The sequence below is a fragment of the Rhizobium sp. PvP014 genome, assembly GCF_017876855.1.
In the GTDB taxonomy this organism is placed as follows: domain Bacteria; phylum Pseudomonadota; class Alphaproteobacteria; order Rhizobiales; family Rhizobiaceae; genus Neorhizobium; species Neorhizobium soli.
In genome coordinates this window covers 737,650-794,667 of the sequence record NZ_JAGIOT010000002.1, presented here as the reverse complement: position 1 = coordinate 794,667, position 57,018 = coordinate 737,650, and the positions used below count along the sequence as shown (strand labels likewise).

51 protein-coding genes, 1 tRNA gene and 1 pseudogene (1 of these 53 only partly in view) are annotated in these 57,018 nt (G+C 60.2%); 14 read left to right on the top strand and 39 right to left on the bottom strand.

The genetic code is table 11. The features are described from left to right. Positions 1-35: 35 nt before the first annotated feature. The 4 genes and pseudogenes from phaC to radC all read left to right on the top strand — a co-directional run bounded on the left by phaC (position 36) and on the right by radC (position 4,322). Positions 36-1,883, top strand: coding sequence for a class I poly(R)-hydroxyalkanoic acid synthase (gene phaC / locus J3A65_RS08485; protein ID WP_348635209.1), 1,848 nt, complete (start codon positions 36-38; stop codon positions 1,881-1,883). A gap of 41 nt (positions 1,884-1,924) precedes the next feature. After that, positions 1,925-2,629: pseudogene (gene sfsA, locus J3A65_RS08480) on the top strand (DNA/RNA nuclease SfsA); the annotation flags it as partial. A 26-nt stretch (positions 2,630-2,655) separates the two neighbouring features. After that, entirely contained in the window at positions 2,656-3,495 is an 840-nt protein-coding gene (gene map / locus J3A65_RS08475; RefSeq protein WP_062457453.1) for a type I methionyl aminopeptidase, read from the top strand. A gap of 35 nt (positions 3,496-3,530) precedes the next feature. Beyond that, on the top strand, positions 3,531-4,322 hold the full coding sequence (gene radC, locus J3A65_RS08470) for a DNA repair protein RadC (RefSeq protein WP_113110950.1): 792 nt from the start codon (positions 3,531-3,533) through the stop codon (positions 4,320-4,322). Between the two features lie 17 nt (positions 4,323-4,339). On the opposite strand, the gene J3A65_RS08465 is transcribed toward radC, so the two are convergent. From J3A65_RS08465 to J3A65_RS08435, 7 genes are all read right to left on the bottom strand, one after another. Further along, positions 4,340-6,166 (bottom strand): ABC transporter ATP-binding protein, encoded by a 1,827-nt coding sequence (locus tag J3A65_RS08465; protein WP_062580378.1) that lies wholly within the window; start codon positions 6,164-6,166, stop codon positions 4,340-4,342. A 10-nt stretch (positions 6,167-6,176) separates the two neighbouring features. Continuing rightward, positions 6,177-6,941 (bottom strand): DUF1028 domain-containing protein, encoded by a 765-nt coding sequence (locus J3A65_RS08460; protein WP_209900709.1) that lies wholly within the window; start codon positions 6,939-6,941, stop codon positions 6,177-6,179. 3 nt (positions 6,942-6,944) lie between these two features. After that, complete coding sequence (locus J3A65_RS08455; protein ID WP_209900707.1) at positions 6,945-8,729, bottom strand: gamma-glutamyltransferase family protein; 1,785 nt, start codon at positions 8,727-8,729, stop codon at positions 6,945-6,947. Positions 8,730-8,768: 39 nt separating this feature from the next. After that, positions 8,769-9,641, bottom strand: coding sequence for an ABC transporter permease (locus J3A65_RS08450; RefSeq protein ID WP_062580373.1), 873 nt, complete (start codon positions 9,639-9,641; stop codon positions 8,769-8,771). Next, positions 9,638-10,585, bottom strand: a complete 948-nt coding sequence (locus J3A65_RS08445; protein WP_062457470.1) for an ABC transporter permease — start codon at positions 10,583-10,585, stop codon at positions 9,638-9,640. The genes J3A65_RS08450 and J3A65_RS08445 overlap by 4 nt, the downstream gene beginning before the upstream one ends. A 64-nt stretch (positions 10,586-10,649) precedes the next feature. After that, the gene (locus J3A65_RS08440) at positions 10,650-12,158 is read right to left on the bottom strand and encodes an ABC transporter substrate-binding protein (RefSeq protein WP_209903396.1); all 1,509 of its coding nucleotides are present in this window, start codon (positions 12,156-12,158) and stop codon (positions 10,650-10,652) included. A 78-nt stretch (positions 12,159-12,236) separates the two neighbouring features. After that, complete coding sequence (locus J3A65_RS08435; protein ID WP_113110955.1) at positions 12,237-13,004, bottom strand: FadR/GntR family transcriptional regulator; 768 nt, start codon at positions 13,002-13,004, stop codon at positions 12,237-12,239. 235 nt (positions 13,005-13,239) lie between these two features. On the opposite strand from J3A65_RS08435, the gene sthA reads away from it, so the two are divergent. Continuing rightward, on the top strand, positions 13,240-14,739 hold the full coding sequence (gene sthA / locus J3A65_RS08430; RefSeq protein WP_245341497.1) for a Si-specific NAD(P)(+) transhydrogenase: 1,500 nt from the start codon (positions 13,240-13,242) through the stop codon (positions 14,737-14,739). A 122-nt stretch (positions 14,740-14,861) separates the two neighbouring features. Here sthA and rpsD read toward each other — a convergent pair whose 3' ends face one another. The 6 genes from rpsD to J3A65_RS08400 all read right to left on the bottom strand — a co-directional run bounded on the left by rpsD (position 14,862) and on the right by J3A65_RS08400 (position 20,270). Continuing rightward, positions 14,862-15,479 (bottom strand): 30S ribosomal protein S4, encoded by a 618-nt coding sequence (rpsD, locus tag J3A65_RS08425; protein WP_062457482.1) that lies wholly within the window; start codon positions 15,477-15,479, stop codon positions 14,862-14,864. A 223-nt stretch (positions 15,480-15,702) separates the two neighbouring features. Beyond that, entirely contained in the window at positions 15,703-17,226 is a 1,524-nt protein-coding gene (locus J3A65_RS08420) for an ATP-binding protein (protein WP_209900706.1), read from the bottom strand. A 111-nt stretch (positions 17,227-17,337) separates the two neighbouring features. Next, positions 17,338-17,976 carry a LysE family translocator gene (locus J3A65_RS08415; RefSeq protein ID WP_192086646.1) on the bottom strand — a complete coding sequence of 213 codons (639 nt, stop codon included), beginning with the start codon at positions 17,974-17,976 and terminating at the stop codon, positions 17,338-17,340. 61 nt (positions 17,977-18,037) lie between these two features. Further along, positions 18,038-18,835 carry a glutamate racemase gene (gene murI / locus J3A65_RS08410; RefSeq protein ID WP_209900704.1) on the bottom strand — a complete coding sequence of 266 codons (798 nt, stop codon included), beginning with the start codon at positions 18,833-18,835 and terminating at the stop codon, positions 18,038-18,040. Further along, positions 18,819-19,658, bottom strand: coding sequence for an RNA methyltransferase (locus tag J3A65_RS08405; RefSeq protein ID WP_062580361.1), 840 nt, complete (start codon positions 19,656-19,658; stop codon positions 18,819-18,821). The genes murI and J3A65_RS08405 overlap by 17 nt, the downstream gene beginning before the upstream one ends. An 81-nt stretch (positions 19,659-19,739) precedes the next feature. After that, positions 19,740-20,270, bottom strand: coding sequence for a hypothetical protein (locus J3A65_RS08400; RefSeq protein WP_062457497.1), 531 nt, complete (start codon positions 20,268-20,270; stop codon positions 19,740-19,742). 242 nt (positions 20,271-20,512) lie between these two features. Between J3A65_RS08400 and J3A65_RS08395 the strand changes: the two genes are divergently transcribed. From J3A65_RS08395 to J3A65_RS08385, 3 genes are all read left to right on the top strand, one after another. After that, a complete protein-coding gene (locus tag J3A65_RS08395; protein ID WP_062457500.1) occupies positions 20,513-21,727 on the top strand; it encodes an NADP-dependent isocitrate dehydrogenase in 1,215 nt (404 codons plus the stop codon). Between the two features lie 79 nt (positions 21,728-21,806). Then, positions 21,807-22,250, top strand: a complete 444-nt coding sequence (locus J3A65_RS08390; protein ID WP_244508807.1) for a GNAT family N-acetyltransferase — start codon at positions 21,807-21,809, stop codon at positions 22,248-22,250. A gap of 225 nt (positions 22,251-22,475) precedes the next feature. Then, positions 22,476-22,814: a hypothetical protein gene (locus J3A65_RS08385; protein ID WP_192086648.1), complete on the top strand. Its 339-nt coding sequence runs from the start codon at positions 22,476-22,478 to the stop codon at positions 22,812-22,814. Positions 22,815-22,889: 75 nt separating this feature from the next. Here the strand turns inward: J3A65_RS08385 and J3A65_RS08380 are convergent, their stop codons facing one another. The 3 genes from J3A65_RS08380 to J3A65_RS08370 form a co-directional block, all read right to left on the bottom strand. After that, positions 22,890-24,512 (bottom strand): ABC-F family ATP-binding cassette domain-containing protein, encoded by a 1,623-nt coding sequence (locus J3A65_RS08380; RefSeq protein WP_209900702.1) that lies wholly within the window; start codon positions 24,510-24,512, stop codon positions 22,890-22,892. A gap of 186 nt (positions 24,513-24,698) precedes the next feature. Beyond that, positions 24,699-26,183, bottom strand: coding sequence for a trigger factor (gene tig / locus J3A65_RS08375; RefSeq protein ID WP_062457509.1), 1,485 nt, complete (start codon positions 26,181-26,183; stop codon positions 24,699-24,701). Between the two features lie 146 nt (positions 26,184-26,329). Next, a tRNA-Leu gene (locus J3A65_RS08370) sits at positions 26,330-26,414 on the bottom strand. Positions 26,415-26,808: 394 nt separating this feature from the next. On the opposite strand from J3A65_RS08370, the gene J3A65_RS08365 reads away from it, so the two are divergent. From J3A65_RS08365 to trmFO, 3 genes are all read left to right on the top strand, one after another. After that, complete coding sequence (locus J3A65_RS08365; protein WP_082471897.1) at positions 26,809-26,955, top strand: DUF1127 domain-containing protein; 147 nt, start codon at positions 26,809-26,811, stop codon at positions 26,953-26,955. A gap of 258 nt (positions 26,956-27,213) precedes the next feature. Next, the gene (locus J3A65_RS08360; RefSeq protein ID WP_082471896.1) at positions 27,214-27,357 is read left to right on the top strand and encodes a DUF1127 domain-containing protein; all 144 of its coding nucleotides are present in this window, start codon (positions 27,214-27,216) and stop codon (positions 27,355-27,357) included. Positions 27,358-27,522: 165 nt separating this feature from the next. Then, positions 27,523-28,944 carry a methylenetetrahydrofolate--tRNA-(uracil(54)-C(5))-methyltransferase (FADH(2)-oxidizing) TrmFO gene (trmFO, locus tag J3A65_RS08355; protein WP_062457512.1) on the top strand — a complete coding sequence of 474 codons (1,422 nt, stop codon included), beginning with the start codon at positions 27,523-27,525 and terminating at the stop codon, positions 28,942-28,944. 4 nt (positions 28,945-28,948) lie between these two features. On the opposite strand, the gene J3A65_RS08350 is transcribed toward trmFO, so the two are convergent. The 4 genes from J3A65_RS08350 to yajC form a co-directional block, all read right to left on the bottom strand. Continuing rightward, positions 28,949-29,428, bottom strand: a complete 480-nt coding sequence (locus tag J3A65_RS08350) for a hypothetical protein (RefSeq protein WP_245341496.1) — start codon at positions 29,426-29,428, stop codon at positions 28,949-28,951. Positions 29,429-29,518: 90 nt separating this feature from the next. Then, entirely contained in the window at positions 29,519-30,385 is an 867-nt protein-coding gene (locus J3A65_RS08345; RefSeq protein ID WP_209900700.1) for a phytoene/squalene synthase family protein, read from the bottom strand. A 3-nt stretch (positions 30,386-30,388) separates the two neighbouring features. Next, positions 30,389-30,775, bottom strand: a complete 387-nt coding sequence (locus tag J3A65_RS08340; RefSeq protein ID WP_209903393.1) for an Mth938-like domain-containing protein — start codon at positions 30,773-30,775, stop codon at positions 30,389-30,391. Positions 30,776-30,833: 58 nt separating this feature from the next. After that, a complete protein-coding gene (yajC, locus tag J3A65_RS08335; RefSeq protein ID WP_062457522.1) occupies positions 30,834-31,187 on the bottom strand; it encodes a preprotein translocase subunit YajC in 354 nt (117 codons plus the stop codon). A gap of 212 nt (positions 31,188-31,399) precedes the next feature. Here yajC and J3A65_RS08330 point away from each other — a divergent pair, with 212 nt between their 5' ends. Further along, complete coding sequence (locus tag J3A65_RS08330; protein ID WP_209903391.1) at positions 31,400-32,269, top strand: ATP-binding protein; 870 nt, start codon at positions 31,400-31,402, stop codon at positions 32,267-32,269. 78 nt (positions 32,270-32,347) lie between these two features. On the opposite strand, the gene J3A65_RS08325 is transcribed toward J3A65_RS08330, so the two are convergent. The 13 genes from J3A65_RS08325 to J3A65_RS08265 all read right to left on the bottom strand — a co-directional run bounded on the left by J3A65_RS08325 (position 32,348) and on the right by J3A65_RS08265 (position 47,598). After that, positions 32,348-33,937: a peptidoglycan DD-metalloendopeptidase family protein gene (locus J3A65_RS08325; protein ID WP_209900699.1), complete on the bottom strand. Its 1,590-nt coding sequence runs from the start codon at positions 33,935-33,937 to the stop codon at positions 32,348-32,350. A gap of 156 nt (positions 33,938-34,093) precedes the next feature. Further along, the gene (locus J3A65_RS08320) at positions 34,094-34,747 is read right to left on the bottom strand and encodes a protein-L-isoaspartate(D-aspartate) O-methyltransferase (RefSeq protein WP_209900696.1); all 654 of its coding nucleotides are present in this window, start codon (positions 34,745-34,747) and stop codon (positions 34,094-34,096) included. Positions 34,748-34,778: 31 nt separating this feature from the next. After that, complete coding sequence (gene surE, locus J3A65_RS08315; protein WP_062457534.1) at positions 34,779-35,534, bottom strand: 5'/3'-nucleotidase SurE; 756 nt, start codon at positions 35,532-35,534, stop codon at positions 34,779-34,781. 11 nt (positions 35,535-35,545) lie between these two features. After that, positions 35,546-36,826, bottom strand: coding sequence for a serine--tRNA ligase (serS, locus tag J3A65_RS08310; protein WP_209900694.1), 1,281 nt, complete (start codon positions 36,824-36,826; stop codon positions 35,546-35,548). Between the two features lie 54 nt (positions 36,827-36,880). Next, complete coding sequence (gene tatC, locus J3A65_RS08305; RefSeq protein ID WP_062457539.1) at positions 36,881-37,705, bottom strand: twin-arginine translocase subunit TatC; 825 nt, start codon at positions 37,703-37,705, stop codon at positions 36,881-36,883. Beyond that, positions 37,705-38,460, bottom strand: coding sequence for a Sec-independent protein translocase protein TatB (tatB, locus tag J3A65_RS08300; RefSeq protein ID WP_209900690.1), 756 nt, complete (start codon positions 38,458-38,460; stop codon positions 37,705-37,707). The genes tatC and tatB overlap by 1 nt, the downstream gene beginning before the upstream one ends. Positions 38,461-38,491: 31 nt before the next feature. Beyond that, positions 38,492-38,722, bottom strand: coding sequence for a twin-arginine translocase TatA/TatE family subunit (locus J3A65_RS08295; protein ID WP_062457545.1), 231 nt, complete (start codon positions 38,720-38,722; stop codon positions 38,492-38,494). Between the two features lie 195 nt (positions 38,723-38,917). Beyond that, positions 38,918-39,613 (bottom strand): SMC-Scp complex subunit ScpB, encoded by a 696-nt coding sequence (gene scpB / locus J3A65_RS08290; RefSeq protein WP_209903389.1) that lies wholly within the window; start codon positions 39,611-39,613, stop codon positions 38,918-38,920. A gap of 17 nt (positions 39,614-39,630) precedes the next feature. Further along, a complete protein-coding gene (locus J3A65_RS08285) occupies positions 39,631-40,479 on the bottom strand; it encodes a ScpA family protein (RefSeq protein WP_209900689.1) in 849 nt (282 codons plus the stop codon). Positions 40,480-40,504: 25 nt separating this feature from the next. Then, on the bottom strand, positions 40,505-41,521 hold the full coding sequence (gene nagZ, locus J3A65_RS08280; protein WP_209900687.1) for a beta-N-acetylhexosaminidase: 1,017 nt from the start codon (positions 41,519-41,521) through the stop codon (positions 40,505-40,507). A 78-nt stretch (positions 41,522-41,599) separates the two neighbouring features. After that, complete coding sequence (locus J3A65_RS08275; RefSeq protein ID WP_245341495.1) at positions 41,600-44,344, bottom strand: SPOR domain-containing protein; 2,745 nt, start codon at positions 44,342-44,344, stop codon at positions 41,600-41,602. A 212-nt stretch (positions 44,345-44,556) separates the two neighbouring features. After that, the gene (argS, locus tag J3A65_RS08270; RefSeq protein ID WP_209900684.1) at positions 44,557-46,314 is read right to left on the bottom strand and encodes an arginine--tRNA ligase; all 1,758 of its coding nucleotides are present in this window, start codon (positions 46,312-46,314) and stop codon (positions 44,557-44,559) included. A gap of 63 nt (positions 46,315-46,377) precedes the next feature. Beyond that, positions 46,378-47,598: a deoxyguanosinetriphosphate triphosphohydrolase gene (locus tag J3A65_RS08265; RefSeq protein ID WP_209900682.1), complete on the bottom strand. Its 1,221-nt coding sequence runs from the start codon at positions 47,596-47,598 to the stop codon at positions 46,378-46,380. A gap of 186 nt (positions 47,599-47,784) precedes the next feature. Here J3A65_RS08265 and erpA point away from each other — a divergent pair, with 186 nt between their 5' ends. Further along, positions 47,785-48,114: an iron-sulfur cluster insertion protein ErpA gene (erpA, locus tag J3A65_RS08260; RefSeq protein WP_062580337.1), complete on the top strand. Its 330-nt coding sequence runs from the start codon at positions 47,785-47,787 to the stop codon at positions 48,112-48,114. 95 nt (positions 48,115-48,209) lie between these two features. Further along, positions 48,210-49,019 (top strand): exodeoxyribonuclease III, encoded by an 810-nt coding sequence (gene xth / locus J3A65_RS08255; protein WP_209900680.1) that lies wholly within the window; start codon positions 48,210-48,212, stop codon positions 49,017-49,019. 57 nt (positions 49,020-49,076) lie between these two features. Here the strand turns inward: xth and exoR are convergent, their stop codons facing one another. The 6 genes from exoR to J3A65_RS08225 form a co-directional block, all read right to left on the bottom strand. Further along, entirely contained in the window at positions 49,077-49,871 is a 795-nt protein-coding gene (gene exoR / locus J3A65_RS08250) for an exopolysaccharide production regulator ExoR (RefSeq protein ID WP_174196756.1), read from the bottom strand. 475 nt (positions 49,872-50,346) lie between these two features. Then, entirely contained in the window at positions 50,347-51,630 is a 1,284-nt protein-coding gene (locus tag J3A65_RS08245) for an OmpP1/FadL family transporter (protein ID WP_209900678.1), read from the bottom strand. Between the two features lie 376 nt (positions 51,631-52,006). Next, the gene (locus tag J3A65_RS08240) at positions 52,007-54,922 is read right to left on the bottom strand and encodes a valine--tRNA ligase (RefSeq protein ID WP_209900675.1); all 2,916 of its coding nucleotides are present in this window, start codon (positions 54,920-54,922) and stop codon (positions 52,007-52,009) included. Between the two features lie 120 nt (positions 54,923-55,042). Beyond that, complete coding sequence (locus tag J3A65_RS08235) at positions 55,043-55,993, bottom strand: DUF2497 domain-containing protein (RefSeq protein WP_209900673.1); 951 nt, start codon at positions 55,991-55,993, stop codon at positions 55,043-55,045. Between the two features lie 241 nt (positions 55,994-56,234). Next, on the bottom strand, positions 56,235-56,882 hold the full coding sequence (locus tag J3A65_RS08230; RefSeq protein WP_209900672.1) for a protein-L-isoaspartate O-methyltransferase: 648 nt from the start codon (positions 56,880-56,882) through the stop codon (positions 56,235-56,237). Positions 56,883-57,014: 132 nt separating this feature from the next. Next, positions 57,015-57,018, bottom strand: partial view of a hypothetical protein gene (locus tag J3A65_RS08225; protein WP_062457584.1) — the end only. The gene runs 194 nt beyond the window's last position; the window shows 4 of its 198 coding nt (coding positions 195-198); its start codon lies beyond the right edge, outside the window; its stop codon occupies positions 57,015-57,017.

The window sequence follows — 57,018 nt, the reverse complement described above, 5'->3', positions numbered from 1 at the left end:
ATGAAATCAGACGACAGCTGACGAGGAGGGCTCGCGTGGCGCAAAACTCCGGGGATAAGGGGACAGGCGGTCCGGAATTTCCGGGCTTCGACCCCAAGGCGGTCGAGGCCTATATCGTCAAGGACCCGCACGAGATGGCGATGAATTTCGCGCGTGCCATGGAAAACCTCGGCAAGGCCGCATCGGAATGGCTCGCGCCAAGGGAGCGCGGCGATATTCCAGACCCCGCGCTCGATCCGCTCAGTGATCTCATCAAGACGCTTTCGCAGGTCACCGAGTACTGGATTTCAGAGCCGCAACGGACGCTGCAAGCACAAACCCTGCTCTTCTCAAGCTATATGGGGATCTGGACGCGATCGCTCTCGCAATTCGGAGGCGCGCCTCAAGAGAGCGAGCCAGCGGCGCCGCCGAGAGACAAGCGATTCGCCGACGAGGACTGGGTGAAGAACCCGTTCTTTGCGTTCATGCGGCAAGTCTTCACGGTTACCGCTACCTGGGCCGAGACGCTGGTTGCTGAGGCGCAGGGGCTGGACGAGCACACGCGGCACAAGGCGGCATTCTACGTGAAGCAGGTGACCGCTGCGTTGTCGCCTGCAAATTTTGCGATCACCAATCCCGAAGTCTATCGCGCGACAGTCGCCTCGCACGGAGCCAATCTCGTCACCGGTATGAAAATGCTGGCCGAGGACATCATGGCCGGCGGCGGCGAGCTGAGACTTCGCCAGACGGATGCCTCCAAGTTTGCGCTCGGCCTCAATATCGCGCTTACACCCGGCAAGGTCGTCGCCCGCAACGACCTCTGCGAGGTTCTGCAATACGAACCGACGACGGAGACGGTCTTCAAACGGCCGCTGGTCATCGTGCCGCCCTGGATCAACAAGTTCTACATTCTCGACCTGACACCGCAAAAGAGCTTCATCAAGTGGTGCGTCGACCGCGGGCACACCGTGTTCGTGATCTCCTGGGTCAATCCCGACAGGCGCCATGCGGCCAAGGGATGGGAAGCCTACATGCACGAGGGCATCGATTTTGCGCTCGACACGATCGAGACGTCGACCGGCGAACGCGAGGTCGATGCGATCGGCTACTGCGTCGGCGGCACGTTGCTGGCGGCTACGCTCGCCTTCCACGCCAAGACAAACGTGAAAAGGATCGCATCGGCGACGTTCCTCGCTACCCAGGTCGACTTTACTTATGCAGGCGACCTCAAGGTCTTCGTCGACGAGGCGCAGGTTTCGACGATCGAGACCTATATGAACGCGACCGGCTATTTCGACGGGTCGAAGATGGCGGCGGCATTCAACATGCTGCGTGCGTCCGAGCTGATCTGGCCTTACGTGGTCAATAACTATCTCAAGGGCCAGGAGCCGCTGCCGTTCGACCTGCTGTATTGGAATTCGGACTCGACCCGGATGACACCTGCCAACCACGCCTACTACCTGCGCAATTGCTACCTCGATAACAAGCTCTCCAACGGCCTGATGGAACTTGCCGGGGAGCGTCTGTCGCTGAAGGACATCGTCATTCCCGTTTATAATCTTGCCACAAGCGAAGACCACATCGCGCCTGCGAAATCCGTGTTCCTCGGCTCGTCGCTGTTTGGCGGTTCGGTCGATTTCGTGCTGGCTGGATCCGGCCATATCGCAGGCGTCGTCAATCCGCCGGAAAGACGGAAGTACCGATACTGGACCGATGGCCAATTGAAGGACACGCTGGAGGACTGGGTTGCCGGCTCGCAGGAGCATGAGGGGTCGTGGTGGACGCATTGGCAGGACTGGATCGGACCGAAAGCGGGTAACCAGGTGCCGGCCCGAAAGCCCGGCGGGTCCGCGCTCACCGCGTTGGCCGACGCACCGGGAACCTACGTTCTCGTCCGCGACTGACACTTCCCAGCATTCCAGAAGAACCTCATGCGCTTTGATCGCCGCTCGTCTCCGCAACGCTTGTCCAGCGCTACAAGCGCTTCCTGTTCGACGCGGTGCTGGAGGATGGCACGCCGTTTACCGGGTCGTGTCCGAATACCGGCTCCATGCGGGGATTGACGGAGCCCGGGTCGAGGATCTGGGTATCGGAGCATGACAGCCCGACCCGCAAATACCGTCACATGTTCGAAATGGTCGAGGCCGGCGGCAAGATGGTCGGCATCAATACCGGACTGCCCAACAGGCTAACCGAAGAAGCGATCCGTGCCGGCCTGATCCCCAGCCTTTCCGGCTACGGCACGATCCTGCGCGAGCAGAGATACGGGCGTAACTCCCGCATCGACTTTCTCCTCAAGCAGGAAAATCTGCCGGATGCCTATGTGGAAGTGAAGAACGTCCATTTCAGCCGTTCAGCGGGGCTCGCCGAATTTCCTGACACCGTGACGAAGCGCGGCGCCAAGCATCTCGAGGAGCTCGGCGATATGGTGGAGGCAGGTCACCGGGCGGTGATGATCTACCTCATTCAGCGTCACGACTGCACGCGGTTTTCGATCTGCAGCGATCTCGACCCGATGTATGCGATCGCATTCGCTCGTGCCAAGGCGCGCGGCGTCGAGGCCTATGCGCTCCGCTGCCGCGTCACTCGCGAGGAAATCATAGCGTCGGGAATGGTTATGATGGACGAACCCCGCCCCTCTGTTTTATGAACTGTGGGAGTTGCGAGAGAAATATCATGGTCAATTACATCGAGGCGGTTTCCGCCCCCTCAAAAAACACGGGTGCTATCCGTCTCTACGATACGGCGCAGGATTTTGACGGCATGCGCAAGGCCTGCCAGCTGACGGCGCGCTGCCTCGACGAACTTGCGGCGATCGTTCAGCCGGGCATCACCACCAATGCGATCGACCGTTTCGTGTTCGAGTTCGGCATGGACAATGGCGCCCTTCCCGCAACGCTTGGCTATCGCGGCTACAAATACTCGGTCTGCACCTCGATCAACCATGTCGTCTGCCACGGGATGCCTGAGGACAAGCCGCTGCGCGAGGGCGATATCGTCAATATCGACGTCACCTATATCCTCGATGGCTGGCACGGCGATTCCAGCCGCATGTATCCAGTCGGACAGATCAAACGCGCTGCCGAACGGTTGATGGACGTGACCTACGAATGCCTTCTGCGGGGCATCGCAGCCGTGAAGCCCGGCGCCCGCACCGGCGCGATCGGCGAAGCGATCCAGTCCTATGCGGAGGCCGAGCGCTGCTCGGTCGTGCGCGATTTCTGCGGCCACGGCGTCGGTCGTCTGTTCCACGACTCTCCGAACATCCTCCATTACGGCCGCGCCGACGAAGGGCCGGAAATCCGGGAAGGCATGATCTTTACGATCGAGCCGATGATCAATCTCGGTAAGCCGCATGTGAAGGTTCTTTCCGATGGCTGGACCGCCGTCACCCGCGACCGGTCGCTGTCGGCACAATACGAGCATGCGGTCGGTGTCACCGCGACGGGATGCGAGGTGTTCACCCTGTCGCCCGGCGGTCTCGACCGGCCAGGCCTGCCTCCATTGCAGGCCTGACCATGACCAACCCGCCCGTCTCCTCGCATGACCCTATGGAAGCAAAAGAGGACGACGGGGCGGCCCTGTCTGTCGATGAACGCGGGTTCTTTGCCGAGACGCAGTCCAAGAGGCCGACGGCCAAACTTCCGCAAATCGGATCTCCTGCCGTCACGCAAGAACATTACCACGGCCACCGTGAGCGGTTGCGGGAGAAGTACCGGGACCACGGAGACGCGTCGCTCGCAGACTACGAGATTCTCGAACTCCTGCTTTTCCGCTCCATCCCGAGGCGCGATACCAAGCCGCTCGCGAAAGCATTGATTGCTCGCTTCGGAAACCTTGCCAGCGTGCTTGGCGCGCCGCTCGGACTGCTGCAGGAGGTCAAGGGTATCGGCGAGGCCGTCGCGCTCGACCTCAAGCTTGTCGCGACGACGGGGCAGCGGATGCTGCGAAGCGAGTTGCGGGGCAAGCAGGTGCTTTCGTCCTGGTCTTCGGTGATTGATTACTGCCATGCCGCCATGGCCTATGAGGCACGAGAACAGTTCCGCGTTCTCTTTCTCGACAAGCGCAACGCATTGATCGCAGACGAAATCCAGGGGCATGGAACGGTCGACCACACGCCGGTCTATCCGCGCGAAGTGGTGCGGCGAGCCCTGGAGCTTTCGGCGACTGCGCTCATCCTCGTCCACAACCACCCGAGCGGCGACCCTACCCCGTCACGCGCAGATATCGACATGACGCGGACGATCGTCGAGACGGCAAAGCCACTCGGCATCACCGTCCACGACCACATCATCATCGGCAAGGACGGTCATGCCAGCCTCAAGGGTCTGAAGCTGATCTGACCTTCAGCGACAGCCGATCACGCGACCTGCACGACATGGCCGTCGGAGACTTCGCGATACTCGCGAACCGGTGGGCGGTAATCCATGCCGCGCACCGGGCTTTTCAGCTCGTCGTTGGAAATGCCCCGTCTGATCCCCCGCCTTGCCGGATCCGGCACAGGCACGGCCGCCATGAGCTTCTTGGTGTACGGATGCTGCGGATTGTCGAACACGGCCGCCCGCGGCCCGATCTCGACGATTTCACCGAGATACATGACCGCCACCCGGTGGCTGACCCGTTCCACCACCGCCATGTCGTGACTGATGAACAGGAAGGACAGGTTGAGGCTCTGCTGCAGATCGAGCAGGAGGTTGCAGACTTGCGCCTTGATCGACACGTCCAGCGCCGACACGCTTTCATCGGCAACGATCACCTTCGGATCGAGGGCAAGCGCCCGCGCGATCGCTATGCGCTGGCGCTGGCCGCCCGAGAATTCGTGCGGGTACCGTTTTGCCATGTCGGCGGAAAGGCCGACCTTTTCGAGAAGATCGGCAGTCTTTTCCCGCGCCTGTTTCACCGTGCCCAGCCGGTGCTTGATGAACGGTTCGGATATGGCCGAGCCCACCGTCATGCGCGGATTGAGCGATGAAAACGGATCCTGGAAGATCATCTGGACGGACTTGCGCATGTTGCGCAGGCTGACCTGATCGAGCCGCAGGACATCGTAGCCATCGAGCGAGATATCGCCGCCGGTCGGATCGACGAGGCGCATGATCGAGCGGCCCGTGGTCGACTTGCCGCAACCGGACTCACCGACCAGAGCCAGCGTTTCGCCCTGGAACAGATCGAAGGACACATTTTCCACCGCATGCACCGCGCCGGTCTGGCGCGACAGGAGGCCGGAGCGGATCGGGAAACGGGTCACCAGGTTCTTGACGCTAAGGACCGGTGTGCGGCCCTTTTCGACGGTGCCGGCCACTTCGATCGGCTCGACGGCCAACCCGGTTTTCATGTCGACCACGGGGAAGCGGGTCGGCCAGGCATGGTTCTGCATCGATCCCAGCTTCGGCACCGCCGAAAGAAGTGCCCGCGTATAGGGATGCTTGCCGCGGTGGAAGATCTCCTCCGTCGGTCCGGTCTCGACCTCGTCGCCGCGGAACATGACGATGGTGCGGTCGGCAATCTCGGCCACCACGCCCATGTCATGGGTGATGAAGAGGACCGACATGCCCTCCTCTTCCTGCAGCACCTTGATGAGATCGAGGATCTGTCCCTGGATGGTGACGTCGAGCGCCGTGGTCGGCTCGTCCGCGATCAGGAGCTTCGGCTTCGAGGCGAGCGCCATGGCAATCATCACGCGCTGACGCATGCCGCCGGAGAACTGGTGCGGATATTCGTCGAACCGGGATTGTGCGTTGGGGATCCGCACCTTTTCGAGCAGCCTGACGGTCTCGGCGCGCGCTTCCTGCTTGGACATGCCCTTGTGACGGGTGAGAACCTCCGAAATCTGCCGGCCGATGGTGAAGATCGGATTGAGCGAGGTCATCGGCTCCTGAAAGATCATGGATGCTTCGTTGCCGCGCACCCCGCGCATGTCCTTTTCAGAAATGGACAGAAGATCGCGTCCGTTCAGCATTACCTCGCCTTCAATGCGGCTCGTGTTGGACGCAAGCAGGCGCATGATCGACAGGGACGTCACGGATTTTCCCGAGCCGGATTCTCCGACGATGGCAACGGTTTCGCCAGGCATCACATCGAAGGAGACATTTCGGACGACGCTCTTCCAATCGCCATCGACGAGGAAAGAGGTGGTGAGGTTCTTGACGGAAAGGACAGGAACAGTCGGCGTGGAGGTCTGGCTCATCGGGTGACCCTTACTTGAGCGTCAAAGGGGTGGCGTAGGAGGCTGACGGACGTTTTTCTGCCAGCCGTTGCGCTTCGAGCGCAGCAATCTTTTCGTCGATGACGCGACGGTCGGTCATGCCGTGGGGGATTTCCCGGGTCGGCATGGTCTCAGCGACGTGCAGGAAGCGCTCCTGCGCAACGGCATAGAGGCGGCGCAGTTCGAAAAGCGGCTCGGGGTGATCATCGGCGTTGATCCGCAGCCAGGGATAATCCTGGTCGCGGTAGATGACGAGCGCTGCCGACTGGCGGCCGCGCTTGTCGCCGCCTGCCGCCTCGCCCGCGTCCATGGCATCGAGCAGGCGTTCGGCAAGCGGTGCGCCGCGTGCAGCCGCTTCGTTGTAGACACGCATGGTCTCGGCGATCACCTGCGGTCCCGCCAGCATGTTGCCCGCAACCGAGACGTTGCGATCCACGAGATGACCGGCCCAATCGACGCAGTTTTCACCGGTGAAAGCGGCGTTGCGACCATGGGCGTCGATGAGGTGCATCTGCCGCTGGCGGTGGCCGTCGTCGCGCGCAGTTAGGCTTGCAATGACCTCATCCGGTGACCTGCCCTCCTCGAGAAGCTTCAGGCCATCGGTTCCATAAAGCGGGCTGACGAAGGCCTGGGTGGCGATAGCGCCCACCCTGCCCCTGATATGCGGCACGGCGCATCCAACCGCGAAGAAACGGCTGGCGACGGCTATGCCCAGATGTCCCGTGTCTTGATCACGCGCGACGATTGACCAGGTCATGGTTCACCGTCCAATCGCATAGGCTTGCATCAGGCGTGGCGTTGCAGCCGCCCTCAGCAGACCGTCTGCATCGCGACGCGCAGCCGTCAGGCGGCCGACCGTCCATGGATCGGCGACGGTGACCTTGTGGCCGCGACGGCGGAGGTCTTCGAGTGCGGCTTCACCGATACTGCTCTCGACCATGATCTCGCCCGGCGAGCTCGTGCGCGGATAGAACGAACCGGGGAAATGCGAGGTGTGGAACAGCGGCATGTCGATCGAGGCCTGCAGGTTCTTGCCGTGATGGGCGTAGCGCAGGAAGAACGGCAGCTGCCACTGGTCCTGCTGGTCGCCGCCGGGTGTGCCGAACACCATGGAGGGTTTGCCCTGATGAAGAGCAAGCGACGGTGTCAGCGTCGTGCGCGGGCGTTTTCCAGGCGCAAGCGAGGTCGGCAGGCCTTCCTTCAGCCAGAACATCTGGGCACGCGAGTTGAGTGCAAAACCGAGACCCGGAACGATCGGCGACGACTGCAGCCAGCCGCCCGACGGTGTGGTCGAGACCATGTTGCCCCAGCGATCGATGACGTCGATATGCACCGTGTCGCCGCGCTTTTCGGTGAGGTGCGACATGGTCGGCTCGTAAACCGTGCCGGTGCCGCTCATCTCCGCCAGCATCGCCATCGTCGCATCGACCTGGCGCTCATAGCCCGGAACCGTGCCGGGGCGCAGTTCCATCGAAGCGGTGCTGCCGATCAGCTTGCGGCGTTCGGCGTTGTAGCCTTCCGACAGCAGGTATTCGGTCGGGATCTGGCTGAATTCCGGATCGCCGTAATAGACCTCGCGGTCGGCAAACGCGAGCTTCATCGCCTCGACGACAGTATGGACGAAATCGGGACCGGCCGGGTCCATCGCCTCGAGATCGAAGCCCTTGAGGAGTGCCAGCGACTGCAGCAGCACCGGTCCCTGACCCCAGGCCGGGGTCTTGGCGATCGTCCAGTCCTGGTAATCGAGCGTTTGCGGCGCTTCGATGGTGGCGCTCCAGTTCGCCATATCGTCGGCGGTCAGCACGCCCTTGTGCTTCGAACCACTCGCGTCCATCACCTCGGCGGTCTTCAGAAAGGTGTCGATCGCTTCGGCCACGAAGCCGCGATAGAACGCGTCACGGGCCGCCTGGACCTGTTCCTCGCGTCCGGATTTGGCTTCCGATTCGGAAATGATCCGCTTGTAGGTTTCGGCGAGAACGGGGTTCCTGAAATTGGAGAGTGCTTCCGGCGCAACGCCACCCGGCAGCCATGTCTCATAGGATGTCGGCCATTCCTTCCGGAAGAATTCAGCCAGGCCCTTGATCGTGTTCGACACGCGCGGAAGCACCGGATGGCCATGCTCGGCGTAGTAGATCGCCGGCTCCAGAACCTCGCGAACGGTCATCGTTCCATAGTCGCGCAGCATGAGCATCCAGCCGTCGAATGCGCCGGGAATGACGGTCGAGAGAAGGCCGTCGCCCGGAATGAGCTTCAGACCTTCCGACGTATAGTGCTCGATGGTGGCACCGGCCGGCGCCGGCCCTTGAGCGCAGATGACTTCGACCTTGTCGGTCTTCTTCGAGTAGAAGACGGCCGGCATGTCGCCGCCCGGGCCGCACAGATGCGGTTCGACAATCTGCAGAACGAAGCCCGTCGCGACCGCTGCGTCGAAGGCATTGCCGCCCTTTTCGAGGATCGCCATGCCGACGGCGGAGGCAATCCAGTGGGTGGAGGTGACGACACCGAAGGTGCCGAGGATTTCGGGGCGCGTGGTGAATTCGGTCATTCCAGGTATTCCTTATATAATTCTCTTGTCCGCCGGGCGTTACGCCTCGCGCGGATCCAGTGCATCGCGCAGGCCGTCGCCCAAAAGGTTGAAGCCGATGACGACGAGGAAGATCGCAATCCCCGGCCACATCGCCATCCACGGCGCCTGGCTCAGGAAGTTCTTGGCCGTGTTCAGCATCGAACCCCAGCTTGGTGCCGGCGCCTGCTGACCGAGGCCGAGGAAGGACAGGCTGGCTTCGGCGATAATCGCGGTCGCCACCGTCAGGGTGGCCTGAACGATGATCGGGGCAAACACGTTCGGCAGGATGTAGCGGGTCATGATGTCGACGTGGTTGAGACCGATTGACCGTGCCCCTTCGACATAATCCTCCGTCTTCACCGCAAGCACCTGGCCGCGGGTGAGACGCACGAAGACCGGCATGGCGGAGAGGCCGATGGCGATCATCGCGTTGGTGAGGCTCGGGCCGAGGAAGGCGGCAAGCGCGATCGCGGTGATCAGGAACGGCATCGCCAGCAGCGCTTCCGTCACACGCTGGATGACCTGATCGACCCAGCCGCCGAAATAGCCGGACAGCAGCCCGAACGGCACGCCAATGGCAACCGCGATGGCAACGGAGACGACGCCTGCCATCAGCGATGCACGCGCGCCCCAGATCATGCGCGACAGAATATCGCGGCCGAGATCGTCGGTGCCCAGCCAATGGGCGGCGGACGGCGCCTTGCGCAGTGCCGACCAGCTGGTCGCGATCGGGTCGGCGATCGGCAGGATCGGAGCGGCGATGGCAATGATCGCGAAAAAGGCGATGATCACCATTCCGACCATCGATCCGCGGTTGGCGCGCATCTTGCGCCATGCCCTGCTTTTCTGGCGCGGCTTTGCGATCGGTGCGGTCTGTTCGATAGCGGTCATAGCGTTGCCCTCAGGCGCGGGTTGAGGAGAACGTAGAGAATATCGGCAATGAGGTTCATGACGATAAAGCCGATGGCCGTGCACATGACGATGCCCTGAACGACCGCATAGTCACGGGTAAAGACGGCATCGACGGTGAGCTTGCCAAAGCCCGGAATGGTGAAGATCTGCTCCGTGAGGACGGCACCGCCGAGCAGCTCTCCGAACAGCAGCGCCGACAGGGTGATGATCGGCAGCAGTGCGTTGCGGAACGTGTGGCTGAGAATGACTTCGCGCGGCGACAGTCCCTTGGCGCGGGCAGTGCGGATATAGTCCGAACTCAACACACCGAGCATGGCCGAGCGGGTATGACGCATCAGCTGCGCGGCGAGCGCCGTCGACAGGACGAAGGCCGGCATGATCATGGTTTTGAGCGAGCGGACGGGATCGACGAAGATCGATTCGTAACCGGATGCCGGCAGCCAGCCGAGATTGACCGACACCAGCAGGATCAGCATGATTCCCAGCCAGAAATTCGGGATCGACAGGCCAGACAGCGCGACGACATTGGCGACGTAATCGAGCGTGCGGTTCTTGTAGACCGCTGCCAGAATGCCGGCCGGAATACCGATCAGCATGGCCAGGATCATGGCCATCACCGCGAGCTGGATCGTGACCGGCAGTTTCTGGCCGATCAGTTCCAGCACCGGCTGGTTGGTGCGCAGCGAGACGCCGAAGTCGCCGACCATGATGCCGCCAACCCAGGAGAGATACTGGGTGATGATGGGATCGTTGAGATGATATTTTTCGCGCAGGAATTCGATCGTCGCGGGATCCCGCTCTTCACCGGCCATGGCGAGGATGGGATCGCCCGGCAGCAGTTTCTGCAGCGAGAAGACGAAGATCGAGATGATCAGCAGGGTCGGGATCGCGACCAGCAGGCGCTTTCCGATATAGACAGGCATGGCATCGCCCTCGTGATTTCAGGTGACCGCGCGGAATGTCTTCCGCGCGGTATGCGATGGGAAATTACTTCTTGGAGACGCCAAGGAAGCGCATCATGCCATCCGGCGACGGCACGAAACCTTCGACCTTGTTGGAAATGGCATAGGCGTAGGGCTGATGGCCGAGGTAGATGATCGGCATGTCGTCGTTGAGGATGACGCCTGCGGCATCGTACTTTTCCTTGCGGACCGCTTCATCCGGCGATGTGCGGGCTTCATTCAGGAGCTTGTCGACTTCCGGATTGCAGTACTTCACGTCGTTGATGCCGCCCTTGCAGGTGACGAACTGGTGCAGGTTGCCATCGGGATCGATACGGCCCGACCAATCGGAGCGGCTGAGCTGGTAGTTGCCGGCCGTCTGTTCCGACAGAAGCGTCGCAAATTCGGTTGCCTTCAGCGTGACGTTGAAGCCCGCTTCCGCCACCATCGACTGGATGACCTGCATCATCTGGGTCTGGGTGGTGCTGTTGGCGTGCTGCAGCTCGATGTCGAGCGTCTCGTGGCCCGCTTCCTTCATGAGCTGCTTCGCCTTTTCGATATCGCGCGCCGGCACCGGCAGGTTCTTGTTGAACCAGGGGCTGGACGACGGGAACGGCTGGTTACCGGCAAGCGACGTGCCTTCGAAGACGATCTGGCCGATTGCTTCGCGGTCGATCGCCAGCGAGAAGGCCTGGCGCAGGCGCTTGTCCTTGCCGAGCGGGTTGTCCGCACGGGGACCGTTGGCGAGGTTGACATACATCGCCATGTAGCCCGGGCCGATGACGTCGGCATAGGTGAGGTTCGGGTCGCTCTTGACCGATTCGGCATCGGACGCCGAGATGCGCTCGGCGATATCGAGGTCACCCGACCGCAGGTTGGCAAGCTTTACGGTCGTGTCCGGGATTGGCAGATAGGTGATCTTGTCGACGAGGATCCGGTCCTTGTCCCAGTAGTCGGCGAACTTCTCGAGCACGATACGGTCCTGCTGGATGCGCTCGACAAACTTGAACGGACCGGCGCAGACCGGCTTCGAGCCGAAATTGGCACCGAGTTCCTTGGCGGCCTTCGGCGCAACGATCATGCCGGCACGGTCGGAAAGCTGGGCAAGAAGCGTCACGTCCGGAGACTTCAGCGTGAACTTGACTTCAAGCGGGCCGCTGGCCTCAACCTTTGCGACCGAGGAAAGCTCGCTTTTGCGGCGCGACTCCGGCAGCGTCATGTTGCGCTCGATCGTTGCGACGACGGCTGCGGCATCCAGCGTTTCGCCGTCGTGGAACTTGACGCCGTCGCGGATCTTCATGGTCAGCACTGTGCCGCCTTCAGACCAGTTCCATTCGGTCGCAAGCTGCGGAATGATCTTCATATCCTGCGAGATGTCGACCAGCTTATCGCACATCGCGGTATAGACGATGCGGCCGACGAAGGTGCGCGACTGCGCCGGATCGAGAACGTCGGCATCGTCATTGAGACCGATGCGCAATTCGCTTGCCATGGCAGGCAGAGACATGATCGCGCTGGCGAGCAGTGCGGCAGTGAGCGTGGCAAATTTCTTCATCATTGTTCCTCTGGTCCATTCAGGTTTGTCGGTCATTTTTCTTGTTGGCCGGCCTTTGTGGCCGGCAGTCTGGGATGGCTAGGACGCAACGCTGAGCGTGTCGTCGTCGCGGATACCGATCTGCTCGCCTTCCGGCGAATGGTCATCGAGGGCCTCGAGCGAGGTGGCCCGGATCAGCCGCTCCTGGTGCATCAGAAGATGCTCGCGCATCGCCTCGCCTGCCCGGCCCGGATCGCGGGCGGCGATGGCGTCGACGATTGCGATATGCTGCTGGTACGACGTGCGGCCATTGGTTCCGGTCTTGCGCGCACGCTCACGAATGGATTGCCACGCGGCATCCTGACGGATGCGGTTGACCACGTCGAAGATCGACAGGAACAGCTTGTTGCCGGCGCTTTGCGCGATCTGGCGGTGCAGCGATCCATCCCAGAGTTCCTTGGAATCCGCATCCGAACTCTGGCCGGTCTTGTCTGCCAGGTAGCGCATGCGCTCGATTTCGGCGGGCTTTGCACGCATCGCTGCAAGCTGGGCGAGCTGTGGCTCCAGGCGAAGGCGAACCTCCATGATTTCCATGATGTCGGTACCGGCAACCAGCGCGTCGACGTGGTCGCTCCAGCCGTCAGGCTTTTCGCCGACAAAGGTTCCGGCACCCTGGCGGCGCCAGATCAGCCCCTCCGACTCGAGCACCTCAAGCGCCCGTCGAACAGCACGGCGCCCGACATTGAGCGTTTCAGCAAGCGCCCGCTCCGTCGGCAGCCGCCCTTCCGCTCCGAATTTCTCCGAGTGAATCAGATCGCGGAGCTTCTCTAACGCGTAGTAGGAATTGTCTTGGGGTTCGGTCTGCATTGAACGTACCATTGTCCGGACCAATTCATGATTGGTTCGAATGAAAGACATTTCCCGGCGAGGGTCAAGACGTTTTTTGTGCATCCTATTTTTCTGCACAAAACATACGCAACCCGAGACAGCCGTTCTACGCTTGCGGCCTTTCCTGCAATCAAACATTCAGAATAGATTGGTAGGAGACGACGCAGGTAGGCTATTGCAGCGTAACAGCGGGATTCGAGAAGCGGAGCAGTCCATGAACCAGTACGACCTCATTGTTGTCGGCAGCGGCCCTGCCGGTCGCCGCGCAGCCATTCAAGCCGCCAAGCTCGACCGGAAAGTGCTCGTCATCGAGCAGGGCCGACGGGTAGGCGGCGTTTCCGTGCATACCGGCACCATCCCGTCGAAGACGCTGCGCGAAACCGCGTTGAACCTCTCCGGCTGGCGCGAGCGCGGTTTCTACGGCCGATCCTACAGGGTCAAGGAAGAGATCAGTGCCGAGGACCTTCGCCGCCGGTTGCTGATCACGCTCGACCATGAAGTCGAGGTGCTCGAACACCAGTTCGCCCGCAACCGCGTCCAGCACCTTCGTGGCAAGGCGAGCTTTCTGTCGACCGATACGATGGAGGTGCTGAAGGACGACGGAGAAGCGGTTCAGGTCAAAGCCAAAAGCATCCTGCTTGCCGTCGGCACGCGCCCGTTTCGCCCAGACTACATGCCCTTCGACGGCAAGACGGTGATCGACAGCGACGAACTGCTCGAAATCGAAAAACTGCCGCGCTCGATGGTGGTCATCGGCGCCGGCGTTATCGGTATCGAATATGCGACGATCTTTTCCGCGCTCGACACCGCCGTCACCGTCATCGATCCGAAGGCGACGATGCTCGACTTCATCGACAAGGAGATCATCGAGGATTTCACCTACCAGCTGCGCGACCGCAACATGAAGCTGTTGCTGGGCCAGAAGGTCGAGAAGGTGGAGCACCTTCCCGACGGCAAGGTCTCGGTCACGATCGATACCGGCCGTAAGATCATCACCGACATGGTGCTGTTTGCCGCCGGCCGCATGGGCGCGACCGACAGCCTCAACCTGGCAGCAGCCGGCCTCGACGCCGATAACCGCGGCCGTCTGAAGGTCAATCCGGAAACCTTCGAGACCTCCGTCCCCGGCATCTATGCCGCGGGCGATGTCATCGGCTTTCCGAGCCTTGCCTCGACATCGATGGAACAGGGCCGAATTGCCGCTCGCGTCGCCGTCGGCGCAATTGCCAAGGAGCCACCGAAGTATTTTCCCTACGGGATCTACGCCGTGCCGGAGATTTCGACCTGCGGCCTGACGGAAGAGGAAATGAAGGAGCGCGGCATTCCCTACGAATGCGGCATCGCCCGTTTCCGCGAGACCTCCCGCGGCCACATCATGGGCCTCGACCACGGCATGTTGAAGCTGATCTTCTCATTGAAGACGCGCCGCCTTCTCGGCGTGCACATCATCGGCGAAAACGCCACCGAACTCGTGCATATCGGCCAGGCGGTTCTCAACCTGAAGGGTACCGTCGAATATTTCGTCGAGAACACCTTCAACTACCCGACGCTTGCCGAAGCCTACAAGATCGCCGGCCTTGATGCCTGGAACCGGATGGGCGAGCTGCCGAAGGGCGACGCACAACACGAGACGGTCCAGCTGACGGATACCAACACGTCGACTACCGTCGAGACGTCGGTTAAGTCGGAAAAGAAGAAAACCTCTTCCAGGTAAGAATGACCGGAAGAGACAAGCAAAAAGCCGCCCCGAAAGGAGCGGCTTTTTTGTGGGTCCGACATGACACCAGATACAAAAATGGCCCCTCTCGGGGCCATTTGTCTGAAATGGTGTCGCTATTAACGCGAGTAGAATTCGACGACCAGCGACGGTTCCATGATGACCGCGTAGGGTACATCGGCCAGGCTCGGGATGCGAGCGAAGGTGGCAACCATCTTGTTGTGATCGACTTCGATGTAGTCAGGAACGTCGCGTTCTGCGAGCGAAACGGCTTCCAGAACGGTGACCATCTGCTTCGACTTCTGGCGAACTTCGACAACGTCGCCAGCCTTGCAGCGGTACGAACCGATGTTGACCTTGACGCCATTGACCGTGACGTGGCCGTGGTTGACGAACTGACGAGCAGCGAACACGGTCGGAACGAACTTTGCGCGGTAGACGATGGCGTCCAGACGCGATTCCAGCAGGCCGATCAAGTTTTCACCGGTGTCGCCCTTGCGGCGGTTGGCTTCTTCATAGATCGCGCGGAACTGCTTCTCGCGGATGTCGCCGTAGTAGCCCTTCAGCTTCTGCTTGGCGCGCAGCTGCACACCGAAGTCGGAAAGCTTACCCTTGCGGCGCTGACCGTGCTGGCCAGGACCGTATTCGCGGCGGTTAACCGGCGACTTCGGGCGGCCCCAGATGTTTTCGCCCATACGGCGATCGATTTTGTACTTAGACGATTCGCGCTTGCTCATCGTATTTCCTTTCAGAAAGTTACACCGGTTCGTTGCCGAACCGGATGAAGGAAACACGCCCTCCTCTGAACCTCGATTTAGAGGTTCTGACAGGCTTCTCACGAAAAGCGTTCGGAGAGTGCCACGGGACATGTCGTTGAAACACCCGGTGTTGCCACCGGGCGTTGGCGGGTCTTTAGGCGGCTGTCATCAAAATGTCAACAGCAGCCGGGTCGCTGCGGGCTTATTCCGCAGCAATCTTGAGATCGCCCTCATCAGGCGCTTCGGCACTGCCGGGCGCCGTTTCCGCCTGCAGCTCCGGAAACGCGACGATGCGCTTGCCGGTAAAGTCGGAATGGACCACGACCAGCCCCTGCTCTTCGAAATAGCCCAGCAGACGGCGTGCGCGGCGTGCGGAGTGCGTGCCGTAGGCGCGGGCAATCCGTGCATCGGACGGGCATGGTTCGCCGCCGAGTGCCGCCTTTGCCATCATCAGAAACACGCCCTGAAGGTTATCCGAAACACTGTTCGACATGGACAGCACCGTCGTCCAGGCTTCGCTCGAGGCCATCGCAGCATCGACCCCGGAACGGGCAATCGCCGTGCGGCGACGGAAGTCGCTGAGCGACAGCGGCGGGCCCGGCAGACGACGCATGCGGGCGCGAACGAGGAAGTCCTGATAGAGAACCGCGTCCGTCCGATAGGCCGATTGCGGATCGTCGAGGATCTCGGCCATGACCGCCATCAGCCGATCCTCACGCTCCTCGACCGTAAGCACGGGCACCGGCGTCCGCGGCTCGGCGGCAGCCGGCTGAAGGGAAGCAGGCGTCGAGCGCGAGAGTTCCGCCAGAATATCGGTGGTCGGCCGTGGCGCCGGCACCTGGCGGCGGTTCGCCGTCAAAGGCCGGGTGAATTCTTCTGGATCCGGCGTGAAGATGAGACCTTCGACATCCAGATGCGCGTCCGGCAGCGGCATCAGCTTTGGGCTGGACGAACGGGCCGATGTCTCGACATTGCCGATGATGATCGGCAGAGGCCGACGCGACAGAGCCGGACCGAGCGCGACGAAGTTGCCGCGCTTCAGATCGCGGAACATTTCCGCCTGACGCCGATCCATGCCGAGCAGGTCAGCGGCGCGGGCCATGTCGATATCAAGAAACGTGCGACCCATGAGGAAGTTGGAGGCCTCGGCTGCGACGTTCTTCGCAAGCTTTGCCAGGCGCTGAGTGGCAATGACGCCGGCCAGACCGCGCTTACGGCCACGGCACATCAGGTTGGTCATCGCCCCGAGCGACATTTTGCGTGCATCTTCGGAGACGTCGCCACCAACCGATGGCGCAAACATCTGGGCTTCGTCGACCACGACCAGAACCGGATACCAGTAGTCGCGATCGGCATCGAACAGGCCGTTCAAAAAGGCGGCGGCGGCGCGCATCTGCTCTTCGAGATCAAGGCCTTCGAGGGTCAGGACGCAGGACACGCGGTTTTTGCGGATACGGTTGGCAATGCCCGCGAGTTCGGCTTCGGTGCGTTCGCCATCGACGACGACATGACCGTATTTGTCGGCCAGCGTGACGAAATCACCTTCCGGATCGATCACGACCTGCTGGACCCACGGTGCGGACTGTTCCAGCAGCCGCCGCAGAAGATGCGACTTGCCCGAGCCCGAGTTGCCCTGGACGAGGAGACGCGTTGCCAGAAGCTCCTCGATATCGAGCTTGGCCGGATCACCCCCGGTCAGAGTTCCCATATCGATGCCGACCTGCAATGCCTTACCTCGTATGCCGTCTACACGCGGTCAAAGACCGCCAAACATTCTCACTAACAGAGAAAGGGATTCGTTTCGCCGTGCAAGAGAGGAAATGCACAGGCTTTGCGGTCAGGCCGCTGCCCGCTTGAAGCCGAGCGACAGAAGCCCTGCCCCGATCATCAGCGAACCACCGGTCCGGTTGACGATTTTCTGTACCCGTGGCCTGCGGATCTGGTTGCGGGCCAGGGAGGCGAGAAGCCCGTAGAGCGTGGCGTTGATCGTCGCCAGAACCAGAAACGTCACCTCGAAAACAGCCATCTGAAAGAACAGCGGTTTTGACAGATCGAGAAACTGCGGCAGGAAGGCGACGAAGAACACGATGCCCTTCGGATTGAGCGCGGTGACCACGTAGGTGTGCAGCAGGATGCGCAACGGTCTGGCTTGCGGCAGCTCCCCCTCGCCGGCTGCGACCTCTGGATCCATCACGGGTGCGCGCCACAGTTTGATGCCGAGATAGATCAGATAGGCGGCGCCCACCCATTTGAGGATCGTGAACAGCATCGCAGACGTGGCGAGCAAGGCGCCCAACCCCAGCATCGAGGCGGTCATTGCCGTGAAGTCCCCGAGTGCCACGCCAGCGACTGTCGCGGTCGCCACCTTTCGCCCGTGCGTCATCGCATAGGAGATGACGAGCAGGATCGTCGGTCCGGGAATGGCCAGAAGAATCGTGGATGCGGCGACGAAGGCCAGCCAGTTTTCAATCGACATCGTGTCTGCTACTGATCCGGTAGGCCGAGCAAGCCACCGAATTTAGCCGATGACAAGAGGGCTAGACCCGCAAACCAAACCCTTGCATCAGACGCTGCGTGGCAAAATCCGGATTGCCCGACGTGAACACCGCGAAGTCGAACTCGCCGGGGTATTGCACACCATCCAGAAGCGGCACCTTGCGCCGGGCCTGTCGGGCGATCGCCTCGGCCGGATCGAGCCAGTCGACCGGCCAGGGTGCCAGGCGGCGGAACAGGTTCGCCATGAAGGGATAATGCGTACAGGCGAGAACGACGATATCGGTCTTGCGGCCGTCCTTCTCGACGAAGCAGGGCATGATTTCGGCTAGGACAGCGTCGTCCGACAGGTTCTCGCCGCGGATATAGGCTTCCGCCATGCGGGCCAGATTTTCCGATCCGACAAGCCTCACGTGACACTGCGTGGCAAAGGACTGGATCAGATCACGCGTATAGGCGCGCTTGACGGTGCCGGGCGTTGCGAGGACGGACACGAGGCCGGATCTGGTTCGCTCGGCTGCAGGCTTTATCGCCGGCACGGTGCCGACGAAGGTCATCTCGGGAAAGCGCTCACGAAGCGCCGCTCCCGCCAGGGTGAAGGCGGTATTGCAGGCAATGATGGAGATTTCCGGCTGGTAGTCGTTCAGCAGGCGCTCGAACTGGGACAGGATCCGCGCCGTCAGCGCCTCCTCCTCCCAGCCGCCGTAAGGGAAACCGGCGTCGTCGGCGACATAGATGAAACCGCGCTCTGGCATCAGCACGCGCGCCTCACGCAGCACAGTCAGTCCGCCGATGCCCGAATCGAACATCAGCACCGGCTTCAGGTCATTCGTCGCCGCCATTGCCTTCGGTCTCCTCGGTCACGTCGGCCTTCTTCTGCCTCGGCGTCGTTTTTCGTGGCCATTGACGTGGAAACGCATCCAGCGATTTGATCACGCCGCGAAACACGCTGACTTCCTGCTCCGAAAAGCTCCGCCGCGAAAGGACCGCGCGCAGATTGTCGATCATCTTCGGCTTCTTCTCAGGCGGATGGAAGTAGCCTCGGGCATCGAGCGCCTCCTCGATCTGCTCGAACATGCCGAACACTTGGTCCTTCGTCGAGGGCCGCTGCTCGATCGGCTGGAAGCGGGTTTCCTCGATATCGTCCATGCCGGATTTCATCCAGTCATAGGACATCAGCAAAACCGCCTGGGCGATATTGAGCGAGGCGAAGGCCGGATTGACCGGGAAGGTGACGATCTCGTCGGCGAGCGCCACCTCTTCGTTGCTTAAACCCCAGCGTTCGCGGCCAAACAGAATGCCGGTCTTTTCACCTGCCTTGAATTTCTCACGCAATGTGGACGCCGCATAGACCGGTGACCGAACGGGCTTGAAGCCGTAGCGTTCGCGCGCCGTCGTGGCATAGACGAAGTTCAGGTCGCGGGTCGCGTCTTCCAGCGTCTCGAAGACGACGGCTCCATCGATGACGTGGTCAGCCTTCGACGCGGCAGACCTCGCCTTCTCGTTCGGCCAACCATCACGAGGACTGACGAGGCGCAGTTCCGCCAAGCCGAAATTGGCCATGGCGCGCGCCACCATGCCGATGTTTTCGCCCAGTTGCGGTTCCACCAGAATGATGGCCGGGCCCTCGGCAATGAGCTCGCGCTCGCTATTCGTACCTGACATCGCTTAATCCCAACAATTTCAGGCTGGGCAGATAGCCGCCGGATGGATGAAGAGCAAGGCTTTCAGAAGGTTTGCTTCCCTCTACTCGCCCTTGGCGATCGATTGCATCTCTTCGACGAGCGAATCGCTTTCATTCTCGACAACGCGGTGGATGTCCTTGATGACCGGCTTGCCGTCTTCCTCGATGACGTCGAAATGCACTTCCGAAACGCTGTCCTTCATTTCCGCATCATCGATGCAGGCCCACTGCTTGAACGTGACCTTCACATCCGACACGCCATTTGCCGCCGGTGCCGGCACGATGGTGACGTCCTTCAGCGGGCAGCCGTCCTGCGAACTCGTGACGACGTCGTAGCCGAACGGATCGCCGGGGGCATTGTTTTCGGTTTCGTAAGCGGGGTGCTTGGACGCTTCCGAGTAGGCAGTCTGGAACGACTTGCTAAAATTCTGCTGGATCGGCTCGGGATCGAACAGCGACTTCCAGTCACTATCAACCGTATTCCAGTTGTCTTCGGTGATCTTCATCACCGCCTTTACCGGATCGGTCACATCCGCCGCCAGAACGCCGGTGGAAATCAGGGTGAAGAGAGAAAGAAGCGGGAGTATCCGCATATCATAGATCCAGTGCTGCGATGAGTTTTGGCGGACATTACGCCGCGCCCGATGTTTGGCAATGCTCAATCTTGAGGGCCAATTTCAGGCAGTATGATGATGGCGAGCGCATGTTCCAATTTTCTAACCGAATCGCGCCATATCAGACCGCACCATCTTTGCGTTCTCTTCCCCGCGATGCTATAGCGCCCCCGTTGATCATTTTTGAGGCCTAAACGGCCCATTACGGCAAGAGGAAGTCCATGCAGAAGATCAAGGTAGCGAACCCGGTCGTCGATCTCGACGGCGACGAGATGACCCGTATCATATGGCAGCTCATCAAGGACAAGCTGATCCTTCCCTATCTCGATCTCGACATCGAATATTACGACCTTTCCGTCGAGAACCGTGATGCGACGAACGACCAGGTCACCGTCGATGCGGCTCACGCAATCAAGAAGCACGGCGTCGGCATCAAGTGCGCGACGATCACGCCGGACGAAGACCGCGTGAAGGAATTCAATCTCAAGCAGATGTGGAAGAGCCCGAACGGCACGATCCGCAACATCCTCGGCGGCGTTATCTTCCGCGAGCCGATCATCTGCCAGAACGTGCCGCGCCTCGTTCCCGGCTGGACCAAGCCGATCGTTGTCGGACGCCATGCTTTCGGCGACCAGTACAAGGCGACCGATTTCAAGTTCCCCGGCAAGGGCAAGCTGACGATCAAGTTCGTCGGTGAAGACGGCCAGGTTATCGAAAAGGACGTGTTCGACGCGCCCGGCGCAGGCGTTGCCATGGCGATGTACAACCTTGACGAATCGATCCGCGAATTCGCGCGCGCTTCGATGATGTACGGCCTGATGCGCAAGTGGCCGGTCTACCTGTCGACCAAGAACACCATCCTCAAGGCCTATGACGGCCGCTTCAAGGATATCTTTGAAGAAGTTTACCAGGCTGAATTCAAGGCGAAGTTCGCCGAAATCGGCATCACCTACGAACACCGCCTGATCGACGACATGGTCGCATCGGCTCTGAAGTGGTCCGGCGGTTACGTCTGGGCGTGCAAGAACTACGACGGCGACGTCCAGTCCGACACAGTTGCGCAGGGCTTCGGCTCGCTCGGCCTGATGACCTCGGTTCTCTTGTCGCCGGATGGCCGCACGGTCGAAGCCGAAGCTGCGCATGGCACGGTAACGCGCCACTACCGCCAGCACCAGAAGGGCCAGGAAACCTCGACGAACTCGATCGCCTCGATCTTCGCCTGGACCCGTGGCCTTGCGCACCGTGCGAAGCTGGATGACAACGCCGAACTGGCAACCTTTGCCACCACGCTCGAAACCGTCTGCGTCGACACGGTCGAACAGGGCTACATGACCAAGGATCTGGCGCTTCTGATCGGCCCGGAACAGCCTTGGCTGTCCACGACTGCCTTCCTCGACAAGATCGATGAAAACCTGAAGACGGCCATGGCTGCCTAAGCCTCATCTCTTCAGTAGAATTCGGCAAACGGCGGGGTATACTCCCCGCCGTTTCTGTTTTTTGCTCGAGGAGATGCCCGTGACGACAATCCGCCCGCTTGAGCCTGCCGACCGTGCCGCATGGGAACCCCTGTTCAGAGCCTATCTCGAGTTCTACGAGTCGGAACTGCCGAAAGAACAGTACGACATCACGTGGTCCCGCTTTCACCATGATGACGAGCCCCTGCAGGCACTTGGCGCTTTCGACGAGAACGGGCAGATGGTCGGCATCGTGCATGTCGTCTTCCACCGCTCGACCTGGTTACCTGACATGACCTGCTATCTGCAGGACCTCTACGTCGACAGCAGCCAGCGTGGACGCGGCGTGGGGGAAGCCCTGATCGAGAAGGTGGCACTGCTCGCGCGCGACCAGAATGCCGGTCGGCTCTACTGGCTGACGCAGGAAGACAACACAGCCGCGAGGCGTCTCTATGACCGTGTCGCTGTGGCGCCAGGGTTTATCCAGTATCGCAAGCCGCTTTGAGAGACGCTTCCAGCAAGGCGGCTTAAACCGGACTTTGAGCAGTATTCCTGCCGGGTTTCACAGCGATACCTCGCGTTCCGCCGATGACACCGACAATGCTGCACGGCTTAATTAGTTGCGGTTTATCAATATTCTACAATTAATGATGAACCAACATGCTAGTTGTCTGCGGTTATGGAAATGATAGATGTTCCCTACCCCAATTCTGGGTTGAGGGACACTACCGTGAGAAAGACTGTACTTATTGCGGCCGCTGCACTGGCGGCTCTTTTTGCATGCACCACTACATCCAACGCCTCGGATCTCGTCTTTACCTTGAAGAACAGGACCAGCGGCACGCTTGAGCGTTTCTATACGTCGCCCGTCGGTGTTGACGACTGGGAAGAAGATGTGTTCGGCAAGGATGTTCTCGAGCCCGGCGAGAGTATCGAGATCACCATCGCTGACGGTCGCAGGGTCTGCAAATACGATCTGCGCTTCGAGTTCACCGAGGATTCAGGCCTCGAGGACCTCGAAGACTCGCAGGATCTCTGCAAGATGGGATCCTACACGATCCACGAGTGACACCGTGCCTACATCACCACCCGGTGATGTAGGCTGCTCACTGTGACTCCTCACGATGCGTCGGTTGGTCCAGGATCAGCTTGCGAGACCCGGCGCCTCGTAACCCGTGCGTTCGACATATTCCGTGTAGCCGCCATCGAAACGATGAACGCCGTCCGCGGTCACTTCCAACACCCGGTTGGACAGCTCGGCCAGAAAATGCCGGTCATGGCTGACGAACAGCATCGTGCCGTCATAGTCGGCGAGCGCCTTGATCAGCATTTCCTTGGTATCGAGATCCAGGTGGTTGGTGGGCTCGTCCAGCACCAGGAAATTCGGCGGATCAAACAGCATGGCCGCCATGACGAGACGGGCCTTTTCTCCGCCGGACAGAACCCGGCATCTCTTCTCCACGTCATCGCCTGAAAAGCCGAAGCATCCGGCAAGGGTGCGAAGCGCGCCCTGCCCGGCCCGCGGGAACTCGGACTCCAGCCATTCGAACACGGTCTGCTCGCCATCCAGCACATCCATGGCATGCTGGGCGAAATAGCCCATCTTGACACTGGCGCCGATCGCGACGGATCCGACGTCGGGTGCCGCCGAACCTGCGATCAGCTTGAGAAGGGTCGATTTGCCAGCGCCGTTGATGCCCATGATGCACCAGCGTTCCTTGCGGCGGATCATGAAATCCAGTCCGTCATAGATCACGCGGCTGCCATAGGCCTTGTGGACACCCTTGAGGTTTGCAACATCCTCACCGGAACGCGGTGCCTGCTGGAATTCGAAGGCGACCGTCTGGCGGCGACGCGGCGGTTCCACCCGCTCAATCTTGTCGAGCTTCTTCACACGGCTCTGCACCTGGGCTGCGTGCGACGCTCGCGCCTTGAAGCGTTCGATGAACTTGATCTCTTTCGCCAGCATCGCCTGCTGCCGCTCGAACTGCGCCAGCTGCTGCTTCTCGTTCTGCGCCCGCTGCTGTTCGTAGAAGCCGTAATCGCCGGCATAGGTGTTGAGCGAGCCGGCATCGATCTCGATGATCTTGTTGACGATGCGGTTCATGAACTCGCGGTCATGCGAGGTCATCAGCAAGGCGCCGTCGTAGTTCTTGAGGAACTCTTCAAGCCAGATCAGGCTTTCGAGATCCAGGTGGTTGGACGGTTCGTCCAGCAGCATGACGTCCGGGCGCATCAAGAGGATGCGGGCAAGCGCCACGCGCATCTTCCAGCCGCCGGACAGTTTGCCCACGTCGCCGTCCATCATCTCTTCGCTGAAGGAGAGGCCTGCCAGAACCTCGCGAGCGCGGCTTTCCAGCCCATAGCCGTCCAGCTCCTCGTAACGCGCCTGTACCTCGCCATAGCGATCGATGATGTCATCCATCTCGTCCATCCGGTCGGGATCGACCATCGCGGCTTCGAGCGAGCGCAGTTCGGCGGCAACGCTGCTGACTGGCCCTGCCCCGTCCATCACCTCGGTGACGGCGCTGACGCCCGACATTTCTCCGACGTCCTGATTGAAATAGCCGATCGTCACATGCTTCTCGACCGTGACCTGTCCCTCATCGGGCAGCTCCTGGCCGGTGATCATCCGGAACAGAGTCGTCTTGCCCGCCCCGTTCGGACCGACCAAACCGATCTTTTCGCCGCGGTTCAGGGCCGCAGAGGTCTCAATGTAGAGAATGCGGGAACTGTTGGACTTGCTGATATTCTCGATGCGGATCATGGCTGCCGGAAAGTGAGGACGCGTTCGGCGTGCCTTATGTCACGGGATGGGCCGGATGTCGCGGGGTTTCATGGTGCCATAACCGCAAGCATCAAGGTGTGTGGCTCAAGCAGCACTCGACAAACTGAAACGCAAAAGGCCGGACAGTTTCCTGCCCGGCCTTTTGTCAATTTGTATCTCAGAAGATTACTCTGCGCTGTCTTCAGCGGCCTTCTTCTTCGGTGCTGCCTTCTTCTTCGGAGCAGCGGCTTCTTCGCCTTCTGCAGCCTCTGAAGCTTCAGCCTTTGCCTTCTTCGGCGAAGCCTTCTTCTTGGCAGGCTTGTCCGCGTCTTCGCCTTCTTCTTCGGCGAGCAGCTCTTCCTTCGTCACGGTCTTGTCAGTGACCTTGACCTCGGACAGGAGATGATCGACGACCTTTTCTTCAAAGATCGGGGCACGCAGCGAAGCGGAAGCGCCTGGGGTGTTGCGGAAGAAATCGAGGATTTCCTTCTGCTGGCCCGGGAACTGCTGCAGCTGTGCGTAGAGTGCACGCTGCATTTCTTCCTCGGTTACTTCGACGCCGGCCTTTTCGCCGATTTCGGAGAGAACCAGGCCGAGACGGACGCGACGTTCGGCAAGCTTGCGATACTCTTCGCGTGCTTCTTCCTCAGTCGTTTCTTCGTCTTCAAACGTCTTGCCCGACTGCTGCAGATCGGTGTTGATCTGGCGCCAGATGTTGTCGAACTCGGCGTCAACGAGGCCCTGCGGCGCGTCGAACTTGTACATCTCGTCGAGCTGGTCGAGGATCTGACGCTTGACCTTCTGACGCGTGACGTTGCCGTACTGGCTTTCGATCTGGCCGCGGACGATTTCCTTCAGACGATCGACCGATTCGATGCCAAGCGTCGAAGCAAGTTCGTCGTTGATCTCGACGGCAGCCGGAGCAGCGATGTCCTTGACGGTGATGTCGAAGGTCGCGTCCTTGCCAGCCAGGTTCGGAGCCGGATATTCGGACGGGAAGGTCACGGTGATCTGCTTTTCGTCGCCCGACTTGACGCCAACCAGCTGGTCTTCGAAGCCCGGGATGAAGCGACCCGAACCGATGACCAATTCTGCGTCTTCAGCAGTGCCGCCATCGAAGGCTTCGCCATCGACCTTGCCGAGGTAGTTCATGGTGACGCGATCGCCTTCAGCGGCAACGCCGTCCTTTGTCTCGAACGTGCGAGCGCTTTCGGCGATCTTGAGGATCTGCTCGTTGACTTCGTCTTCCGACACTTCAACGACTTCGCGCTCGACGGTGATACCGTCAGTCGACTTCAGCTCGATCGGCGGGATCACTTCATAGGTCAGGGTGAATTCGAAATCAGCCTGTGCATTGAGGATCTTTTCGGCTTCCGCCTCGTCTTCGGTCATCGACACCGAAGGCTGCGTTGCCGACTTCTCGCCGCGCTCGGAGAGAATCTTGGTGGGGCGTTCGCGGACGATCTCGTTGACGAGATCAGCCATGATCGACTTGCCATAGGTCTTCTTGAGGTGGGAAAGCGGCACCTTGCCCGGACGGAATCCGTTGATGCGAACCTTGTCCTTGGCGTCGGCCAGACGAACGTTGAGCTCGGCTTCCATATCCTGCTTAGGGATAACGACCTTGATTTCGCGCTTCAGCCCTTCAGCGAGCGTTTCGGTAACCTGCATTTTTATACCTTCTTATCGTGGCGGCGGCGCCCATACAGCCGTTCGTGTTTTTCGTGAGCACACCACCGGAACTAAAAAGTGACCAGCCGCGGCTTTCATAAGCAGCGCGTCCTGCCGTTACCGGCGAACAGCGCGTCCAGCGATCCTGGTGCGGGTAGAGAGACTTGAACTCCCACGCCTTGCGGCACCAGAACCTAAATCTGGCGTGTCTACCAATTTCACCATACCCGCGCCCCTAGGCATCGAAACTCTAGCGGCCAGAGGCCTTCCGGAGCGCGCGTCTCTATAACACCCGTTTTCCTACACGCAAAGGAAAAATGAAGGTTTGTGACGCCTGTTTGATGATGATCAGAAGGGAGACTGCGTTCACCTCGGGTCGAGCTGGCAAGCCGGACAGGAACGGCCCTACGCGCCTTCATTGTGGGTGTAATAGACGTAAAATTCAGCGCCTGATCAAATTATGGTCAGATACAGCTCGTTTCCGCACGATCCTTCTGCATGCAATGCAACAGATGCATAGGTGGCATACGAAATGCGCGCTTTTTCCTTCGCAGCGCAGCATTTAAAACGATTAGCAACGCAGCCGGAAGCAATTAGCCGGCATTGACCAACGAAGGAAACGACCATGAAAATCGCAAAGAAGCTGAACGACTGGCGCAAGTACCGCGAAACGGTTTCGGAACTCGGCCGCATGTCGGACCGCGAACTCTCTGACCTCGGTATTGGCCGCTCCGACATCCGTCGCGTTGCACGCACGGCAGTCGGCTTCTAAAATCTAAAGAACGACCAACGGTCTACCGTTTAAAAGCGCCTCCTTCGGGAGGCGTTTTTCGTTTGTGCATAGTGCTTCACGCAGCGAAACGGCAGCTGCTGCTTTTTCGTACGAAGCTGCAAAAAGCATCAACTCATTGCACAAACGCATGGCAGTCGCACATTTTTTGCACTGCACCTTTCGGCGCCTCTCACCTATATGAAGCTCATCGCCGGTGACGATAGATCACTGGGAAAAAGATGATTGAGGAAACACCAAATGAACCCGATCCGCATCGCTAAGAACTGGATCAGCTACCGCCGTACGATCAATGAACTCGGCAGCCTTTCCAACCAGGCGCTCAACGACATTGGTCTGACCCGCTACGACATCCGCGGCATCGCCGCTCGTTCCTTCCGTTAATCCATCCATTGTGATGGACCAGCGCGATATGATGTCGCGATGGCGAGAGAACGATAGTCGCAATGATCCGAAAAGATCAAAGAGACACCCAAGGAATGATCAGAGGCACCTTTTTAGGTGCCTTTTTGATTCCGGCCGTTCGAATGCCGTGATAATGAGCCGGACATGAGCACCATATCGAATTCGTCTACCCCTGCCCCAATCCACGTCGTCGGTGGCGGCCTTGCCGGCTCCGAAGCATCCTGGCAGATCGCTGAGGCCGGCATCCCCGTCATTCTCCACGAGATGCGCGGCGTGCGCGGCACCGATGCCCACCGCACGGACGGTCTCGCCGAGCTCGTCTGCTCGAACTCTTTCCGCTCCGATGATGCGACGGCCAATGCCGTCGGCGTCATCCATGCAGAAATGAGGCTGGCCGGCTCTTTGATCATGGCCTGCGCCGACAAAAATCAGGTCCCGGCCGGCGGCGCACTTGCGGTCGACCGCGACGGTTTCTCTCATGCAGTCACGCAGGCGATCGAAAACCATCCGCTGATCACCGTTGTGCGAGAGGAAATTCACGGTCTACCGCCGGCGGAATGGGACTTGGCCGTCGTCGCGACCGGTCCTCTGACGTCGCCCGATCTCGCAAAGTCGATCCAGGCCGAGACCGGAGAGGACCAGCTCGCCTTCTTCGACGCGATCGCGCCGATCGTCCACCGCGAATCGATCGATATGGATATCTGCTGGTACCAGTCGCGCTACGACAAGGTCGGGCCTGGCGGCACAGGCAAGGATTACATCAACTGCCCGCTCGACGAAGCGCAGTACAATGCCTTTCTCGATGCACTGATTGCGGGCGATACGGTCGGCTTCAAGGAATGGGAAGGCACGCCCTATTTCGATGGCTGCCTGCCGATCGAGGTCATGGCGGAGCGTGGGCGCGAAACGCTGCGCCACGGTCCGATGAAGCCGATGGGGCTTACCAATTCACACAATCCGACCGTCAAGGCCTATGCCGTCGTCCAACTGCGGCAGGACAATGCACTTGGCACGCTCTACAATATGGTCGGGTTCCAGACCAAGCTGAAGTATGGCGCGCAGGCCGAGATCTTCCGGATGATCCCGGGGCTGCAGAACGCGGAATTCGCACGGCTCGGCGGCCTGCATCGCAACACCTATATCCAGTCACCGATGCTGCTCGATCACTCGCTGACTTTGAAGAGCCGGCCGGGCCTGCGATTCGCCGGTCAGATCACCGGCTGCGAGGGCTATGTGGAGAGTTCGGCAATCGGTCTTCTGGCTGGTCGTTTTGCGGCTGCCGAGCGCAAGGGCGAAGAAATCGTCCCGCCGCCGGCGACAACGGCCTTCGGTTCTCTGCTTGGGCATATCACCGGGGGGCATCTGGTCCACGACGAAGAGCCCGGCAAACGGTCCTTCCAGCCGATGAATGTCAATTTCGGCCTGTTTCCGGATCTTGCTCCCGGCTCGATCGTCAAACCGGAAGGCGTGAAGCGCTTCCGGGGCAAGGACAAGACGATCATGAAACGGCAGTTGATGTCCGTTCGTGCGCTGAAGGACTGCCGTGAGTGGCTGGGTATCGCCTAAAAGCCTAATCGGAGCGGCCGGTGTTTGAAGCCGGCTGCGGTTCGGCCGGAAGCTGTCGATCGGTAACGCTCACATAATTGTCGAGAAGCCAAAGCGACACTTCTGCCGCCTCTCCTTCGTTCCTGAACACGAAGGTTCCGTTCTGGGTCGGAGAATCCAGGAATTCGGCCGAAAAGCCTTTCGGTTCGGGCGTCGGCGTGACCCGCACGCGGCCGGGTCGGATTACGTGGCATGCGAAATGATTGCCACGGTTGCGCATGATGCCTGACTTATTGTCGTGCAGTCGCACAAAGATCGTGTTCGCATCGGCTGTGCTGTGCAGGCTCCTGATGGCTTCGGCAGGATAGGCGCGACCGAATTCGAGTATCGCCAGTCCCATATCGTGAAGGCTGTCCTCGTCACTGTGCTTGACCAGGCGGGTAACATAAAAGGCCATGGCCAGCATCACGCCGATGGCGATCGACCAAACTACCAAAGGGCTCAAGACTGCTTCTCCACTGATGGCAGATGCGCACCTGCCGATATAGGGCATTTATCCCCCAAGGCTTGCGTGAAGCGTGGCGACTGGTGATTGCTAGAAGCGTTTGAGGACGGCAGCCTTCAGCATCTGCAACTGACGACGCCATTGGGGAGACTGCATGTCTCCGTCGAGAGCATCGGCTCCCCGGCGTGAAGCGCGCTGCAGAACCGGCTCGACAAGCGCTACCGGCACGAAGGCCGGCACGAGCGCGGGCGGAAGAGGACCGGCACGTCGTGCCTTGTCGAGATGCTCGAGGCCAAGGCCGGCAAAGGCCTGAATTGCTGCGGAAATGCGAGGTTTGTCGCTGCCGGCCAGAAAGCTGTCGCGGTCAAGACCGGTGGCAGCCAGAAGATCGAGCGGGAGGTAAAGCTGGTTGCGGCGCCGATGGATCGGCAAAAGCAGGATGAAACCGGCGATCGCCTGCGCAACACCCGCATGGCCGGCCGCCTGCGTGGACCTTGCGGCATCTTCGGGCGAAAGGATGAGGCTTGCAAGCTGGATCAAAGCCGAGGCGGTTTCGCCAGCATAGCCTTCCAGCGCGTTGCGGTCAGTGAGCGGATCGTCGTAGAGATCGAAGATTCGCGCTTCCGTCATGGCGACAAGCGTCTGACGCGGCAGCCGATAGGTCTCGATCGCATCCTGCAGTCCCGCAGCGATCGGATTGCCGCCCGTGTCTCCCAGCCCGTCTGCCTGAATTCCACCCTCAAGGAAATCCCGCCACCATTGCAGGCGGATCTCTCCCGGAAGCGGCTCGCGGACCATGTCCCGGACGCGCGCAATTTCGGCGTTGAAGGCGTAGAGCGCGGCGAGCGCCGGGCGCTTGTCTTCCGGAGACAGGAGGCATGCGAGATAGCGGTCGCGGTCCGTGTCTCGCAGCGTCGCGAGACAGAGTTCGCCATTCGTTGAACGATCGTCACTCATGGGTCAGACGGCAATCAGCGCGACGGCGACGGCACGGGATTCGGCGAGCATGATATTGTAGGTGCGCACGGCAGCACCGGTGCTCATCGGGTCGGAAGAGATGCCCTTCGCCTTCAATGCGGCTTTCACCTCTGCGGGTATCGGCTTCAGGTTGTGGCCCGTGCCGATCAGCAAGACCTCAATGCCTGAGGCTTCGTCGAGGACCTTGTAGAGGGAGGAAACCGTCAGGGGCTCACCTTCGCCCAGATCCCAGCCGTGTATCCCTGAGGGAAGGCAGAGGATCGACCCGCGATGCGACATGTCGGCAAAACGGAAACCGCCATTGCCGTAGGCATCGATCTGGGCGCGACCGGGGAAATGGGCTTCGCGTATCTCGATCCCTTTTGCCATCATCGCGTCCTTGATTGATTAAAAATGGAAAGGCCCGCCAGAGCGGGCCTGCCGGATGTCAGGACGCGGTGTCGGCCTTGACCGGCTCGCCCTTGACGCGGACTTCGGCGATGTAGGCGCGCATTGCGCGGACCTTGACGCCGTCGGCGATTTCGACTTCGACTTCGTTGTCATCGACAACCTTCGAAACCCGGCCGACGAGGCCGCCGCCAAGCACAACCTGGTCGCCACGGCGAATGCTCGTCAGGGTCTCCTGGCGTTTCTTGGCCTGGGCGCGCTGCGGACGGATCAGGAAGAAATACCAGACCACCATCAGAGGTGCGAAGAGCAGCACCATCTGCAGAATCGAGTCTGTTGCGGAAGCCGCCGGCGCCGCTCCACCCGCCTGCGCGAATGCCTCAGTAATGAACATCAAGAACTCCTAAACGATAAGCGGAGGCGCCGAGCCCCCTGTCATAAGCCGCCGGAATATAGTTGTGACACGGGGGAATGCAACAGAAAGCGGTCCTCCCGCGTACTGAATCCACGGCTCTACGGCTTTTGATGCAATAACGAGCATGTTACCTGCTGAAAAAAGCGGCCGAGAGGGCGCGACCGATGACAAAAAGTCTTGAGGAATACCAGATGACCGACGAGCTCAACGCCCTGATCCTGTCTGAAGTGCGCCGGCTCGCCGACGCAGTCGAGCGGCTGGCGGGCCCTCCACCAGCGGTCAATGACTGGACTGTCGCGGATTGCTTTGTCTGGGTGCCGACAAACCAGCGCCTGCAGCCCGTGCCACGCCCCAACCGCGTCGCCCTCACCCTGATCCGTGGCGTTGACCACGTGCGCGACATCCTGCAGGAAAACACGTTGCGGTTTGCCGAAGGTTATCCGGCAAACAACGTCCTTCTCTGGGGCGCGCGCGGCATGGGCAAGTCGTCGCTGGTCAAGGCCGTGCACGAGGATATCCGCGCGTCGACCGGTGTCTCGCTGAAACTGGTCGAAGTCCACCGCGAGGATATCGCCTCGCTGCCGGCGCTACTCGACATCCTCAAGGCATCCGGCCATCGCATCATCGTGTTTTGCGACGATCTGTCCTTCGACCACGAAGATACGGCCTACAAGTCTCTGAAGGCAGCGCTCGACGGTGGCATCGAAGGCCGGCCGGACAACGTCCTGTTCTACGCCACATCGAACCGGCGCCACCTTTTGCCGCGGCATAGGCTGGAAAACGAGCAGTCGACGGCGATCAACCCGTCCGAAGCGGTCGAGGAGAAGGTTTCGCTCTCGGATCGTTTCGGGCTTTGGCTCGGGTTCCACAAGTGTAGTCAGGACGACTACCTGACCATGATCGACGGCTATGCCGACCATTTCGATCTCGGCCTCAACCGCGAAACCCTGCACCACGAGGCGCTCGCCTGGGCGACGACGCGCGGCGGGCGTTCCGGCCGCGTCGCGTGGCAGTATATCCAGGATCTCGCCGGGCGGATGCGCAAGACACTCACGCCGTGAGTTCTTGAAGCAGCCCCAAAACGAAAAAAGCGCAGCCGAAGCTGCGCTTTTCTCCCGTCCCCTTGAAACGCACTACAATTATTCAAGGAAAGTGATGGGGTTGACCGGTGTCGCATCCTTGCGCACCTCGAAGTGGACCTGCGGACGCTGAGCGTCGCCGCTCATGCCGGACGCCGCGACAGTCTGGCCGCGGGTGACCTTCTGGCCGCGCGTGACGTTGATGTTGCCGGCGTGGCCGTAAACGGTGACCTTGCCATCGTCGTGGCGAACCAGAACGGTGTTTCCGAGCTGCTTCAGGCCGTTGCCGGCATAGATGACGACGCCGTTTTCAGCGGCCTTGATCGGCGTGCCCTCGGGAACCGAGATGTCGATACCGTCATTGCGGCTGCCGTTGACGTTGGCCCCGTAGCCGGCGATGACCGCGCCACTGACTGGCCAGCGATATTTCGAAATGCCGGTCGACTGCGGTGCAGCGGCAGACACATCGGACTTCTTCTCGACGTCCGACAGCGATGCTGTTTCCTGTGGCGCAGGCTTTGCGGGTGCTGCTTCAGCGACAGGCGACGGTGCAGCAGGCTTCGGCTGGGCAGCCGGCTTTTCCGGGATGGATGCGGTTCTGACCGGATCGGTCGCAACCGAGCTACCACCGACCTTCAGGCTCTGGCCGACCCGCACACCGTCCGTCGTCAGACCGTTTGCGGCCTTCAGCTGATCAATCGGCGTGCCGGTTTCGCGAGCGATCTTTGCAAGGCTGTCGCCAGGCTTGACCGTGTAGGTGCCACCGAGAGGCTTGCCGCCCGGAGGTGTGATCTTGCCAGGCTCCGCCATCGCCTTGTCGCGGGTCGGCGTTGGCAGAACGGCAACCTTCTGCTCGGTCTGCTGGGTGGGCGCTGGCGCCTTGTTCTGCAGGTCGATATCGGACGCCGCAGTCTTCGCGGAATTACGGGAAGGGCCGAAGGTCGGGATGACAATCGTCTGGCCCGGCTTCACAGCGCCGCCATTGGCCTTCAGGATTTCCTTTTCAGGAACGCCGTAGCGGGAAGACAGGGTCGATGCGGTCTCGCCTGCCCTGAGCGTTACCCGCGGAGCGTTGACCGAAGACCAGCCGGACATCGGCTTCGTCGAAGCCGTTGTCAGGTTGTCGCCTCGAGCGGTCGACGGTGTGGGAGCCGTCAGAGACTGCGAACCACCGCTACGACCCGGGTATGACTGGGCCATCGATTCCTGGCGAGTGCCCTGACCGCGGTCAGCCGCCATCGGTGCACGGGACGCCATGGGAGCGGACGCCTGAGCAGACGGCACGCCGGGAGCTGCCAACTCGTTGCGCTGGACGGCCATCGGCGCCGAAGCGGCGCGGGCCGGTGATGAATAGCCACCGGACTGGGCCGGATAAGGCTGGTTCATCGCGGTATTTCGCGAACCGTAATCCTGCTGGACCGGTGCCACCGCCTGGCCCGACCGCACATCGTCGCGCGGCATTGGCGCCTGGCCATAGGCCCCGCCGACCGGACGCTGGGGTATTGAAGCCGTTGTCAGCTCATCTTTGGAGAACAGCCCGGAGAAACGGCTCGAATCCGAGCTGCAGCCAGTGGCCGCACTCGCCAGCAAAGCCGCAACTGCGAGCTTAGCTACTGATTTTCCGACTTTTTGTGCACTGTTGACACGCATGGACTCGACCTACACTCACGCAACCATCGTGGGAGTCATTAAAGCGCGTTAGTCTTACTGTGGGGTTAAAGTGTCGGAAGAGATGCGATTTTTTTGATAATTCGCTAACCATGAGTTGGAAGCGCTTGGCAGGAGCGGAACCAATGCCGAACCAGCTTAAAGCGCTGCCGCCATCTGCGGAATGATCGGCAGGAATGGTACGGTGAACAGGTCTTCCCGTTCAAACCGGCTCCCGGTCTTGGTGAGCCTCACCATCATGCAGGTCTCGTCGTCGCCGATCAGCGGCGCAACCATCGAACCGCCATGGGTCAGCTGCTCCGCATAGAATCGCGGCAGAACCGTAAATGCCGTGGTCACGAAAATCCGATCGAACGTACCCTCACCCGGCATCCCGTTGCTGCCATCCGCCTGTCGTGCAATGACGTTGCGCATTCCAAGCGCGTCAACGCGGGCCTGCGCCGCAACGGTGAGCGTCTTATAGCGATCTACGGTCAGCACCCGTTCTGCGATGCGGCCGATCACGGCGGCTGTAAAACCGCTGCCGGTACCGATTTCGAGAACACGATGACCGGGTTTCACCTGCAGAGCGGCCAGAAGGCGAACCGCAAGATCTGCCCCTTCCATAAAGGCACCGCAATCGATCGGGACCGTGCGGCTGGAATAGGCTTCCTGAGAAAGCGTGGGCGGCACGAACTGCGAACGAGGCGTCTGCTCGACGGCAGTCAGAAGGTCGATATTAGAAATGCCTGCGGACCGGAGCCGCAAGACAAGTGCAGCAAACCCTTCCTTCTCGACCATGCCCGATTTCAAGCTGTCACTCCGCCTGCCACGTTATCTGGGTTCAACCCAGCGCCTTCATCAAGCGATCCTGCACCGAATAGTCGGTCAGGTCCAGTTTCAGCGGTGTTACTGAAATGCGATTGGCCTTGATGGCGTTGATGTCGGTGCCCTCCGCCTGGCGGCCGACACGCGAGGCAAAGTACAGCCAATAGTATGGGAAGCCTCGACCATCCTGGCGTTCGTCGATCGCCACGTCGAAATCGGTCTTGCCCTGAGACGTGACTTCCGTCCCCTGGACATCGTCAGGCGCGCAGGCCGGGAAATTGACGTTGAGAAACGTGCCGGCCGGAAGGTCCGTATCCAGCAATTTGCGGATCAGGCCCGGGCCATGCGATTCGGCCGTATCCCAAGGCAGGACGCGGCCGTTCTCCTTGCGGTAGGCCTGGCTGAGCGCGATCGACCGGACGCCTTGCAGAGTGCCCTCGATGGCGCCTGCGACCGTGCCAGAATAGGTCACGTCGTCGGCAAGGTTGGCACCGACGTTGACACCCGACAGAACGAGATCCGGCTTGCCCCCCATGACGTGGCGCATCGCCATGATGACGCAGTCCGTCGGCGTGCCGCGCACGGCATAGTGCCGGTCGCTGATCTCGCGCAGGCGCAGCGGCTCCGACAGGGTCAGGGAATGCGCATAACCGCTCTGGTCGGTTTCTGGCGCAACAATCCAGACGTCATCGGAAAGCTGGCGGGCAATCCGTTCGAGAACCGCCAGGCCTTCCGCGTGGATACCGTCGTCGTTGGTGAGCAGGATGCGCATTCAGGGCTGCCTTATGCTTTTTCTATTTTGGTCAGGCCGCTCATATAGGGCAGAAGCGCGTCCGGGATCGTAACGGAGCCGTCTTCATTGAGATAATTTTCGAGGACAGCGATCAGGCAGCGGCCGACAGCGGTGCCCGAGCCGTTCAGCGTGTGAACGAATTTCAAAGCCTTGTCGTCCTTGCCGCGGTAGCGCGCGTTCATCCGGCGGCCCTGGAAATCGCCACAGACCGAGCAGGACGAGATTTCACGGAAAGCATCCTGTCCCGGCAACCAGACTTCGATGTCATAGGTCTTGCGGGCGCTGAAGCCCATGTCGCCGGTGCAGAGCGTCATCGTCCGGAAATGCAGGCCGAGACGCTTGAGGACGTTTTCGGCGCATTCGGTCATCCGCTCGTGCTCGGCGATCGATGATTCCTGATCCGTGATCGAGACGAGCTCGCATTTCCAGAACTGGTGCTGGCGCAGCATGCCGCGCGTATCGCGACCCGCAGAACCGGCTTCCGAACGGAAGGACGGGGTAAGCGCCGTAAAGCGCAGCGGCAGCTTTTCGGCGTCCAGAACCTCGCCCGAAACAAGGTTGGTCAGCGTCACTTCGGCCGTCGGGATGAGGTAGCGGCCATCCGTCGTCTTGAAGAGATCTTCCTCGAACTTCGGCAACTGGCCTGTGCCGTACATTGCCTCGGACTTTACCATCAGCGGCGACGACACTTCCGTGTACCCGTGCTCGCTGGTGTGCATGTCGATCATGAACTGACCGATTGCCCGCTCAAGACGGGCAAGCGGTCCGGTCAGCACCGTAAAGCGCGAGCCCGAGAGTTTTGCGGCGCGCTCGAAATCCATATAGCCGAGCGCTTCGCCGATCTCGAAATGCTCCTTGGCGGGATGATTCCAGCCGGGCTTCGTTCCGATCGTGCGCGTAACGACGTTGCCTGATTCGTCCTGGCCGACGGGGACATCGTCGAGAGGATTGTTTGGAAGGCGCGACAGCGCGTCATCGAGCGCTGCGACAGCTGCCCGTTCTTCCTGCTCGGCGGCCGGCATCGTGTCCTTGATGGTGGCGACTTCCGCCTTCAGCTTCTCGGCGAGTTCGGTATTCTTCTGCGCCATCGCATTGCCGATCTCCTTGGAGGCGGCGTTGCGGCGCGACTGCATATCCTGAAGCGTCTGGATGACGCTGCGGCGGGTATCGTCCATCGCAAGCAGGGTGGCAGCCATTGGCTCGGCGCCGCGCTTGTTCAGCGCTGCGTCGAAAGCTTCCGGATTATCGCGGATCCACTTGATATCGAGCATGATTCTTGGCCTTCAAAGCATGAGGCCGCTGCGATATCGATCGAGAGAAAAACCTCAGGCCTTCTCCGTCTCTGCGACGTCAGACGAGGCCTCATCACTCGAAGCGTCCTCATCGCGTCTGCGCTCGACGAGTCGCGCGGCGTAGATGGAAATCTCGTAGAGAAGGATGGTCGGTATAGCAAGACCGATCTGGGACATCGGATCCGGCGGCGTCAGGACGGCGGCAACGACGAAGGCGATGACGATCGCGAACTTGCGCTTCTCGCGCAGCCACTTGCTGGACAGGATGCCCACGCGAGCAAGCAGCGTCGTGACCACGGGAAGCTGGAAAACCAGTCCAAAGGACAGAACCAGCGTCATGATGAGGCTGAGATATTCCGAAACACGCGGAAGAAGCGAGATCCCCACTTCACCCTCGGTCGGCGCCTGCTGCATGGCCAGGAAGAACCACATCACCATCGGCGTGAAGAAGAAGTAGACCAGTGCGCCTCCAAGCAGGAACAGCACAGGGGAGGCAATCAGGAACGGCAGGAAGGCTGCCCGCTCGTTCTTGTAGAGCCCGGGAGCCACGAACTTGTAGATCTGCGAGGCAATCACCGGAAAGGCAATGACCAGCGCGCCAAACATCGCAACCTTCACCTGGGTGAAGAAGAATTCCTGCGGCGCGGTGTAGATCAGTTCGGATTTCGCGATATCGAGCTTTGCCCAGATGACCGCCCATTTGTAGGGAATGACGAGAAGGTTGAAGAGCTGCTTTGCGAAGAAGAAGCACACGACAAAGGCGAGGAAGAAAGCGCCGATCGACCAGATGAGCCTTGTCCGCAACTCCATCAGATGCTCGATAAGCGGCTGCGGCTTATCTTCGTAATCACCGCTCATCAGGCATCGTCCTTCGGGGTATCGACAGGCTTCTTCGGGGTACGCTTGCGGGCGGCTGCAAGCTTGACGGCCGTCTCAGTCGTTTCAGGTGCGGACACCGGGACCTTGGCCACGCGAACACGTTTCGGCTGTTCGGCAGACGTCGCCACTGGGGCAGGCTTCTCCGCCCTCGTGGATCTGCGTGTCGTTGCAGGCTTATCCACAGCTGCCGGCTCACCCGTGGCCGCCAACTTCGGTGCGCGAGGCTTTCTAACGCGACCGGGTTCGGCAGGCGTTGTCGCCTCCGCTGGTGCCGGCGTCACAGCAGAGGACGTCGGCGCAGCAACAGGAGATGCCGTGACGGGCGTAACCGGCACAGCCGCAACAACAGGCGCCGTATCGGCGACCGGAGCACCTTCGACAGCATGCTGCGCTTCGACATCCGTGCTGACCGGCGTCGGCGTCGACGGCATATGCGTCGCCTTCTGCAGATCGTTTCGGATGTCCTGCCCCATCTGGCGAAGCGGATTTATCGCGTCGCGCAGGCTGTTGGCGGGATTGAGGCTCTTGGCGTCCGAAATCGTCTTCCGGACGTCATCCATGTCTGCCTCGCGAAGCGCCTCGTCGAACTGCGTCCGAAAGTCACCCGCCATCTTGCGCAGGTTTGATGTCATCTTCCCGAAAGCGCGCAGCATGGGCGGCAAGTCCTTGGGACCTACGACCACGATAAGCACAATGGCAATGACAAGTAGCTCGGTCCAACCGATATCCAACATTCAGAGAGGCTCCTGAAACCCTCCCGACCAATTAAGACCGGGTGGTTTCCTTGATCTCGTCGGGCTTGTGATCGACCGTCCTGCCGCCGTTCACAGTATCGGTAGGCTTTGCCTCAGGGGCATCCTCGTCCGCCATGCCTTTTTTGAAGCTCTTGATGCCTTTGGCAAAGTCGCCCATCAGCTCAGGAATCTTGCCGCGTCCGAACAGGACAAGCACGATGACTAGAACGATCAGCCAGTGCCACACACTAAAAGAACCCATAGTCTAACTCCATTGGAACGTGACCCCGATGTAAGCTTTTTAAGTTTGTTTTTCAAACACCAAATACGTTGCACGAAAAGCTATGAACGGATGACTTTCGCGATCTAGCGACGCTGCTGTCGGCAACGGACAATCACGCATGGTCCATATTCGGGAACACGGGAATAATAAGGGGAAAGCTGGCTGAAAGCCCTGCTAGCCATCACCGTCGCCGGTTGGAGGCAGCAAGCCAAGCTCCTCCAGATCAAGCTGGGTAATGGGGTCTTCCTCGTCCGAAAGCTCGTCCTCACCGCCCGGAACCGGCACCGAAAAGCCGGATGGAATGCGACCGGATAGAAGTCCCGCGCCCTTCAATTCTTCGAGACCAGGAAGATCGCGTAGCTCTTCCAACCCGAAATGATCGAGAAAATCTCCTGTCGTTCCGAGTGTCACCGGTCTGCCCGGCGACCGACGCCGACCGCGGAAACGGACCCAGCCGGCTTCCATCAGGACGTCAAGCGTACCTCTTGAGGTCTGGACGCCGCGAATATCCTCGATCTCGGCACGGGTCACAGGCTGGTGGTAGGCGATAATGGCAAGCACTTCGAGGGCGGCCCTCGACAGTTTCTTCACGTCGCTGTCGTCTTTGCGAATGACGAAGGAAAGGTCTGCTGCCGTGCGGAAAGCCCAGCGATCGGCCACCTTGACCAGGTTCACTCCGCGTGAGGCATAGATGCCCGCCAGTCTCTGCATCACGGCCTGGACATCTTCTCCCCGTGGAAGACGCTCAGCCAGAAACGCTTCCGAAACCGGCTCAGCCGATGCAAACACGAGGGCTTCGGCGATCCGCTCGATCTCCTCAGACGAGTAGGGCACCGGCACAATGGCATCCACTGCCGCGTCGTCGTCCATCGCGTCCTCGATCTGGCTCATTCGGCTGTCCCTGCCTTTAGAGGCAACGTCTCGGCCTTCGGCCGTCCTGGTCCCTTTCTGAGATAGATCGTCTGGAAAGCGCCATCCTGGCGGATCTCGAGCTGTCCTTCGCGCACCAGTTCCAACGAGGCGGCAAAGGCGCTGGCAGTCGCAGTGACGCGATCCTGCGGCGGCAGATACGGCAGAAGGTACTGCTGCAGGGCCGTCCAATCGCCGATCTCGCCCAGCATGCGGTTGAGAAGGTCCCTCGCCTCGACCAGCGACCAGACCTTGCGGCGTTCGATCGTGACATGGGTGATGGCGTTGCGCTGTCTAAGATTTGCGTAGGCCGACAACAGGTCGTAGAGCGATGCGTCATAGGCCGACGGCCTGTGCTGCGGGATATGCTCCGGTGCCCCACGTGCAAAAATATCGCGACCGAGTCGGTTACGGTTGACGAGCTGGGCGGCTGCATCGCGGATTGCTTCCAGCCGTTTCAACCGGAAGGCAAGCGTTGCCGCCAGTTCCTCGCCGGTCGGGCCGTCGTCGATCTTGATCTGCTTGGGGATCAGCAACCGCGACTTCAGATAGGCGAGCCAAGCTGCCATCACGAGATAGTCGGCTGCCAGTTCGATCCGAACGCGCCGCGCGCTGTCGACGAATGTGAGATACTGCTCGGCGAGTGCCAGGACAGAGATCCGCGACAGATCCACTTTCTGGCTGCGCGCAAGATGCAGCAGAAGATCGAGCGGTCCCTCGAAGCCCGCGACGTCGATCACCAGGGAAGGATCATCGATCGCCCGCTCGGTCACGTCCTGCCACATCTTGTCCAACGGAATGGCATTTTCAGCTTTTGTCATCGCCATTCCGATCCGTCTTCACTGTCGGCGGTCAGGCGACCCCAATCAGTCCGTGGAATTCGTCGCGAAGCGTGTCTTCCGGTGCATCGTCAGCAACCGGGAAACCCTGCTCCACCGCTTTGGCACGTCGAAGCGCCTCGCCGCCAAGCGGGATCGCCTCGTTCACAACCGCCTTCATTTCGTCCATCAGGCCGTTGCAATGCAAGACGATATCACAACCGCCCCCAACGATTCTCGCCGCGCGCTCGCCGATCGTGCCCTTTAGGGCGTTCATCGAGCTGTCGTCGGACATCAGCAGGCCATCGAAGCCGATATGACCGCGAATGACATCCTCGATGACTTTCCGAGAAATCGTCGCCGGCTCTTCCGTGTCGATCGCGGTGAAGACGATATGCGCGCTCATCGCCATCAACTCGTTCTTGAGCGCCACGAAGGGCAGGAAGTCATGCGCTTCGAGTTCCGCCCGCGATGCCGATACGACCGGCAGTTCATGATGCGAATCGGCCAAGCCGCGGCCGTGGCCCGGGATGTGCTTCATCACAGGAAGCATGCCGCCAGCCTTGAGGCCATCGGCCGCAGCCTGCCCCATCTCGGACACCGTCTTCGGATCGAAGCCATAGGCCCGGTCGCCGATGACGTTGCTGGCGCCTTCCACCGGTACGTCCAGGACCGGCAGGCAGTCGACGTTGATGCCGAGCTTCATGAGATCGAAGGCGTGCAGCCGCGACATCAGCCATGCGGCGCGCAAGCCCATTTCACGGTCATTCTTGTAGAGAGCCCCCAAGGCGGCGGCTGACGGATAACGCTCGATCATCGGCGGACGGATACGCTGAACGCGGCCACCCTCCTGGTCGATCAGGACAGGCGCATCCGGGCGGCCGACGGTGTCGCGCATGGCTGCAACCAGATCAGTGATCTGGGCCGGCTCGACACAGTTGCGGGCAAAGAGAATGAAACCCCAGGGACGCTCATCCCGGTAGAGCAGGATTTCGTCCTGGGTAAGCTGCGGGCCGCTGGAGCCCAGGATCATCGCTTTCGATTCGGTCATGTTCGATCCTAGAATGCTGGAAGCAGAATAGAAAACGGGGCGCCGTGCGCCCCGTTCGATGGTTTCTCGTCAAAGATCTTAGCGAGCGACGAGGCAGGTACCGCCGACACCGCGATACTTTTCGCAGAGTGCTACGGCTTCCGTCTTGCTGCCGGCCGGGATGCGAACGCGGTAGAAGGTGCCCTTGCCGGCGATTTCAGCAGCCTTGATATCGACCCCACGCCCGCCGATCACGTTGCCGAACTTCGACGACAGGTTCTGGTAAGACCTCTGAGCGTCAGCTTGGGACGGCAGCGATGCGATCTGAATGACGTAGCCGCCCTCGCCGACCGACGCGACCTGTGCATTGACAGCGGCAGGAGTTGCCGAAACCGGCTGAACCTGTGCTGCGGGAGCGCGAACGTTGCCCTGATCGCTGACGGATGCGACGACATTGACCGGCTGCTGCGAAGGACGAACCTTCGGGACCGGCGCCTTCGCGACAGCAGCAGGTGCCGAAGTGTCCAGTGGCGCCATAGTGGCTGCCGTCATCGGCGCAGACGCCGGGATGATTTCGGCAACCGTGCTGGCAGCAGGTGCAGATGCGGCGATCGCAGCGGCCGGAGTGACTGGCTGGGCCAGTTCCGGAGACTTCACCGAAGCCGCCGGCATCTTGCCTGTATGGGCCGCAGCGAGCGCCGGAGCCGGCACTTCCTGTTCGACGAGCTTCCCATCCGGACGCACGATCATCGTCTTTACCCGACGCGGCGTAACGGTGAGAGGATCCTGTCCGCCCGTCGAAGCAACCTGCTGGCCCTGATCGGGTAGCAGACGTGCATCCTGGGTCTCGCCGGTATCGGTCGGATCGATATCGTTTTCGCCTTCGAGCGGAAGGCTTTCCGGCATCAGCGTCTTTTGGACGACATCGACCGGCTGCTCTTCGCTGGAGATCAGCGCTTCCTGCTTCGGCGTTTCGGATGCAGCGCCGGCAACGCGGTCGTAAACAGCCTTGTCCTGATTCGGAACGGTCTTGCCACCCGGATTTTCCGGGACAACCTTTACCGGATCGGTATCGGCTGCGATGACGACCGGCTCGCCGCCCATCATCCGCGAAGGTCCGCTACCCAGCATCGTGTAGGCACCTGCGCCAGCAACGACCAGGACGCCCACAACGGCGATGGGAAGAAGCCACGTCCGGGACGCTGACCGGGGCGAACGCTGGTCGAGGTCGTTTTCGTATCCGTTGAGATCGCTGTCATGGTCGTCGGCCGGAAGCGGCGCGACAAGGCTGCGACGGAAGTCTTCTTCCAGGGCCCGCTCGAAATCGTCGAGGTCGGGGTAAGCGCTGCCCGATGTCTGCCGAGGCTGCTCTGGGAAATTGCCGGCAGCGACGGAAGCCGGGGCAGCCGCCTCCTGATGCCGCGGTGCCGGAGCAGTCTGCGACGTCGGGTTTACCAAGAGCGCCGCGAGTTCTGCATCGATATCGATATCGTACTCGGACGCGTAGGCAGGCTCTTCTTCCGGCTGCTCGACCGGCAGGTCCGGCACGTTGAGATCGGCGATCGCCTCGACATGCTCTTCCGATTCGGAAATCATCGCCGCATCGAACGGCATTTCCGCTTCGACGACGGCGACTTCTTCTTCCGGCTCAGGCGCTGCTGCAACGATGGGTGCTGCTGCAGCCGCGGGCGTCGAGACGGCGGCAGCGATTGCCGCGGCAGGTGCCACCGGCTGAACGGAGTTTTCCGCCACCACGATGTCGGCTAGATCGAGTTCGAGATCGTCAAGCGCCAGTTCGAAGTCTTCGTCGGCGAAAGGATCGAAGTCATCTGCCAGGTCGGCGACGGGTGCCGCCTGCTGAACAGTCGGCGTTGGAACCGGCGTCGGGATCACGGGCGCCGCCACAGCGGCAACGATCGGAGCGACGGCGATTGGCTGCGGCTTGGAGACCGGAGCCTGCGGCAGTTCGAGTTTCGGCTCGGCGCGAACAGTCGCAGGAGCTTCCTGGCTGACCGGGAAACGGGCAACGTCATAAACCAGCTCGTCAAGCGGCGAAAATTTCTGCGCCTCCAAAGTGGGCTGGACGACCTCTTTCACAGCGACCGGTTCAGCAGCGCGAGGCTGTTCAACCGGGGACGCAACGGCCTTGGGCTGGACAACCGGCGGCTTTTCGACGGGGCGTTCCAGCGGCGTGACACCGGCATTCAGACCGAAATTCGCAAGCGGCATGCGGAAGCCCGGCGTGTAACCGGTGCTCTTGCGGGGTTCCGCCCGAACAGGCTCCGGCGCCGAAACCATGGAAGCTGCGACGACTGGCTCGGCTGCAACGGCGAACGAGCTCTCCAGCTCAGCGGCCAGATCGAAAGCGTCAACCGACGGTTCCTGCCTGGACTGAGTCGCAGGCTGATAGTCATCGGCGCCCTCTACCTCCGTACGGAGTGTCGGAAGGCCATGGAAATTTGACGGGTCGAAATTCGGCTCGGCCGGTGCACGGTGAGCATCGACGGCAGGGGAAACAGCTTCCGCCTCCGCAGGTGCTGCACCAAACGGATCGACGGAGAATTCCGGAGCATCGAAAGGGTTGAGATCTTCCTGCGTCTGCGACACCACCGACTGGACCGGCTGTTCGAAAACCGGCTCGCGTTCGATGGGAGGCTCATAGGCAATAGAAGGCGCAGCCTGATAGCCGTGATCGACCGGCAAAGGCACCTCCACGCGGGAAGGCTTGGCGTCGAGCGGGATATCGTTGACCGGATCGATCCGCGGAGTATCGTATTGCTCGAATTCCCGCAGCAACTCGTCTTCGAGATTGAAGGCCGGCTCGCGGCGGGCAGATGCCGCCATTGGCGCAGAACCCACGGAAGGGGCAGCCGGATTAGCGACTGTCCGTTCCTCGTAGCCTACGATGCGAGCGAGCTCTGCCAGAGGATCGCCGTCAGCAAAAAATTCCGGGGCGTCATTCCGGCTACGCGCTAGGTTGTTGTCCGCCATTCGCTCGTCCACTCACCACCATTACAACTCATCTGCCAGTGCAATGTGGGGAAATGAGGGCGTTTCTACCGCATTTCCTCAGGTGCCGCTGTACCTGTGATTGCAAGTCCCGACTTCAGGACACAGGCGACTGCGTGCACCAGTCCAAGCCTGGCAATGCTCAATTGTCGGTTTTTATCGTTAACAAACCGTAATTCCGGTTGGTCCTTGCCCTTATTCCAGTGAGCATGGAAGAAACTGGCAAGATCATAGAGGTAAAATGCGAGCCTGTGCGGCTCCTGGGCCAGAGCTGCAGCTTCGACGATTCGCGGATATTCCGCAAGCTTCGCGACCAGCTGAAGCTCGCTCTTGTCGGTGATTTCGCCAATGTTTTCAACGAAATCCAGCGTCTCGGTATCCAGACCCGGAAACGCCTCCCTTGCCTGGCGGAAGATCGACATGCAGCGGGCGTGGGCATACTGGACATAAAAGACAGGGTTGTCTTTCGACTGCTCGGTCACCTTGGCAAAATCGAAATCGAGCGGCTCCGAGCTCTTCCGGTAGAGCATCATGAAGCGAACTGAGTCGCGACCGACCTCGTCCACGACGTCACGCAGGGTCACGAAGTCGCCGGAGCGCTTCGACATCTTGACCGGTTCGCCGTTGCGGTAAAGCTTGACGAGCTGGCAGAGAAGAACAGTGAGCTTTGACTTGCCTTCGGAGACGGCGCGCGCCACGGCCTCGAGCCGCTTGACGTAGCCACCGTGGTCGGCACCGAGCACGTAGATCATCTCGTCGTAGCCGCGGTCGAACTTGTCCTTGAAATAGGCAACGTCGGCGGCGAAATAGGTGTAGCTGCCGTCCGACTTGATCAGCGGGCGATCGATATCGTCGCCGACTTCGGTCGAGCGGAACAGCGTCTGGTCGCGGTCTTCCCAGTCTTCGGGAAGCTGACCCTTCGGCGGCGGCAGCTTGCCTTTGTAGACATGGCCCTTGAACGTCAGGTCGTTGATCGCTGCACGGATGCGCTGCGCGCCGTCCGCATGCAGCGTGCGCTCGGAATAGAACACGTCGTGATGCACGTTGAGGGCTTCGAGATCTTCGCGGATCATGGCCATCATCGCGTCGATGGCCTTCTCCTTGACGATCGGCATCCACTCATCTTCGGGCATGGCATGCAGCCGGGGACCGTATTCAGCGGCCAGAGCCTGCCCGACCGGGACGAGGTAATCGCCCGGATAGAGGCCAGCCGGAATCTCGCCGACTGCTTCGCCCAACGCCTCGCGGTACCGGATGAAGACCGAGCGGGCCAAAACGTCGATCTGGCTGCCAGCGTCGTTGATGTAGTATTCCTTGGTGACGTCATAGCCGGCAAAGGCCATCAGATTGGCGAGCGCATCGCCCACGACAGCGCCGCGGCAATGACCGACATGCATCGGCCCCGTCGGATTGGCCGAGACATACTCGACGTTTGCCTTGCGACCGGCACCGACATCCGAGCGGCCGTAGTCCGTCCCTTGCGCAATCATCTTGGCGAGCATCTGCTGCCAGTATCCGGTGGAAAGCCTGATATTGATGAAGCCGGGACCGGCAACGGAGACTTCCGAAATATCCGCGTCGCCACGCAACGCTTCGGCGATGATCTCGGCGAGCGCGCGCGGGTTGGTGCCGAGAGGCTTGGCAAGCACCATCGCTGCATTGGTCGCGACGTCGCCATGGCTCTGATCGCGCGGAGGCTCGACCGTGAGGCGTCCGAAATCAACCGCACTTCGATTTTCTCGAATGATTTCGAGAGTTTCTAGCGCGTTCTTAATTCTATTGTCGAATTCGGCAAAAAGATTCATATGTTTACATCCGCTCAAAGTGTTTTGGGCGGGCCCCTCGAAGCCATTGGTGTCGGGCAGGCCCTAGCGCAAATCAGGAGTCTGGTCAAACAACTCGGCATGGACGCGGGTTGCGTAGGTGTCGGTCATACCGGCAAGATAATCTGCAACGTGGCGCGCACGGGCCGCCTCCGGGACGCCGTTCATCTGCTTGACCCAGTAGTGGCCTTTCATCAGCGCCGGGTCGTCCATGTAGCGATGGAACAGGTCGACGACGATCTGCGAGGCGCCGGCCCGGATGCGCATGATTTCGGGGTGCCGGTAGATCCGGGAGAACAGCACTCGTTTGATCTGCTTGTCCGTTTCCGCCATCTCGTTGGAGAAGGTCGAGATCACCCTTCCCGCCATGCGCACATCTTGTGCGCTCTCGGGTGCAAGCTCTCTAAGGTTCTTCTGGGAGACCGCGATAACGTCCTCGACCATGTGGGTGATCTGGCGGCGCGTCACTTCGTAGGCAAAGCGGGTCGGGTCCAGATTGGGGTATTTCGTCCTCACTTCCTGCATCAGTCCGGCGAGGAACGGCACCTCCTCCAGCATATCGAAAGTGAGCAGGCCAGAGCGAAGCCCATCGTCGATATCGTGGGTGTTGTAGGCAATGTCGTCGGAAATCGCCGCGACCTGCGCCTCCAGGCTGGCATAGCTCGAAAGCTCGAGATCGTGCAGGAGGCAGTAGTCGCGGATCGGCTGCGGCAAAGGACCGTGGGAACCCTCGCTGCCGTCGGCCATCATCAAAGGGCCATTGTGCTTGACGAGACCCTCAAGCGTTTCCCATGTCAGGTTGAGACCGTCGAACTCCGCGTATCGCCGCTCAAGCTTGGTGACGATCCGCAGCGACTGGGCATTGTGGTCGAACCCGCCATATGGCTTCATCAGCTCATCGAGCGCATCCTCACCCGTATGTCCGAAAGGGGTGTGGCCAAAATCGTGAACGAGCGCGACGCCTTCTGCCAGATCTTCATCCAGCTTCAGGGCACGGGCCAGCGCGCGGGCCACCTGCGCCACTTCGATCGTATGGGTCAGCCGCGTTCGGTAATGGTCGCCGTCAGGACTGATAAACACCTGTGTTTTGTGCTTGAGCCTGCGAAACGCCGTCGTATGGACGATACGGTCACGATCGCGCTGAAACTCCGAGCGCGTCAGGCTGCTCGCTTCGGGAAACAGGCGGCCCCGCGAGGCCCAGGGATTGGATGCATATAACGCTCGCTCACCCCCACCGAAACCAAGTACCCCCGTATCGATCGCCATAACCGTCCTTAATGCCTCAAGCGTGCCTGCGTGTTGTCGTGTATGGGTACGCCCCATTGACGCGCCGTTCAGGTCTTCATACCTATAGTGTTGCCGTGTGCAACGGCAGTGACATCCATCTTCGAGTTATCAGGGTGCCTTTACCCAAGACTCACCGGGCCTTTACCCCGGCAGGAGACCATTGAAATGACGATGAACGTAACTCTCTCCGATGCTGCAGCCAAGCGGATCGCCCAAATCGTTGCGGCAGAATCCGAAAAGCAGTCTCTGCGTGTTTCTGTTGAAGGCGGCGGCTGCTCCGGTTTCTCCTACAAGTTCGACCTCGCGGGCGCGCCGGAAGCAGATGACGTGGTGATCGCCAACGGCGATGCCAAGGTGCTGATCGACAGCCTGTCCATCGTCTACATGGAAGGTTCAGAGATCGACTTCGTCGATAATTTGCTTGGCCAGTCATTCCAGATCAAGAATCCGAACGCGGTCGCAAGCTGCGGCTGCGGTACCAGCTTCTCCATCTAAGATCTTCCGGTCGTCCTGATCAGATTGCCACTCGACCCTTCCCATCAGCTTGTCTTTCGCTAAAAGGATAGGCTGAAGACGGAAGGACGACAGCAATGAAGATTGCCACCTGGAACATCAACGGCGTCAAGGCGCGGATCGATAATCTGCGTCAATGGCTTGCCGACTCGTCGCCTGACATCGCCTGCCTCCAGGAGATCAAATCCGTCGACGAAGGCTTTCCGCGGCTTGAGATCGAATCGCTTGGCTATCATGTCGAGACACACGGCCAGAAGGGCTTCAACGGGGTGGCGATCCTGTCGAAGATAAAACCCGACGAAGTGATGCGCGGTCTACCCGGTGCCGTCGGTCCCGACGGACAAATTGACGAGCAATCGCGCTACATCGAATGCGTCTTTTCCGTTCAGGGCGGCGTGATCCGCGTTGCGTCGATCTACCTGCCCAACGGCAACCCGTCCGATGACCCGGTCAAGTACCCGTACAAGCTTGCCTGGATGGAACGGCTGCGGCTGCATGCCCAGCAATGCTTGGCACTCGAAGAGCCACTGATACTCGCCGGCGACTACAACGTCATTCCCGAGCCGCATGATTGTTTCGATCCGGCCGCATGGGCGACAGATGCGCTCTTCCTGCCGAAAACGAGGGCGGCATTCCGTGCGCTCGAAAATCTTGGCCTGACGGACGCCGTTCGCGCAACCACGGATGCCACCAAGCTCTATACGTTCTGGGATTATCAGGCGGGCGCCTGGCAGAAGAACAACGGCATCCGCATCGATCATCTGATGCTGTCGCCGGAAGCTGCCGACCGGTTGAAGGCGACGGTCATCGAGAAGCATGTGCGCGGCTGGGAAAAGCCGTCCGACCATGTTCCGGTTGTCGGGATTTTCGACTTCGCGCCGGTTTGACCGGGGCTCGTCTTCCCTGATAGCTCGGAATTGAAGGAAGCGGCTGATGCCGCTTCTTTAGTCCATGCCCTTGGCAAACTCGTGGGATAGAGCGATCGCCCCGCGCCGGTCTTCCTCGCTTGCCATGGAAAACGCCTGCTCCTGCAGGGGCTCCATCCACATACAGTCCTTCGTGCTACACTTGTCGAGTGCAGCCGTCAGGAATGCCAGGCCACGCACCGTCTGCCCCTCCTCGAACAGGATATCGCCGAAGACGGCCATGGCGCCTGGATGGCCGCTCTTGCGGGCTTGGTTCAGCCACTTCTTCGCCTGCTGGATATTGGGCGATCCGCCCTCGCCTGCAAGAATCATCTTGGCAAGCTGGAACTGCGCTTCTGCTACCCCGAAGGTCGAAGCAACCTGGAAATAGATCTGCCGCGCCTGGGCAAGATCGGGCTTCACCGGTGTATCGGGGATGCCGCGGCGATAGTAGCTCGCGAGCGACAGGAGTGCGTTGACGAAGAAGCCGGTGTCTTCGGAGCCGGGTTCAACGCCCTGGGTGGCAATCTCGTTATAGATCTTGAACGCTTCGAGATCGTTCTTCGTGACGCCGTCGCCAAAGGCATACATGTTGGCCAGTGCCCAGCGGGAGCCGGTATGGCCCTTCTCGGCAGCATAGCGATAGGCTTCGACCGCGTCTTCCTTCTGACCGTTCTTGTAGGCCTTGAAGCCGAACTTGAAGAGATCGAAGGGACCGGATTCCTTGGTGACGCCGGATTGGATGTCGAACGCCGCTGCCGAACCCACCATTGCAGAGGTGAGCGACACGCCAAGAAGCAATACTTTCATGGACACAATGCCAAACTTCGACATGGTTCAGTTTCTTCCCATACACCCGGGAGTCATAAAGCTTGCCATCTCCGCCCGATTGCTCGGCAAAACCTGCGAACCGGTAATGAGGTAGAGGCCAGCTATCGCTGCCGTTCTAGGTTGGAAACTGTACATCCCGTTTTCGGCAAGAGTAGGACCTGCCTGCAAAACGCGCCGAAGTTGTGCACGGCGATCCGATCCGCCTGCAACAACGCGGCCAAAGCCCCGTATCTTATTGAAAAACCCGCCCATGGTACTCCAATTCACACGCGCCGCCCCCGCGGTCCGCGTCCGTTATTCCTTTACCGCTGCTCCCTGTTTGTGGCGGGAAATGGACAAAACCGCCCTTGTTCGCCAACCCCTTCATCGTGACAAAAGAGTGTTGCCAAATCGTCACAAATTTAGTGACCTCGGAGCCCGGCAGCCACAAACGAAAAAGCCCGGCGCGAGCCGGGCCTTTACCAATTCATAACAGATTTCAGAACTTTACCTTCAGCGACGTAGAAAGTGCTGCAACCAGGTCGCTATCGTATTCATAGCTAGCTTCGTCGCCGGCTTCCTTGCCGTCAATAGTCATTTCACTAGAATCGCCGCCAGTAAGAATGCCAAGTACGCCGCCAAGGCGGATTTCAACATTTGTCGTCGGCGAGTAAGCAACGCCGGCGTTAAACAGCCACGTATCGCTGAGGCTGCCATATTCCTGCGAGGTACCGCGGTCCCAAGTGACGCTTACGGCACCACTCCACTGTTCATTGAATTTATGGCCAACACCACCAGTCAACGTCCAGCCATCACGATAACCTAAATCAAGCGACGTAACCTCTAAACCAGCACTGTTATAGAAGGGGATACGCTGTAACTGGCTCCAATCAGTCCACTTAACCGAACCAAATGCAAGCCAGTCAGGCGCGATACCGGATTGTAGCTTGAGCTCAAGGGCGTCCGGCATCGCCGTTGAGCCATGGACTGGAATTACGGTGCCAGCGCCGGGAATGAGAGGACCGCCATCGGGCCCGGGGATTGCGCCCAGCAAAGCCGGAATGTTAGTCAAATCAACGGATCCTGTGATGTCGTCAAGTTTGACTTGGCTGTAGTACATAAGGCTGGCACGGAAAGCATATTCCGGAATTTCATACGCCAACCCGGCTCTCCAACCCCATCCATCACCCTCCAAATCAAGACGGCCGACACCGCTCCCGGAAAGTCCAAAGACGTCCAACGGCGCAGTGTCGAACAGCCCTGGTGCAATGACTAGCCGTTCCTTGAAGCCATCCATCTTGAGATAGCTGCCGCCACCAATAATACGTAGCTGACCTGGACCGGCGTCAAACCGGTAGGAACAGGTGAGAGCGTAATTATCGCTGTTTATTTTGGTTTCGATATTTTGCTGCGCACCAGCCCAATTCTCGCCTGGGTTAGTGTGCGCGCCGTACGGCTGAGAATAGTCGAACATGCAGTCGGCGTTCTCATAGCCTGCCTTTATCCCGATACGCGGCGACCAAAAGTTTTCCGTCTCATCCGCAGACGAGGAATAGCCGAACGCATTGAGTGGACCGTCGGTTGGCTCGCTATCAACAACGTTCTTCAATTTACGACCCGGCATTACAAACGTAGCTGTGGATTCGGCTGCAATTCGGGATTGGTCGAAAAGCAGATCTATATTGTAACCGCCCCGTTCGATCCCGCCCGCTAACGCCGGCGAATAAACGCTCCATCCAGCCATCAGAACAAAGGCGCCCTTGGCGATGTAATTGCTTTGCATCTCGTCTCCCACTCCCAGGCAAGTCATTGAGACAATTCTAAATACTCTGCCCAAAATAACAACTTTCGGCTGTCCCCGATCTTGCGCTGCAAAACGGTCGCTAATTTACGTAAGCGGAGGAACAATCGCCACCGAATCGGTGGTTGGGAACAAAATTACCTAATCTGGGGCCGTACCGTAGCTGGAATTAGAACACCATCCCGCATGGGCGCGGCGATGTGACAATGCGGCAACATTGCGGCTTTCTCCCGTTGTGCATGTGCACGCAAACGGAACTTCCGGGTCGAAGCACAGCAAAAAGCCGCGGTCACAGGACCGCGGCTTTCAGAGATTCGTTCGCTGGCGCCGGCCTAGAGGCTGGCGGAGACCTTGGTCATCAGCCGGCTTCGATGACCCGCTGCAGAGCGATCTTGAGGCTTTCGAGCTGAACTTCCAGTTCGGCATGGCGCTCCCGGTCAGCCGCAACCACGTCCGGATCGGCATTGGCAATGAACTTCTCGTTGGAGAGCTTCTTGCCGAGACGGTCCTTTTCCTGCTCGTTCTTGACGATCGCCTTCTCGATTCGGGCCTTCTCCGTGCCGAGATCGATCAGGTTGCCGAGCGGCAGGCAGGCCGTCGCCTCGCCGACGATGATCTGTGCCGCACCCTTCGGGGCGACGTCAGCTGTCGAGATGCTCTCGACACGCGCGAGCCGGCAGATTGCCGCCTCGTGACGCGCGAGCCGCGACGAGGTGACCGCATTGGCACCAACCATGATAAGCGGTGCTGTCGCCGATGGCGGGACGTTCATTTCGGACCGCGCAGAGCGAAGACCGGATACGAGATCGACAAGCCAGTTGATCTCGTCAGCCGCGTCAGTGTCCGCAAAACCGGAGACCGGCCAGTCGCCATGAGCGAGCAATCCGTCACGCGCTGCCGTGTGAGCCCAGAGTTCCTCAGTCATGAACGGCATGAACGGGTGGAGAAGCGCGTAGCTCTGCTCCAGGACATAGGCCATGCAGGCCTGCGCCTCGGCCTTGGCGGCTTCATCCTCGCCCATGAAGATCGGCTTCAACAGCTCGACATACCAATCGCAAACCTGGTTCCAGACGAAGCGATAGAGCGAAGCGGCAGCCTCGTTGAAGCGCTGCGTCTCGATCGCGGTGGTGACGTCGGCCACGGTCTTCGAGAGTTCCGTGAGGATCCAGCGATTGACGGTCAGCTTCGCATTCTTTGGATCAAAGCCCGCATCACGCTTGACGCCGTTCATCTCCCCGAAGCGCGTTGCGTTCCAGACCTTGGTGCCGAAGTTGCGGTAGCCGGCGATACGGGCGGGGTCGAGTTTAACGTCGCGTCCCTGCGCCGCCATGATGGCGAGCGTGAACCGCAGCGCATCGGCGCCGTATTCGTCGATCAGGTCGAGCGGATCGATGACGTTGCCCTTCGACTTCGACATCTTCTGGCCGTTCTTGTCGCGAACCAGCGCATGAACGTAGATCGTGTGGAACGGCTCGACAGGCTCGCCTTCCGCATCCTTCATGAAATGCATGCCCATCATCATCATCCGGGCAACCCAGAAGAAGATGATGTCGAAGCCGGTGACGAGAACGCTGGTCGGGTAATAGCGCTCCAGTTCCGGCGTCTTGTCCGGCCAGCCCAGCGTCGAGAAGGGCCAGAGTGCCGACGAGAACCAGGTGTCGAGCACGTCCTCGTCGCGGATCAGGATCTCGCCAGGCTTGAAGTTCTCGAGCTTCTCCTGAACCCAGGCCTTCCATGGGCCTTCGTGTGCCAGATAATGCTGGATGGCCGCGTCGAGTGCTTCTTCCTCGGACTTTTCGACGAAGCACTGACCATCAGGACCGTACCAGGCCGGAATCTGATGTCCCCACCAGAGCTGGCGCGAAATGCACCAGGGCTCGATATTTTCCATCCAGTCGAAATAGGTCTTTTCCCAGTTCTTCGGGACGAAGTTGGTGCGGCCTTCGCGAACCGAAGCAATCGCCGGTTCTGCCAGCGTCTTGGCGTCGGCGAACCACTGATCCGTCAGCATTGGCTCGATGACGACGCCGGAGCGGTCGCCGAACGGCTGCATGATCTTCTTTGCCTCGACATACGGAATGTCGTTGCCCTCGCTGTCCTTGACGGTAACGGCAAGGCCTTCGGCATTGATCGTCTCGATGATCTTCTTGCGGGCGACCATGCGGTCGAGGCCGCGATACTCTTCCGGAACCAGATTGATCTCGTCGATATCGGCTTCGCCCGGCAGTTCGCCGGACTTGGCTATCTCCAGCGCCTTGGCCGCATAGACAGAATAAGCGTCGCCATCGTCGCGCATCGAGGCGGTGGTATCCATCAGGCGATAGAGCGGGATCTTGTTGCGCTTGGCGACCTGATAGTCGTTGAAGTCGTGCGCGCCGGTGATCTTGACCGCGCCCGAGCCGAAATCCGGTTCCGGATATTCGTCCGCAATGATCGGGATCAGGCGGCGATGTTCCTTTGGCCCAACAGGGATTTCGCACAGCTTGCCGATGATCGGTGCATACCGCTCGTCCGACGGATGGACGGCAACGGCGCCATCGCCCAGCATGGTTTCCGGACGCGTCGTGGCGATCGAGATATAATTGCGCTCTTCGGAAAGGACGATATTCCCGTCCGCATCCTTCTCGACATAGGTATAGGTCTCGCCGCCGGCCAGCGGGTATTTGAAGTGCCACATATGGCCTTCGACTTCCCTGGACTCAACTTCAAGATCGGAGATCGCCGTTTCGAACTTCGGATCCCAGTTGACCAGCCGCTTGCCGCGGTAGATCAGGCCTTCCTTGTAGAGCGTGACGAAGACTTCGAGAACGGCCTTGGACAGACCCTCGTCCATCGTAAACCGTTCGCGTGACCAGTCGCAGGATGCGCCGAGGCGCTTCAACTGGTTGAAGATCAGGCCACCCGACTCTTCCTTCCATTCCCAGACGCGTTCGACAAAGGCCTCGCGGCCCATCTCGCGTCGGCCGGGAAGCTTCCGCTCGGCCAGCTGGCGCTCGACGACCATCTGCGTGGCAATGCCCGCATGGTCCATGCCCGGCTGCCACAGCACGTCCTTGCCGCGCATGCGCTCGAAGCGGACCATGATATCCTGCAGCGTGTTGTTGAGCGCGTGCCCCATGTGCAGCGACCCGGTCACATTCGGCGGCGGGATGACGATGGTGAAGCTTTCCGCACCAGCCTTTGCGTTGGCACCGGCACGGAAGGCGTCCGCATCGTCCCAGGCTTTGGCGATCTTCGGTTCGACGGCGGCGGAATCGTAGGTCTTTTCGAGCATTTCCTGACCCGTTTTTCTTTTTGAATGAGATGGTGCGGTGTTAAAGACGTGGAGGCCGTGAAGTCAATAAAAAAGCCGCCCCGTGTGGAGCGGCCCTTGATGACAGGCATTGGAGGCGATTTAGCGACGCGGGCCGCGGGCAACGCGCTCGATTTCCTCGCGCACGAGACGCTCCACCAGTGTCGGCAGGTTGTCGTCCAGCCATTCCTGCAGCATCGGACGCAGCATTTCCTGCGCCATATCCTCGACAGAGCGACGCTCGAGACCATCGAAGACGGCTGCAAGTTCGTTGAACGATTTTGTCACCTGCGCGCCCGCTTCGACCGAAAGGAGCGTTGCAGCGGCCTCCTCGATCATCGCCGGAAGATTTTCCTGCTGAGCCGGTTGCGCCTTCGGTGCCGCCTGCTCGACCGGCTCGGACATCTCCGGCTGCTGCGCGACTGCCGGTTGCGGCTTCAGCGCTGGAATGGGAGATGGTCCGGCAGGCTCGACGTCTTTCGCCATAGGGGTCTCGATCGGCTTGGATACCATTGCCGCAGGCCTTGTTTCGACAGGGGCGATGGTGTCACGCAGCGCGACGTCGGCAAAGGCCGAGATTGCAGCGGATGCCTTCTCGGCTGCGGGCATCGACAGGCGCGGCGCCGGTGCCGGGCGGCTCATCGCATTTTCCTGCTGGCGGGCCGAAGCGGCGCGGACGCGGGCCGCAACGTCGGCAAGCGAGAGCGAGCGCTCACCCGATGATGAAATCTCAGGGTCGACTGTCGATGCGGAAACAGGCTTGGGTGCGTCGTTTGCGGATGCGGGGGCGTAGGGTTCCGACTGGAACGGCATCGGGGCCGGTGAATGGGGACGAAGAGGAAGACCCGGGTCGTTTGCAGCGATGCCAGCGGCAAGATCGGACGCAAAGACCGTATCGTCGATATCGTCGATCAGATCGTCATCCGCATAGGGCGAACGCGATGCCTGATCTGGTGAACCCTCGCCGACCGGCTCGTTGCTTTCGATTATCCGGCGGATCGAAGCCAGGATCTCTTCCATTGACGGTTCACGCGCTACACTTGGCTGAGCCATTTTCATCCCCGTTCTCGCCGACTGGGTGCCAGGTCGGCAGACGACCTCTTTTCAAAGGTCTGATTCGTTTTCACTTTACGAACCTCGTCTCGCGATACAACGACGGGCGCATCAACGACTCTAGCGATACACAGATTTGTTGCCGACGTGAATCCCCGCTGCCGATTTGTATCGCGCTGGAAAAACAAAAAGGAGGCCAAGGCCCCCTTTCTAAACTTCGCAAACCGTCAGCAAGCCGATTTTAGAATACGAAATCCTTCGCTCGGCGGAATCCCGGCAACGGTTTGATCGAAGCGTTGAAGTGGGCGCTTTTCGAAAGTGCACCCTGCTCTTTCACGAAGAGCGTCGCCTGCGCGGCATTGCCGTATCCGAGAACGGCGACCAGACGCCCGCCATCCTTGAGCTGCGCACTAAGTTCAGCCGGCACGTCTTCGATCGAGCCGGCAATGAAAATGACATCGTAAGGGCTCTGGTTCGCAACGCCTTTTTCCATGTCGCCCGTGACGACAGTCACGTTGTGGGCGCCCGCGAGGTTGGCTATTGCCTGCTCGGCGAGCGCCTCATCGGATTCGATCGACACGACCGATTTCGCGAGAAGCGACAAAAGCGCAGAAATGTATCCGCTGCCTGTGCCGACCTCGAGCACCGTATCCGACTTGGTAATCGCAGCCAGCTGCAAAAGCTTGGCAAGAGGCGAGGCTTCCATCAGGAACCGACCGGGACAGATTTCAACATCGTTGTCGATATAGGCCAGTGACTTCGACTTGGCCGGAACAAAGTTTTCGCGCTGTACCGTGAGAAACGCCTGAAGCACGGAATGTGCCGTCACGTCTGTCGTGCGGATCTGGTTCTCGACCATCTTCACACGGGCTGCTTCGAAATCAATCATGTCATCTGCCTCACAGCGCCGGCGTACCGGCCAATCCTTCAGCCGTGTTACTTGCCTCTCGCTGCGCTTTCAAGATAGCGCGCGCATCGATTGGAAAAAACACGGTGATGCAGGCGCTCGTGCAACTCTTGCTTAG

Excerpts from the sequence above, each read along its gene's own strand:
- rpsD (WP_062457482.1), bottom strand. The coding sequence starts at position 15,479 with ATGAGCAAGCGCGAATCGTCTAAGTACAAAATCGATCGCCGTATGGGC.
- J3A65_RS08405 (WP_062580361.1), bottom strand. The coding sequence starts at position 19,658 with ATGTCAGGTACGAATAGCGAGCGCGAGCTCATTGCCGAGGGCCCGGCC.
- J3A65_RS08445 (WP_062457470.1), bottom strand. The coding sequence starts at position 10,585 with ATGCCTGTCTATATCGGAAAGCGCCTGCTGGTCGCGATCCCGACCCTG.
- surE (WP_062457534.1), bottom strand. The coding sequence starts at position 35,534 with ATGCGCATCCTGCTCACCAACGACGACGGTATCCACGCGGAAGGCCTG.
- J3A65_RS08450 (WP_062580373.1), bottom strand. The coding sequence starts at position 9,641 with ATGACCGCTATCGAACAGACCGCACCGATCGCAAAGCCGCGCCAGAAA.
- xth (WP_209900680.1), top strand. The coding sequence starts at position 48,210 with ATGAAGATTGCCACCTGGAACATCAACGGCGTCAAGGCGCGGATCGAT.
- erpA (WP_062580337.1), top strand. The coding sequence starts at position 47,785 with ATGACGATGAACGTAACTCTCTCCGATGCTGCAGCCAAGCGGATCGCC.
- J3A65_RS08345 (WP_209900700.1), bottom strand. The coding sequence starts at position 30,385 with ATGAGTGACGATCGTTCAACGAATGGCGAACTCTGTCTCGCGACGCTG.
- serS (WP_209900694.1), bottom strand. The coding sequence starts at position 36,826 with ATGCTCGATATCAAGTGGATCCGCGATAATCCGGAAGCTTTCGACGCA.
- argS (WP_209900684.1), bottom strand. The coding sequence starts at position 46,314 with ATGAATCTTTTTGCCGAATTCGACAATAGAATTAAGAACGCGCTAGAA.
- J3A65_RS08460 (WP_209900709.1), bottom strand. The coding sequence starts at position 6,941 with ATGACCTGGTCAATCGTCGCGCGTGATCAAGACACGGGACATCTGGGC.
- map (WP_062457453.1), top strand. The coding sequence starts at position 2,656 with ATGGTCAATTACATCGAGGCGGTTTCCGCCCCCTCAAAAAACACGGGT.
- J3A65_RS08265 (WP_209900682.1), bottom strand. The coding sequence starts at position 47,598 with ATGGCGATCGATACGGGGGTACTTGGTTTCGGTGGGGGTGAGCGAGCG.
- J3A65_RS08275 (WP_245341495.1), bottom strand. The coding sequence starts at position 44,344 with ATGGCGGCATCTGCCCGCCGCGAGCCGGCCTTCAATCTCGAAGACGAG.
- J3A65_RS08415 (WP_192086646.1), bottom strand. The coding sequence starts at position 17,976 with ATGTCGATTGAAAACTGGCTGGCCTTCGTCGCCGCATCCACGATTCTT.
- J3A65_RS08395 (WP_062457500.1), top strand. The coding sequence starts at position 20,513 with ATGCAGAAGATCAAGGTAGCGAACCCGGTCGTCGATCTCGACGGCGAC.
- trmFO (WP_062457512.1), top strand. The coding sequence starts at position 27,523 with ATGAGCACCATATCGAATTCGTCTACCCCTGCCCCAATCCACGTCGTC.
- J3A65_RS08325 (WP_209900699.1), bottom strand. The coding sequence starts at position 33,937 with ATGCGTGTCAACAGTGCACAAAAAGTCGGAAAATCAGTAGCTAAGCTC.
- murI (WP_209900704.1), bottom strand. The coding sequence starts at position 18,835 with ATGGCGGCGACGAATGACCTGAAGCCGGTGCTGATGTTCGATTCGGGC.
- exoR (WP_174196756.1), bottom strand. The coding sequence starts at position 49,871 with ATGTCGAAGTTTGGCATTGTGTCCATGAAAGTATTGCTTCTTGGCGTG.
- tatC (WP_062457539.1), bottom strand. The coding sequence starts at position 37,705 with ATGAGCGGTGATTACGAAGATAAGCCGCAGCCGCTTATCGAGCATCTG.
- scpB (WP_209903389.1), bottom strand. The coding sequence starts at position 39,613 with ATGGACGACGACGCGGCAGTGGATGCCATTGTGCCGGTGCCCTACTCG.
- J3A65_RS08400 (WP_062457497.1), bottom strand. The coding sequence starts at position 20,270 with ATGCGGATACTCCCGCTTCTTTCTCTCTTCACCCTGATTTCCACCGGC.
- radC (WP_113110950.1), top strand. The coding sequence starts at position 3,531 with ATGGAAGCAAAAGAGGACGACGGGGCGGCCCTGTCTGTCGATGAACGC.
- yajC (WP_062457522.1), bottom strand. The coding sequence starts at position 31,187 with ATGTTCATTACTGAGGCATTCGCGCAGGCGGGTGGAGCGGCGCCGGCG.
- J3A65_RS08235 (WP_209900673.1), bottom strand. The coding sequence starts at position 55,993 with ATGGCTCAGCCAAGTGTAGCGCGTGAACCGTCAATGGAAGAGATCCTG.
- nagZ (WP_209900687.1), bottom strand. The coding sequence starts at position 41,521 with ATGACCGAATCGAAAGCGATGATCCTGGGCTCCAGCGGCCCGCAGCTT.
- J3A65_RS08440 (WP_209903396.1), bottom strand. The coding sequence starts at position 12,158 with ATGAAGAAATTTGCCACGCTCACTGCCGCACTGCTCGCCAGCGCGATC.
- J3A65_RS08435 (WP_113110955.1), bottom strand. The coding sequence starts at position 13,004 with ATGCAGACCGAACCCCAAGACAATTCCTACTACGCGTTAGAGAAGCTC.
- J3A65_RS08455 (WP_209900707.1), bottom strand. The coding sequence starts at position 8,729 with ATGACCGAATTCACCACGCGCCCCGAAATCCTCGGCACCTTCGGTGTC.
- J3A65_RS08230 (WP_209900672.1), bottom strand. The coding sequence starts at position 56,882 with ATGATTGATTTCGAAGCAGCCCGTGTGAAGATGGTCGAGAACCAGATC.
- J3A65_RS08365 (WP_082471897.1), top strand. The coding sequence starts at position 26,809 with ATGAAAATCGCAAAGAAGCTGAACGACTGGCGCAAGTACCGCGAAACG.
- J3A65_RS08295 (WP_062457545.1), bottom strand. The coding sequence starts at position 38,722 with ATGGGTTCTTTTAGTGTGTGGCACTGGCTGATCGTTCTAGTCATCGTG.
- J3A65_RS08360 (WP_082471896.1), top strand. The coding sequence starts at position 27,214 with ATGAACCCGATCCGCATCGCTAAGAACTGGATCAGCTACCGCCGTACG.
- tatB (WP_209900690.1), bottom strand. The coding sequence starts at position 38,460 with ATGTTGGATATCGGTTGGACCGAGCTACTTGTCATTGCCATTGTGCTT.
- J3A65_RS08285 (WP_209900689.1), bottom strand. The coding sequence starts at position 40,479 with ATGGCGATGACAAAAGCTGAAAATGCCATTCCGTTGGACAAGATGTGG.
- J3A65_RS08245 (WP_209900678.1), bottom strand. The coding sequence starts at position 51,630 with ATGCAAAGCAATTACATCGCCAAGGGCGCCTTTGTTCTGATGGCTGGA.
- sthA (WP_245341497.1), top strand. The coding sequence starts at position 13,240 with ATGAACCAGTACGACCTCATTGTTGTCGGCAGCGGCCCTGCCGGTCGC.
- J3A65_RS08340 (WP_209903393.1), bottom strand. The coding sequence starts at position 30,775 with ATGGCAAAAGGGATCGAGATACGCGAAGCCCATTTCCCCGGTCGCGCC.
- J3A65_RS08380 (WP_209900702.1), bottom strand. The coding sequence starts at position 24,512 with ATGATCCGCATCGAGAATATCAGCAAGTCCAACAGTTCCCGCATTCTC.
- J3A65_RS08330 (WP_209903391.1), top strand. The coding sequence starts at position 31,400 with ATGACCGACGAGCTCAACGCCCTGATCCTGTCTGAAGTGCGCCGGCTC.
- J3A65_RS08240 (WP_209900675.1), bottom strand. The coding sequence starts at position 54,922 with ATGCTCGAAAAGACCTACGATTCCGCCGCCGTCGAACCGAAGATCGCC.
- tig (WP_062457509.1), bottom strand. The coding sequence starts at position 26,183 with ATGCAGGTTACCGAAACGCTCGCTGAAGGGCTGAAGCGCGAAATCAAG.
- J3A65_RS08465 (WP_062580378.1), bottom strand. The coding sequence starts at position 6,166 with ATGAGCCAGACCTCCACGCCGACTGTTCCTGTCCTTTCCGTCAAGAAC.